Here is a 57101-nt window from a genome sequence, read left to right as displayed (position 1 = left end):
AGGGCGGAGCGCCGGCGCCAGCAGGAGGCGCGGTTGGTGGAACTGGGGCAGCTGGCGGCCACGGTGGCGCATGATCTGCGCAACCCGTTGAACATCATCGCCATGGCCGCGGCCGGCACCGCGCCCGACGTGCGGGCGGAGATCGCGGAGCAGTTGGGTCGTATGGAGATGCTGGTGCGCGACGTGCTGGATTATGCCGGTACGGCGCGGCCGGACCTACACGACATGCCGGTGGCCGATGCCGTGGATATGGCCCTGTCGGGGCTGCCGGGCCTGAAGGTGGAGCGGGAGATCGATCCGGCCCTGACCATCCGCGCCGATCCGCGCCGGCTGCGCCAGGCGCTGGTCAACCTGCTGGAAAATGCCGCCGCCCATGGCACGCGGCTGGCGGTGATCGCGGAGCGCGCGGCGGGAGCGGTGCGCATCATGGTCTGCGATGATGGGCCGGGCGTGCCGGCGGATATCAGCGACCGGCTGTTCCAGCCCTTCGTATCGCGCCGGCCGGGCGGAACGGGCTTGGGGCTGGCCATCGTCGCCCGCATCATGGAGGCCCATGGCGGATCGCCATCGCTGGTGACACGGCCGGGCTGGTCCACCTGCCTGTGCCTGACATTTCCCGATGGGACGGAGGACCGGACATGAGCCAGGCGCGCATCCTGCTGGTGGATGATGAACCGGCCTTCCAGCGCCTGGGGGCGGCCTGGCTGCGCGGCTTCGGGCATGAGGTGGCGGTGGCCGGTGACGGGGCGGCGGCCACCGCCGCGTTCCAAAAGCAGCCGGCCGATCTTGTCCTGCTGGACCTGTCCATGCCGCCGCACCATGACCCGGTGGCAGGGTTGGAACTGATCCCCCGCTTCGCGCCGGCACCGGTGGTGGTGATCACCGGCCATGCCGACCATGCGCTGGCGCTGCGGGCGGTTGAGCGTGGAGCCTGGGACTTCCTGGGCAAGCCGCTGGAACCCGACCTGCTGCGCGTCGTCGTGGAACGGGGGCTGGAGCGCGGGCGGCTGGTGGCGGAGCTACGCCGGCTGCGCGATGCGGCGGGCGGTGCCGATGATCTGGGCATCGTGGGTATCAGCGCCGCCCTGGCACGGCTGCGCGACCTGGTGCGCCGCATCGCGCCCACACAGGTGCCGGTGCTGGTGCTGGGGCCCAGCGGCACGGGCAAGGAACTGGTGGCCCGTGCCCTGCACCAGGGCGGGGGGCGCCGCGACCAGCCCTTCGTTCCCGTCCATTGCGGGGCCATCCCCGCCGAACTGCTGGAAAGCGAGCTGTTCGGCCACCTGAAAGGCAGCTTCACAGGTGCGCATGCCGACCGGCCGGGTCTGGTGGAAACCGCCCATCGCGGCACCCTGTTCCTGGACGAGGTGGGGGAGATGCCGGCACCGATGCAGGTGAAGCTGCTGCGTTTCCTGCAGGAAGGCACCTATCAGCCGGTGGGCGGGCGCGAGCCGCGCAAGGCCGATACCCGTGTCGTCGCCGCCACCCATCGCGACCTGGAGGCGATGGTGGCGGAGGGGCGGTTCCGTGAGGATCTTTATTACCGGCTGCGCGGCATGGTGCTGCGCACCCCGCCCCTGGCCGAACGGCCGGAGGATGTGCCGGTGCTGGCCACCCTGTTCCTGCGCCGCATGGCGGCAGCACCCGCCCGTTTCACGCCCGATGCGCTGGACTGGCTGGCGGGCCGGGAATGGCGCGGCAATGTGCGCGAATTGCGCGCCCTGGTGGAATGTGCCGCCGCCCTGGCCGGACCGGGGGATGGCGGTGAGCGGCTGCTGGATGCCGCCGATCTGGCGTTTGCGGCGGGGGAAGAGGCGGCAGTGCCCGCCGCCGAAGCCCCGCCCACCGGACGACGCACGCTGGAGCATGAGGTGGCGGCCCTGGAGCGCCGCCTGATCATCCAGGCGCTGGAGGAGACGGGCCATAACCACACCCATGCCGCCCGCCTGCTGGGCCTGTCGCGTGTGGGCTTGCTGAAGAAGCTGGACAGGATGGGGCTGCGATGACCACGGAGATGGACCCGGCCGTTCTGGACCGGCTGCTGCGCGGGCCGACCTGCCTGTTCGACGGGGTGTGCAATCTGTGCAACGGATCGGTGCGCTTCATCCTGGCGACGGAGGCGGATCAGGAAATCCTGTTCGCGGCCGTGCAGTCGGCGGCGGGGCAGGCTGTGCTGGCCGCCATCGGCATGCCGCACCTGACCAACAGCTTCGTCTATATCGAGGGTGGGGAGGCATCGTTGCGGTCGAAGGCGGCCTTCCGGCTGGCCCGGCGGCTGCGGGCCCCCTGGTCCTGGGCCAGGGTGTTCGGGCTGCTGCCCCTGGCGCTGACCGACTGGCTCTATGACCGGCTGGCCGATAACCGTTACCGCCTGTTCGGCAAGCGGGAACTCTGTCTGGTGCCGTCACCCGCACAGGCGAAGCGCTTCTTCGACTGAAGGGAGTGTCAGGCGAAGAACAGGTCGCTTCCCTGGAAAGAAGTCTGGAAGGTCACCCGGCGTGACAGGTAGGAATATTGCCCTTCGCCCGCGATGACGGCGTTGCGCAGCGCGTCCAGCGGGGTCGTGCCCCAGACGGTGACCGGCCGCATGAGGGGTTCGAAATGGACCATGCAGGACCAGCCCTTGGTGCCCTGCGCCACCAACCCGTCGATGCGGAACAGGGCCTGGATCTCCTTCGTCCCGTCGTGACAGGTGATGGGGATGGCGACGGAAACCTGCGGCGGCGACATTGCGGACGGACCCTTGGGGAAAGGTGGGGTTATGCACCCTAACAGGCCCGTCGCAGCCTGTCCCACCGCTTTCCCTGTTGCTTCCCGGCACCGGGCCGGGCACGATCCGGCCCGCGACGGTGCCCCGGCGGCCAAGGCCGGGGAGAATAGGGAATGCGGTTCAGGGCCTTACGGCCCGATGCCGCGGCTGCCCCCGCAACTGTAGGCGGTGATGCGCTTCACCCACCCATGCCACTGACCCCGCCAGGGTCGGGAAGGCCGGATAGGGCGCTTTGACCCGCGAGCCAGGAGACCTGCCGGCGCATGTGATGCAATCCAACCCGCCGGGGCGGCGGGCAGAGGAGATGTCCCATGTCGCGTACCCAACCGGCCGGCAAGGTGCCGGCCACCATCGTCACCGGCTTCCTGGGCGCCGGCAAGACCACGCTGATCCGCCATCTGCTGGAGAATGCCGATGGGCGCCGGCTGGCCCTGATCATCAATGAATTCGGCGATGTCGGTGTCGATGGCGCCGTCCTGCGCGGCTGCGGGATCGAAGCCTGTGCGGAGGATGACGTCATCGAACTGGCCAATGGCTGCCTGTGCTGCACCGTGGCCGATGATTTCGTGCCGGCGATCGAGAAGCTGCTGGCCCGGCCACTTCCGCCCGACCATATCATCATCGAAACCAGCGGGCTGGCCCTGCCCAAGCCGCTGGTCCAGGCCTTCAACTGGCCCGACGTGCGCACCCGCGTGACGGTGGATGGCGTCGTCGCCGTGGTGGATGCCGATGCCGTGGCGGCCGGCCGCTTCGCCCCCGATCCCGCCACCCTGGCGGCGCAGCGCGACGCCGCCGGCATCGTCGACCATGACACGCCGGTGATGGAGGTGTTTGAGGACCAGCTGCTGTGCGCCGACCTGATCGTGGTGTCGAAGACCGATCTGGTGGCCCCGGAAACCCTGCCGGCGATCGACGCCCTGGTCCGGGCCGAGGTACCGCGCAGCCGCATCCTGCACGCATCGGAAGGCCGCATCGATCCGCGCGTCCTGCTGGGTGTGGGTGCGGCGGCGGAGGATGATCTGGCCAACCGTCCCAGCCATCATGATGGCGAGGATGACCATGATCATGAGGATTTCACCAGCTTCACCGTCGATATCCCGGCTCAGCCCGACCCGGCGGCGCTGGCGGAAAAGCTGGCGGATGTCGCCGACCGTTTCGCCATCTTGCGCCTGAAGGGCTTTGTCGAGGTGCCGGGCAAGCCTATGCGCCTGCTGGTCCAGGGCGTGGGCGGCCGGGTGCAGGCCGGTTTCGACCGGCTGTGGCGTCCGGGGGAGGAGAAACGGTCGCGGCTGGTGGTGATCGCTGAACACGGTATCGACCAGGATGCGGTGACGCTGGCCCTGGCCGGCTGATCCCCCATGCATCTGCTGCCGACCCGAGAGGTCGATCTAGCGGCACCGCCGACGACCGAGGATCTGGAACAGAGCCCGGCCACGCTGGTGCTGCTGTCCTTTTCCAGCAGCGACCTGTCGGTGACGGCGGCGGCGTGGCGGCGGGAACGCCATCGCCTGCCCGACCTGCGGCTGGCCAACCTGTCGCGGCTGGGCCATCCGCTGTCGGTCGATCTCTATCTGGACAAGGTGGTGGCCGGGTCGAGGCTGGTCATCCTGCGGCTGAATGGCGGGGCGGGGTACTGGCGCTATGGGCTGGAACGGCTGACGGAGACCTGTCGCCACCATGGGGTGATGCTGGCGGCCCTGCCGGGGGAGGATGCGGCCGATGCCGCACTTGATGCAGCAGGCACCGTTCCGCTGCCGGTGGCGCGGCGGCTCTGGTCCTATTTCCAGGAGGGCGGCATCGACAATACCGCCCATATGCTGGCCTATGCCGCCAGCCTGACGGGGCATGGCGCGCAATGGCGGGAGCCGGCGCCGCTGCCCCGCTTCGGTCACTATACGGGCTGGTCGGGGGCGGTGGCGGCGGAGGCGCCGCCCGTGGCCCTGGTCTTCTACCGCTCCCACCTGCAGGCCGGCGATGTGGAGCCCGTGCATGCCATGGCCGATGCGCTGGCGGCGCGCGGGCTGGCGCCGCACCTGTTCCATGCCGCCAGCCTGAAGGATGTGGCGGCGGCACCCTGGCTGGCTGGGGAACTGGCGCGGTTGCGGCCCGCTGTCGTGCTGAATGCCACCGGCTTCTCCGCAATCGCGCCGGGGGCCGACATCTCGCCCCTGGATGCGGCCGATGCGCCGGTGCTGCAGATGGTTCTGTCCATCGGCACACAGGAAGCGTGGCGGGCGGGCACCGCCGGACTGGGGCCGGCCGATCTGGCGATGAATATCGTGCTGCCGGAGATGGATGGGCGTTGCCCCGGCCCGGCCGTGGCCTTCAAGGCGGAAGCTTTGTTCGATCCCGACCTGCAATATGCGCCGGTGGTCAGCCGGCCGCTGCCCGACCGGATCGACGCCCTGGCCGACCGGGTGGCGGCCTGGGCCCTGCTGGCCCGTACGCCCAAGGCCGAAAGGCGGCTGGCGCTGGTCCTGTCCAACTATCCGGGGCGGGGCGGCGTGGGCTATGCCGTGGGGCTGGACACGCCGGCCAGCGTTGGGGCGATCCTGACGGCGTTGGGCGCGGCGGGGTATGATGCGGCCCCGGCGCCGGACGGTATGATGGTGACGCTGGCCGGTCCGGCACCGGATTGGGCGGCGCTGTCGCTGGCGGATTATCGCCTGCTGGCCGGTGATGGGGTTCGCGGGCGTATCAATGGCACCTGGGGAACTGAGGAAAGTGACCCGCTATTCGCCGGGGACGGGTTCCGCTTCCCCGTTGTCCGCTGCGGCAAAGTGCTGGTGGCGGTGCAGCCATCGCGTGGGCATGGACTGCTTTCCAGCAGCCAGCATCACGATCCCGATACCCCGCCCAGCCATGGCTATCTGGCCTTCCATCTCTGGCTGCGCCAGCGCATCGCCATCCATGCCATGGTGCAGGTGGGGGCGCATGGCACGCTGGAATGGCTGCCGGGCAAGGCGGTGGCGCTGTCGGCGGATTGCTGGCCGGAATTGGCGCTGGGATCGGTGCCCTGCCTCTACCCGTTCGTGTTGAACAATCCGGGTGAGGGGGTGCAGGCTCGCCGCCGGCTGGGGGCCGTGCTGGTCGGGCACCTGCCGCCGCCGCCGATGCCGGCGGGGCTGCATGGCGATCTGGCCGCCCTGGAACAGGCGCTGGATGAGTTCGCGCAGGCGGCCAGCCTGGACCCGCGCCGCCTGCCGCCGCTGCGTGACCGTATCCTGGAACTGGCCTGGGGCACGGGCGTGGCGGCCGATCTGGGCTTCACGCCCGATGCCGATCCGGAATCCATGCTGACGCGGCTGGATGCGCATCTCTGCGATATCAAGGATATGCAGATCGGCGACGGGCTGCATGTCTTCGGCCGCCGGCAGGAGGCGAAGGGCGAGGCAAGGCTGCTGGCCGCCCTTGCCCGCTTCCCGCGCGGACGGGGGGAGGGGGCGGACGCCGCCCTGCCGCCGGCCCTGGCGCTGGATATGGACCTGACCGATGATGTCGGCGCCCTGATGTCGGCCCCGCCGGAGTCGTCATGGATACAAGGGATACCCATGGCGTTGGGCGCCTGGGTGGAGGGTGTGCCCCTGACCTGCGGCCGGGTGCGGGCGGGGCTGGAAAGGCTGGCGGCGGCGCTGCTGGACGGTACCGCCCGACCCGATCCCGGCTGGGACCGTGTGCCTTGCATCCTGGCCGGGCTGCATGACCGGATCGCACCACGCATCGCCGCCAGTGCCGATGCGGAGATGGCGGCGCTGCTGGCGGGGCTGGACGGGCGTTTCGTGCGGCCGGGTCCGGGCGGGTCGCCGTCACGCGGCCGGGCCGACACGTTGCCCAGCGGGCGCAACCTGTTTGCACTCGATCCGCGTGCCGTGCCCACGCCCACCGCCTGGGCCCTGGGCTGGAAGGCGGCGGATGGGGTGCTGACCCGGCATTTGCAGGACCAGGGCGATTGGCCCAAGCGGCTGGTGGTCGATTGCTGGGGCAGTCCGGCCCTGCGCACGGGTGGGGAGGATCTGGCCCTGGCCCTGGCGCTGCTGGGCGTGCGCCCCTGCTGGGAGGGGGCGTCGGGCCGGGTGACGGGGATGGAACTGCTGCCGGCCGGAGTGCTAGGCAGACCGCGGGTGGATGTCACCCTGCGCATCTCCGGCCTGTTCCGCGACATGTTTGCCCAGCAGCTGGCGCTGTTCGACCGCGCCGTGGCGGCCGTCGCTGCACTGGCGGAGGGGGAGGACATCAACCCGCTGGCCCTGCATGTGCGGCGGGAGGCGGGGGATCTGGTGGCAACGGGCCTGCCGGTGGATGTGGCCGAACGGCACGCGACGGCGCGTATCTTCGGTGCGGCGGCCGGTGCCTATGACGGGGCCGTGGGCGCGCTGATCGCCGATGGCGGCTGGCATGGACGGTCGGAACTGGGGGCCTCCTATCTGGATGGTTCCTGTCATGCCTATGGGCAAGGGCTGGACGGTGTACCACTGCCCCTGCAATGGCGCCGGCGGGTACAGGGCAGCGACGCCCTGGTGCATGCCCAGGACCATCACGACAATGATATCCTGAACAATGACGGCATGATCGCGTTCGAGGGCGGGTTCGCGGCGGCGGCGGAAAGTCTGGGAGCCGATCCGGCCATTTACCATCTTGATACTGCGGACTCCGAACGAACTACGGTGCGGACCCTGGTGGAGGAAGTGACGCGAACCCTGCGCGGCCGCGCCGCCAACCCGCGCTGGATCGCCGCCATGACGCGCCATGGCTATGCCGGAGCGGCGGAGATGGCGGTGGCCGTGGACAGCGCCTTCGCGCTCGCCGCCCTGGCCGGCGCCGTGCGGTCGCACCAGTTCGACCTGTTGTTCGATGCCTATGTGGCCGATGTCGCGGTGTCGGATTTCCTGCGAGCGGAGAACCCGGCGGCAGCCGGGCACATCGCAACCCGGCTGGAGGAAGCCATGCGCCGCGGCCTCTGGCATCCGCGCCGCAACAGCACACGCGCCGATCTGACCCGGTTGAAGGCCGGTTACGGTGACTGAAGCGGCGGCAGGCGGGCGATAAGGCCTTTTTTCAGGGCCGGCGGTCGCTCGCGCCAGGGCAGCAGCCCGTCCGTCGATACCGCCAGCAGGCGGGCGGCGGCCAGCAGGTCGGCGGGGCCGGTGACGGGATCGATTTCCCCGAACAGATATTGCCAGCGCCCGGCACATTGCAGCGCCACCGAGGGGCCGCGATTGCAATTGCCCAGGCAATCCACCACCTGCACCGCAACGTCACCGGGCTCCACCGCACACAGGCCCTGGGACAGCACCACACCCGGCCGCTGTTCGGGGGGCAGGTCGGGATTGCTTCCCCGGCAGGACCGGCAGACAGAAACGGTGGGGCGGGGGGCGTTCGGGTCGGTCATGGGCCGGCAATAGACCGGTGGCACTCCCGCTTGTCAACCATGCCGGGTCCGGTCCATAGTGCCGCCGCTTCCAACGGTTGCCGGTTTCAATACCGGCATGAAAAGGGAACGCGGGACGGGCCGGACCTCCACCAGCCTTGCGCCGCGGCTGCCCCCGCAACTGTGAGCGGCGAGCATCATGTCCATCATGCCACTGGCCCCTTCAAGGCCGGGAAGGCGGATCGGGTGCGCCATCAGCCGCAAGCCAGGAGACCTGCCGGTGGAACCATAGCCAAGACCGTCCTCGGAGGGAGGACGCAAAGGAGGAAGTATGTCGCTTCTGTTCCGCCGCGCCACGGCCTGCGGCGCCGCCTTGTCCAGTGTCGTCCTGGCTGCCAGCCCGGCCTTCGCCCATCACATGATGGATGGCGAAATGCCCGCCACCTTCACCCAGGGTCTGCTGTCCGGCCTGGGCCATCCGATCATCGGGCCGGACCATCTGGCCTTCATCCTGGCCGCCGGTCTGGCCGTGGCCGTTGCCCGGCTGCCCCTGATGCTGCCGGTGCTGTTCGTGGCCTTGTCCTGCCTGGGCGTGGGCGTGCATGTCGCAGGCATGAACCTGCCGGCGGCAGAGATCGTCGTGGGCCTGTCGGTGCTGGTGGCCGGCGGGGCGATCGCCAGCGGCCGGGCCCTGCCCGTGGCGGCCTGGGCCGTGCTGTTCGCGATTGCCGGCCTGTTCCATGGCTACGCTTACGGTGAGTCGATCTTCGGGGCGGAGACGACGCCGATCGTGGTCTACCTGCTGGGGCTGGCGGTGATCCAGTCGGTGATCGCGCTGGGTGCGGCGCTGCTGCTGCGTCACCGCGCTTGGATCGCCGGCAAGCTGCCGCGCCTGCTGGGCGGGGCGGTTGCCCTGGTCGGGCTGGCGGCGTTGGCCGGTCAGGTCTGAGCGGGCAAGTCTTCCGCGATGGCGACAAGCGCCTCGGCTTTCACCACCACGATATGCTGACGCGCGCCGGCGGTGACGCCGGCACTTTCCCAGGCGGACAGGATGCGGCTGACCGTGTGCAGGGTGGTGCCGGTCAGCTCCGCCAGATCCTGGCGGGTGAGGGGGAAGTCGATCTCCACCCCGACTTCCACCGCCCGCCCGGCCTGCCGCGCCAACCGCAGCAGCGTATAGGCGACGCGGCGTTCCACCCGCTGGGTGGATAATTGCCTGACGCGGGTGTGCATATCTTCCAGCCGGTTGCCCAGCATAGCCATGGTGTTCAGGGCGATGCGCGGGTGGGCCAGCATCAGTGCCTTCATGCTGTCCACCGACCAGACCAGTTCCACGCTGTCGGTGACGGCGATGGCGTCGCCGGGATATCCGGACAGGAACATGGCGAGCGTGCCATACATCTCCCCCGGCCCCACGAACTGCACCACCACCTGCTGCCCGTCGGGACCGGTCTGCTGGATCTTGATGCGCCCGTCGATCAGGGCGTGGCAGGTGGTGGCCACGTCGCCCTGCTTGAAGACGATGCTGCCCTTGGGCACCAGCCGCGCCTGGCCCTGCGCCATCACCGCGCCCAGGACCTGTTCATCCAGGCCCGCGAACATCTGCATGGCGCGCAGCAGGGAAGGATCGGGCTTGGGCTTTTCCATGGGGTCATCATACCGGCTTGCGGAAGCGGCCAGCATAGACGAAACGCCATGGGCTTTCACCCTGGCCGACCATCGGCGCGCGGCAGGACCAGGATCGGAGCATAGACCAGCAGGTAAAGCCCGAAAGCCGCCAGCCAGCAGGTGCCGGCGATGGCATGGGCCAGCATCGGGTCGGGCAGGACGGGTGCCGCCACCCGCACGCCCGCCGCCAGCGTCAGCAGCAGATAGGTCGCCACCGTGGGCCTTGCCGCCACGATATCGCGGCCGGTATGGCCCAGTGCCGCGCGCGACATCACGGCCAGGATCATGGTGGCGAAGGCGCCCGCCGTGATGGCATGCGTCCAGGCCTGCCCCAGCCCGATCCCCACCAGCAGCCAGGCCGCCTTTAGCAGCAGCCCCACCGGTATCCAGGCATAGGCCAGGTGCAGCACCCACAGGATCGGCTGGCCCAGGGTCTTCAGCCCATGCCAGCGCGACAGGCGCAGCCCATGGGCGATGGCGGCCACCAGGGCGGCGATGCCGGGCAGGATACCGTCAGGCTGCACCATGTCGGCCACGACCATCAGCACGATGCCGGCCAGCGCCGCCCTGTCGACCCAGCCGAAGGGGGCGATCTCCACGGGTCGTCCGATCCGGCGCAGGGCGCTGCTGGTGAAGGAGGGGACGATGCGGCCACCGATCAGCGACACCATCAGCAACACCATGCCGATGCCCAGCGCCTTGCCATGGGTCCAGGCCCCCGCCAGCAGGTTCAGCCGGTCCAGGTGGTAGAGCGCTCCGGCCACCGTCAGGAACCCCAGCAACAACACCAGCACATAATTGCGCTTCGTCCGCGCCTTGATGATCGACGGCAGGACCAGGGCGGCCAGGGAAGGGAAGAAGGCCAGATCGATGATCGCGGCCGGTACCGCCGGCAGCGGCGCCAGCGGGTTCAGCGCCAGCCGGCCGGCCAGCCACAGGCCGGCCAAGGCCATCAGCCGTCCGCCGGCAAAGCCGCGCTCCCCCGTCCAGTTCGGCACCGCCGTCAGCAGGAAGCCGGCGATGGCGGCCGCAGCGAAGCCGAACAGCATCTCATGCGCATGCCAGGCCACGGGATCGCCCAGCCCCTGTGGCCTGGCACCGGTGCGCAACACGATCAGCCACGAGGTGACGGCGGCCACGGCATGCAGCCCCGCCGCCAGGAAGAAGGGCCGGAACCCATAGGCGAAAAGCGCCAGCCGGGCGGGCGGTGGAGACGAGATATCTTCAAAACGGGCGGACATTCCGGGGCCTCGGGGGCTATAAGGACAAGCCCCATCCTAGGCCGGGACGCATCGATCGAATTTGCGCCAGCGCAAACAGAATCATGCGGGCGGGGAACGGTTGGGACCCGTCGGCATCATTTCTGTTGCCAAAAATTATCATACTAATCATACCCAGGTAACGATCTCAGATAATCAATTCGGGGGGAGATGATGTCGCGTTCCGCATACCTGTCCGGTCTGGCCCTGGCCGTCGGTTTCGCCACCGGAGCCTATGCTGCGCCGGAGCCCAAGGTGGAGCCGGTGCAGATCGATCCCTCCCGCCCCGATTGGGAGAACCCGGTGGTCAATGAACGCGGCCGCCTGCCGGCCAGCGCCACCATGTTCCCGTATGAGACGCGGGAAGCGGCATTGGCCGGCAACCGGGCGGCATCGGCGCGGCATCTGTCGCTGGACGGGCTGTGGAAGTTCAACTTCTCCCCCTCCGCCCTGGCGCTGCCCGCCGGGTTCGAGAAGCCGGATTACGACGTCTCCGCCTGGAAGGAGATCAAGGTGCCGGCCATGTGGCAGGCCGAAGGGTACGATCAGGCGCGTTTCAACAATGTGATCTATCCCCACCCGCCCAACCGGCCGCTGATCCCGCATGAGATGAACAGTGTCGGCTCCTACCGTCGCGATTTCGACCTGCCGGCAATCTGGGACAGGCAGGATGTCATCCTGCATATCGGTGCCGCCGGTGCCGCCTATTATGTCTGGGTCAACGGGCAGAAGGTGGGTTACGCAGAGGACAGCAAGCTTCCCAGCGAATTCGACGTCACCCGCTTCCTGAAGCCCGGTCGCAACATGGTGGCCATCCAGGTGTTCCGCTGGTCCGACGGTTCATACCTGGAGGATCAGGATTTCTGGCGGGTATCGGGGATCGAACGCTCCGTCCGGCTGGTTGCCGCACCCAAGACCCGTGTCCGCGACCTGTTCGTGCGCGCCGGCCTGGACAAGGATTATCGCGACGGCATCCTGTCCGTCGATGTCGCCATCACCCCGTCGCAGCAGACTTCCACGGCGCGCGTTACCCTGTTCGATGGCGGGCGGGAAGTGCTGGTCAAGCAGGTGAGGGTCGGGTCGGGCAAGGCGGAACGCACCGTCACCTTGAACGCGACCGTGCCGGGGGTGAAGTCCTGGACGGCGGAGACGCCCAACCTCTATACCGCCCTGGTCGAGTTGCTGGACGCGCAGGGCCGCGTGCTGCAGGCCACGCCGCAGCGTGTCGGCTTCCGCACCGTGGAAATCCGGGACGGTCAGGTGAAGGTGAATGGCAAGCCCATCACCATCCGCGGCGTGAACCGGCATGAACATGATCCGGAGACGTTCCACATCATCTCCGAAGAGAGCATGCGCCGCGACATCGAACTGATGAAGCAGAACAATTTCAACGCGGTGCGCACCTCGCACTATCCCAACGATCCGCGCTGGTACGAACTGGCCGATGAGTACGGCCTCTACGTCATGGGCGAGGCGAATATCGAGAGCCACGCCTATATGGATTATGCCAACAAGAACCCGGAATTGCGGGAGAAGCTGCAGATCGGTTTCGATCCCGCCTGGGATCAGGCCCATATCGACCGCGTGGTCAACATGGTGGAGCGGGACAAGAACCATCCCTCTATCATCTTCTGGTCGCTGGGCAACGAGGCGGGAATCGGTCCGGCGTTTGAGAAGGCCGCCGCCGCCGTGCGCAAGCGCGATCCGGGCCGCCTCGTCTCCTACCTGGGCTGGGGCACGCTGGATTGGGACCACCGGCCCAACACCTATGTCGATATCTATGCGCCCATGTATGACGATATCGAGAAGATGGTGGACTGGGCCACCGATCCGGCCCGCACCCAGCCGATGATCCAGTGCGAATATGCCCATATGCAGGGCAATTCTGGCGGCAATTTCAAGGATTACTGGGATGTGATCTATCGTTATCCGGAAAAGCTGCAGGGCGGCTTCATCTGGGATTGGGTGGACCAGTCCATGTATCGCTACACCAAGGATGGCAAGCGTTACTGGGGTGATGGCGGCGAATATGGCCCGAACCCCGGCGGCGATATCGAATTCGGTGACGGGCTGATCCAGCCCGACCGCACGCCCAACCCGCATCTGTATGAGGTGGCCAAGGTCCAGTCGCCCGTGCAGTTCGAAGGCTTCGATCCCGCCACCGGCCGCGTCACCGTGCTGAACCGCCACGATTTCCGCGACCTGTCGGGCTTCAGCCTGGATTGGGTGGTGGAGGTCGATGGTTCGCCGCTGGCCAAGGGGGAGGTGGAGACGCCTGCCATCCCCGCCCGTGGCCAGGGAGTGATCACCCTGCCGCTGCCCAAGGTGAAACCGGTGCCGGGGGTGGAATATCTGGTCACCATCCGGGTCCGCGCCCGCGAAGGGGCCATCCCCCTGGTACCGGCGGGCCATGTGGTCGGGTGGGACCAGTTCACGCTCGCCACCTCCCCGGCGGAGATTGCCGCGCGGTCGGGCAAGGTCGCACTGGAGCAGCGGGATGAGGAGGTGCGCCTGTCGGCCGCCGGGGCGGAACTGGTGATCGACAAGGCCACGGGCCTGGTGAAGCGCTATGGCAAGGATGGGCGCATATTGCTGACCGGCGGGTCGCCCAATTTCTTCCGGGCCGAAACCGACAATGACACGGCCACCGCCATCGTGGCGCAGCAGCGCGGCTGGAAGCGGATGACGGAAGCGCGCGATGTGCGCAATATTGCCGCCGGCAAGCAGGGTGATGGCGCCATGGTCCGCGTTGATCATGGGTTGGGGGCGGGTGCCGCGCGCTTTGCCACCACCTATGTCATGGAAGGTGACGGGTCGGTGCTGGTGACGGGTGAACTGACGCCGCTGAAGGATGACCTGCCGCCGCCGGTGCGCGTGGGCCTCTGGTACAATACCTCAGACAGTCTGAAGGATCTGCGCTGGTACGGGCGCGGGCCGCACGAAAGCTATGTCGACCGTAAGAGTTCCGCCGCCATCGGCCTGTGGCAGGGGGCGGTGGCCGACCAGAACCACGACTATATGCGGCCCCAGGATACGGGCAACAAGGTGGATGTGCGCTGGCTGGAACTGTCGGGTGGCGGGTCGGGCCTGCGCGTCACGGGCGACAAGCCCCTGATGATGAACGCGTTGGCCTTCCCCTATACCGACCTGTACCGCCGGCCCCCCGGCACCTGGAAATCCAGCGACATCGTCCCGCATGGTGACGGCACCTTGCTGGTCGATGCGGTGCAGTGGGGCGTGGGCGGGGATACGACCTGGAACCATGTCGGCCAGCCGCATTTCCAGTACCGCACGAAGCTGGAACCGACGCGCGTGTCCTTCCGCATCGAACCGTTTGTGAAGTGATCAGCCGGCCGCGCGCGTGGTGGCATAGCGGGCGACATGGTGGTCGACGGTGCCGAACTGGCCCTCGATCACCGTCGCGCGCTTGAAATAATGGCCCAGGCGCAACTCGTCGGTCATGCCCATGGCGCCGTGTAGCTGCACGGCATCCTGGCCGATCTGGCGGATGCTGTCGCCGATCACCGCCTTGGCGGCGGACACCGCCCGCGTGCGGGTAACCGGGTCGGCGCCCAGCCGCAGGGTGGCGAGGTAGGCGGCGGAGATCGACTGCTCCAGCGCCATGTACATGTCCACCATCCGGTGCTGAAGCACCTGGAAGCCGGCCAGCGGCTGCCCGAACTGCCGGCGCTGCTTGGTATAATCCACCGTGTCGGTCAGCATGCGGCGCATGATGCCCACCGCTTCTGCGCACAGGCCGGCGATGGCCGTGTCGTGGGCCAGTTCGACCAGGGGCAGGGCGTCCCCTTCGCTACCCAACAGGCTGTCGGCGGGCAAATCCAGATCGTGAAAGGTCAGGTCGGCGGCGGGGCGTTCATCGATCAGGCGATAATTGTGCCGTTCGATCCCGGGATGGTCGGTGGGTACGATGAACAGCGACAATCCGTGCCGGTCGCGGCGTTCGCCGCTGGTGCGGGCGGTGACCAGCAAATGGCTGGCATGGGGCGCACCCACCACGACATCCTTCGCCCCGTTCAGGCACCAGCCGTCGCCTTGGCGCTGCGCGCGCGTCGTCACATCATGGACGGCATGGCGCGATGTCTTCTCCCCGAAGGCGGGCACCGGCCGCACTTCCCCTGTCACGATTCCGGACAGCAGCCCATCCGCCGCCACGCCACCCGCCTGGGTCAGCAGTGAACCGCAGAGAATGACGCTTTCCAAATAGGGTTCGGTGACCAGCGCCTCTCCCGCTGGGACCTGGACAAGCCGGTGATCGCCGCCGTGAATGGCGTGGCGATGGGCGGTGGATTCGAGATCGCGCTGGCCTGCGACCTGATCATCGCGGCGGAGAATGCGACATTCGGTTTGCCGGAGCCCAAGGTGGGGCTGGCAGCCATTGCCGGCGGCCTGCTGCGCCTGCCGCGCCAGATCGGGCTGAAACAGGCCATGGGCATGATCCTGACCGGAAGACATGTGGGCGCTGCCGAGGGCGAACGGCTGGGCTTCGTGAACGAGGTGGTGCCGCAGGCCGAGCTGATGGCGGCCGCCCGGCGCTGGGCCGATGCCATCCTGCAGCTCAGCCCCATGTCCATCCGCGCCTCCAAGCAGGTGGCGATGCGCAGCCTGGATGAGGCGACGATGGTGGCGGCCTATGCCAACCAGCGCGACTATCCGGCCCTGCGTGCGCTGCTGAAATCCGACGATATCAAGGAGGGACCGCGCGCCTTCGCGGAAAAGCGTGCCCCCCGCTGGAAAGGGCGTTGAGATGATCAAGACCAGATTCACCGAACTGTTCGGGGTGGAACATCCCATCGCCCAGGGCGGCATGATGTGGATCGGCCGGGCGGAGCTGATCGCCGCCGTGGCCAATGCCGGGGCGCTGGGTTTCCTGACCGCCCTGACCCAGCCGACGCCGGAAGCGCTGTCGACGGAGATCGCGCGGGTACGCGACCTGACCGACAAGCCGTTCGGCATCGACCTGACCATCCTGCCCTCGATCAAGCCCCCACCCTATGCTGAATACCGTCAGGCCATCATCGAGGCCGGGGTGCGCATCGTGGAAACCGCAGGTTTTCAGCCGCAGGAGCATGTGGCGCATTTCAAGGCGCATGGCGTGAAGGTCATCCATAAATGTACCGCTGTCCGCCACGCCCTGTCGGCGGAACGGATGGAGGTGGACGCCATCTCCATCGACGGGTTTGAATGCGCCGGCCATCCCGGAGAGGATGACGTGCCCGGTCTGGTGCTGATCCCGGCGGCGGCGGACAAGGTGACGGTACCGATCCTGGCATCCGGCGGTTTCGGAGACGGGCGCGGGCTGGCGGCAGCGCTGGCGCTGGGGGCTGACGGCATCAATATGGGCACGCGTTTCTGCGCCACGGCCGAGGCACCGCTGCATGAGAATTTCAAGCAGGCGATGGTGGCCAATGACGAGCGGGCGACGGAACTGATCTTCCGTTCCTATCGCAATACCGCCCGCGTCGCCCGCAACGCCATCAGCCGGGAAGTGGTGCGGCTGGAACGTGACGGGGCGCCGTTCGAGGAAGTGGCGCATCTGGTCAAGGGGGCGCGCGGCCTGGACGGGCTGGTCAATGGCGATGTCGACCATGGCATCTGGACGGCCGGACAGGTGCAGGGCCTGATCCATGACATCCCCACCGTCAAGGAACTGGTGGACCGGATCGTCAAGGATACGGAAACTGTCATCAATCAACGGCTGGCGCGCATGCTGGGGGGACCGCGATGAACCTGGACTGGAGTGCGGATGAACTGGCCTTCCAGGCGGAGGTGCGGCAATTCCTGACCGAAAAGCTGCCCCCGGATGTGGCGCGGGCCGGCCGCCTGATGACCAGCGTCTATGCCGACCATGACAAGGGCATGGAATGGCAGCATATCCTGCATGAGAAGGGCTGGGCCGCCCCCGGCTGGCGCCCAGAGCATGGCGGCTGCGACTGGACCACGGCGCAGCATTATTTGTTCAGCCGGGAGCGGGTGGCGGCAGGCGCCCCGCCCTTGTCGCCCTGGGCATCCACATGGTGGCCCATGTCATCATGGAATTCGGCACGCCGGCGCAGAAGGACTTCTTCCTGCCGCGCATCCTGACGGGGGAGGTGTTCTTCTGCCAAGGCTATTCCGAACCGGGATCGGGCTCCGATCTGGCATCACTGCAGACCAGTGCCGTGGCCGATGGCGACGACTTCATCTGCAATGGGTCGAAGATCTGGATCACCCATGCCAATGATGCCAACTGGATATTCTGCCTGGTCCGCACGGCCAAGGAGGACCGGCCGCAGAAGGGCATCACCTTCCTGCTGATGCCGATGGACAGCCCCGGCATCAGTGTGCAGCCCATCATCATGACCTCGGGCGAGCATGTGCAGAACCAGGTGTTCTTCGACAATGTCCGGGTGCCGAAGGCCAATGCGCTGGGCCCTGTGGGCCAGGGCTGGAACGTCGCCAAATACCTGCTGGAATTCGAACGCGGCGGTCCCTATGCCCCCGCCATGCAGGTGATGGCCGACCAGATCGCCCGCAACGCCGCCCAGGTTCCGGGCGATGCCACCGACCGGCTGATCGACGATCCGCATTTCGCGCACAAGCTGGCGGCCCTGTGCATCCGCCTGGATGTGCTGGAAGTGCTGGAATTCCGCCTGCTGTCGGAAGCCGGCGAGGGCAGGAGCGTCGGGGCGCTGGCATCGATGCTGAAGGTGCTGGGCACGGAACTGAGCCAGAAGCTGACCCATCTGGCGCTGGAGGCGGCGGGCAGGCCGGGCATGGCCTATCAGCCGCACGCCACCGCACCGGGCGGCGCCATCCCCGGTTACACCCCGCCCGCCGACGGGCATGTGGCGGGGGAGGAATGGCAGGCGTTGGCCCCCCTGCGCTATCTAAACGACCGGGCCGGGTCCATCTATGCCGGGTCCAACGAGATCCAGCGCAACATCCTGACAAAGCACGTGCTGGGGTAGGGGGAAATACCAGTCTGTGATGTGTGGAATGCATCATAGACTGGTTGGCGCGTTGAGCGCCTGCGCGCCCATGCGCGTGCAAGCCAAGCCCACGGATGTGGGCGCCCGGCGCTTGAGGGCGACAAGCATTAACTTCCCAACGCATCGACAATCGCCTGACCGCATCCGCGCGTATCGGCGGGACCACCCAGATCGCGGGTGCGGTATTGCGGCTGGGCCAGCACATCCTCGATGGCCTTCAGCACCATGGCGGCCGCTTTCGTCTCCCCCAGATGGTCCAGCATCAGGGAGGCGGACCAGATCTGCCCCACGGGATTGGCGATCCACTTGCCGGCAATATCGGGGGCGGAGCCGTGCACAGGCTCGAACAGCGACGGGAAGCGCCGTTCGGGATTGATATTGGCGGCGGGCGCGATGCCGATCGTGCCGGTGCAGGCCGGCCCCAGGTCGGACAGGATATCGCCGAACAGGTTGGAGGCGACGACCACGTCGAACCAGTCCGGATGCTGCACGAAATGCGCGGTCAGGATGTCGATATGGTACTTGTCCCAGCGGATGCCGGGATAATGCTTGGCCATGGCCTCCACCCGCTCATCCCAATAGGGCATGGTGATGGAGATGCCGTTGGATTTGGTGGCCGAGGTCAGGTGCTTCTTCGGCCGCCGCTGCGCCAGATCGAAGGCGTATTTCAGGATACGGTCCACGCCCACCCGGGTCATCACCGTTTCCTGCACCACCACTTCGCGGTCTGAATCCGGGAAGATGCGGCCGCCGATGGAGGAATATTCACCTTCCGTATTCTCCCGCACCACATAGAAATCGATATCACCGGGTTGGCGGCCGGCCAGCGGGCTGGGCACGCCGGGCATCAGCTTCACCGGCCGCAAATTCACATACTGGTCGAATTCGCGGCGGAACTGGATCAGCGACCCCCAGAGGGAGACATGGTCGGGCACTGTTTCCGGCCAGCCGACGGCGCCGAAGAAGATGGCGTCATGGCCGCCGATCAGCTGTTTCCAGTTATCGGGCATCATCTTGCCATGCGTCAGGTAATAGTCGCAGCTGGCGAAATCGAAATGGTCGAATTCGAAGCCGATGCCGCATCTGGCGGCCACCGCCTCCAGCACGCGCAGGCCCTCGGGCACCACTTCCTTGCCGATGCCATCGCCGGGGATGACGGCGATGCGATGGGTATTGGGCTTGCTCATCGGGCTTCAGGCTCCTCTATCAGGATGGCGCGGAAATCATTGACGTTGGTCAAGGTGGGGCCGGTCACCAGCAGGTCGCCCGTGGCCTGGAAGAAGCCATAGGCATCGTTGGCGCGCAGACAGGCATCGGGCTTCAGCCGCCCGGCGCGGGCCATTGTGCCGGCATCGATGATGGCGCCGGCATTGTCCTGGGTCCCGTCGATGCCGTCGGTATCGGCGGCAAGGGCCGAAACGCCGGTCATGTCGCCCAGCCCGGCCAGCAGGCCCAGCAGGAATTCCCCGTTTCGTCCGCCACGCCCGTTGCCTCTGACGGTGACCGTGGTCTCCCCACCCGACAGCAGCACGCAAGGGCACTTGACCGGCTGGCCATGACCCCGGATCTGCCGGACGATGCCGGCATGGACCAGCCCCACCGTCCCCGCTTCCCCCTCGATGGCATTGCCCAGGATCAGCGGCGTACAGCCGGCCCTGGCCGCAACATCGGCTGCCGCTTCCAGCGCCATCTGTGCCGTCGCAACCATTGTGACGCGGCTGTTCGGAAGGTTGGTGGGCGGCGCGCATCCAGGCCCTTCCAGCCAGGATTGCACACCGGCCGGCACCTCCAGCCCGTATTTGGCGATGATCGCCAGCGCGTCCTGGGGCGTCGACCCATCCACCACCGTCGGGCCGGACGCGACGATGGCGGGATCGTCGCCCGGCACGTCGGAAATGATCAGGGTTTCCACCCGCGCCGGGCTTGCGGCGGCGGCCAGCCGTCCCCCCTTGATCAGCGACACATGCCGGCGCACGCGGTTCATCTCCGCGATGGTGGCGCCGGAGCGCAGCAGGGCACGGGCCAGGGCCTGTTCATCGGCCAGCGACACCCCGTCCGGCAGTGCCGGCAGCAGGGCCGACCCGCCACCGGAAATCAGGCAGAGCACAAGATCTTCCGCCGTCAGGCCGGATACCGTATCCAGGATGGCGCGTGCCGCCGCCACCCCCGCCTGGTCGGGCACGGGATGTGCCGCCTCCAGCACCCTGATCCGGCCGCAGGGCACGGCATGGCCATAGCGCGTGACGACAACGCCTTCGATGTCCCCTTGCCAGTGCCGTTCCACCGCCTGCGCCATGGATGCCGCCGCCTTGCCGGCACCGACGACAATGGTGCGGCCCTTCGGCGGGGCAGGCAGGTGGGGCGGGACACAGCGATGGGGCAAAGCGCTTCCCACCGCGGCATCGAACATGCCGCGCAGCAATTCTCTTTGATGCATGGAAACCTACTTCCCGCGCCCGTCGGCGACGATGCATTCGGCGGCGGGGTCACCCCCGTCCAGCACCGCCACCACCGACCGCGCCGCCACCATGTTGGTGCGGTCCAGCCCCTCGCGCGACGAGGCGGCGGAATGCGGTGTGGCGATGACATTGGGCAGCTCGATCAGCGCCTGGGTTACCGGCTTGAATGCCGCATCGGCCTCACTCAGATAGACATCCAGGCCGGCCCCGGCGATCACGCCCATCTGCAGTGCCTTCAACAGCGCCTCGTCATCGACCAGCCCGCCGCGCGCGGCATTGATCAGGAAGGCGGTGCGCTTCATCTTCACCAGCGCGTCCCAGCCGATGATGTGGCGTGTCTCCGACGTCAGCGGCGCATGCAGGCTGACATAATCGCTTTGCGCCAGCAGTTCGTCCAAGCCGACACGCCTGATGCCGGCCCCGTCCTCATAGGCCGCATCATGATGGCCGCCGCAGGTCAGGATTTCCGCCTCGAACCCGCTCAGCCGCCTGACCAGGCTTCGGCCGATGCGGCCCAGGCCGATGATGCCCACGGTTTTGCGGTAAAGATCGCTGCCCAGCAGGATCGACCAGTTGCCCCCGATCATCTGTTCCTGGGTCTGGCGGAACCGGTGGCCCACCGCCAGCATCAGGGCGATCGTATGGTCGGCTACCGATTCATGATTGCCGCCCACGGCGATGCACACCACCCGGCCCAGGTCACGCGCCGCATTCAGATCGACCCGGTCATAGCCCACGCCCCGGCGGGAGATCACCTTCAGATCGGGCAGGTCGGCCAGCAATTCCCGCGTCACCCTGGCATGGCCGACGATCCAGCCGGCCGCACCCTGCAACCGCTCCCGCAATTCCACATGGGTCAGGTTGCCATCGGCCTGACCGGGGGGAAGGTCGGCCTGCACCACCTCGCACCCCGCCGCTTCCAGATAATCGATGGTGGCCTGGTCGAAAAACCGCTGGGTGACGACGACGCGCCGGTTGCCTGATGCCATCTTCCGCTTCCCCCATCGAAGAACTGTTAAGTCTTAACTACCGGTCGCCACCGCCCACAGCCAATTCGGAGTTCGCATGAATCCATGCGTCCGATATAGTCGCGACCCGGTGTCGGCCTGGGTTATCGAGTACGCCATGGACAGTGACTGGCTTGTGGATTTCCTCGCCCTTGTCGATTGCGGCGGCTTCTCGCGCGCCGCCGAACAGCGGGCGGTCAGCCAGCCCAGCTTCAGCCGGCGTATAAGATCGCTGGAGGAATGGGTGGGCGCCACCTTGGTCGACCGCAGCACCCACACGATGCGCCTGACCCCCGCCGGCGAACGGTTCAAGGTGGTCGCGGAGGAAACGCTGCGCCGCCTGCATCTGGGCCGGGAGGAGGTGCGGGCGCTGTCCCGCGCGTCGGTGGAAACCCTGCGCTTCGCCGCCACCCATGTATTGTCGCTGACCTTCTTCCCGGCCTGGCTGGGCCGGCTGGAGGCGAATGCCCCCACCAATGCCACGGTGGAACTGACCGCCGACAATATGGTGGCGTGCGAGCGCATCATGGTGGAAGGCCGCGCGCAGTTCCTGCTGTGCCACCATCATGAGGCGGCGGCGACAAGGCTGGGGTCGGATTTCCGGTCGGTGCGGCTGGGGGCGGACATGCTGCTGCCGGTCATGTCGCCAAAGCTGGCGGAAACTGCCGATATCGCTAGCGCCCCGCATCTCTGCTTCACGGCGGAATCCGGCATGGGCCGCATCCTGGCCGCCGACCGGGTGGTGAAGGGGCTGGCCCCGCTGCCGCAGCCGGTCTTCACCTCCCACCTGGCCAGCGTCCTGACGGCGATGGCACGGGATGGCAGGGGCGTGGCCTGGACCGCGCTCAGCCTGGTGGCCGACGATCTTGCCGCCGGCACCCTGGTCCGCGCGGCGCCGCCGGAACAGGATGTGCCCATGGAAATCCGCCTCTGGCGTCCCAAGGCGCGGCAGGCACCGGTGGCCGAGGCGCTGTGGGCGCGGATCGTGAAGGCCGGATAATCCGCTATCTTTTCGCCGCCAGCGCCGCCACGACGGCCAGCAATTCGGCCTCCGTGAAGGGTTTGACCAGGCAGACCTTGTCCCTGTGTCGGGCGCGCAGGGCCTCGCGGCCATGGCCGGTGGTGAACAGGAAGGGGATGTGGCGGGCGGCCAGGGCGTCGGCGGCCGCGTCGCTGCGATCGCCGCGCAGATTGACATCCAGGATGGCCAGGTCGATGCCGCCTTCATCGGCCAGTGCCACGGCGGCTTCCACGCTGGCGGCGGGGCCCAGCACGTCGGCCCCCTGTTCCAGCAGCATCTCCTCCGTCACCATGGCCAGCAGCGGTTCATCCTCCACCAGCAGGACACGCAGGCCTTTCAGGATATTCGTCATCGCTCCGGCTGCTCCGTTCTCGGCGTCATCGACCTATGGTTCCGTGTAACCGCCGATCTGGATATCAATGGAACCGGCCTGCACGGGTTGCGGGAAATGGAACATGCCGCGCCGTACGGCGTGGGCGGCGACATAGTCCAGCGTGATCTGCTTGTCCGGGATATCGCGGGGGGCCAGCGTGGCATTCACCGTCACCCCGGTCGCCGCCTCGTCACCACGGTTGACGATGGCGACCGTCACCAGGGTGCCATTGTCCAACCGCTCGATCCGCTCGATGGCGACCGCCAGCTCCGCGGGGCCGTTCACGGCGAACAGCGCCTGGTAGCCCAGGAAGGCGACAAGGCACAGCACCGCCACGCCGGAAGCCAGCCCGAAGACCCATTCGATGACGGGCCTGTCATGATGTTGGACGGGTTCATCCATGCCACACCTCACAGGATCAGCCGGGCCGCCGCGGCACCGATGGCGGAGGGGAAACCCAGGACGACCATGGCCATGACCACGCCTTCCGAACCCATGCCGTCGGTGCGGCCGAAGACCCAGAGCAGGAAAAGGCTGATGGCGAGCGCGATAACATAGCCGGGCAGGGTGAAACGGACAAAGGCGCTCCAGCGTGGCTCGCCGGGCGCGATCTGCGATCCGCCGGCAAAACCCACAGCGAAGACGAAGCCATGCATCAGCACCAGCGACAGCGCCACCAGGGCCAGCGCATGCCATTCCGACATCTGATAGGAAATCAGCATCATCTCCTCCGTCGGGGCCAGGTTGAAACCCAGGAACAGCGCGCCGATCCCCATCAGGAACAGTTCACCGCCATAGGTCTCGTCGCGCTTGGCGATTTCCTGGTCGCCCTCGTCCCTGGCGGCGGCGAACTCGCTTTTCGCCAGCAGCGCGCCGATGGCGGCAGGCACCATCTGGACCAGGATCTTGCCGGCGGCCTCCTCCGGGGTTGTGTCGGCCTTGATGGTGGCGAACAGCACCAGCAGGGTGGCGCAGATGATGGCGGCCACGCCCAGGGCGATCAGGCTGTCGATGATGTCGTCGCTCAGGCAGGTCGTGCGCTCGAACCCGATATGGCGCGCCAGCAGCACAAGCACCGGCAGGATGGCGACGAACAGCAGCAGCAGCCGTGTCCTGTCCATGGCCAGGCCAAGCCACCACATCTCCATGGTCATCAGCATGGGCAGGGAGAAGACCAGGGCACCACCGGCCGCCCGGCCGAAATCGCGCATCGCCTGGCTGTTCGCATTGTTCGGATGCTTGTCGAAGCGGTTTGGCACGATGGCTGGTTCCCGGTTGCATCGCGTGAATTGGACATTCCCGGATGCAGAACGTCCGAACCACCCGTCCAGGTTCCCGGCAGCCTCGAATCCAACGGTCATAATTTATGACCGTTAGGCCGGCGACTGCCCGCCCGCCGCACGTGCGGCGTGAGCCAAGCCGCCGGATGGCGGCGCCCGGCGCCTGAGGGAACAAAAATACCGTATTACTGCACCGAGGCGCGGCGGTGCAGGGCGTCCTTGATGTCGATGATATTGTCGCCGCGCGCGTCCAGGGTACGGTGCTGGCGGTGGGCGCCGATGACCTTGCGGCGCCTTTCGATCATGGACAGCAGCTTGTCCGGCACCGGATGCCGATCGCGCCTGACCAGGGACTCCAGCAGGCGGCCGGTCGTGGTTTCCGGCGGGCTGGTGTCGGGCTGCTTGAAATGGCCGGCCGCATCGTGCACCGCATCGCCATCGCGCAGGGTCCAGAACAGGATGGCCTTGCCGCGCGGGTCCAGCATGACCGCCCGTTCCCGCCCGTTCAGCCGCAGCCGGGCGATGCCGACGGCGTCCGATGCCTTCATGGCCTCGCGGATGATGGCAAAGGCGTCCTCGCCATCATGATCGCCGGGAACCAGGAAATAGGGCGTGTCCAGCCAGATCCAGTCGATCAGGTCGCGCGGAGCGAACAGGTCGATATCGATGTCGCTGGCCTCTTCCGGCTCCCCATCCTTCAACCCGACATCATCGGCTGCACGCTGCGCATGGTCTTTCCCGTTCACGGCCACCAGGGCGACCGGACAATCGACCATCGACAGTTTCAGATATCCCTTCCAGAAATGGCATTCACCCATGTTCCCCCCCAATTGCCTTTTATTTGGTCCTGCCCCGACCGGTCACGACGGTACCCAACGGGTACGCAGTTCCGGCGGATCGGATCGACGCCTGGGGAAGGGGGGGTGCATGGCCGGGGTACTCCGTTGCGGCATTTTCCCCTTAAAATGCCGCTGCGCGGCCAATGTTCCGTCGGCCGGCACAAAAAGCGTTTCCGCTCTCAACCCTTGGCAAGTTCCAGCGCCACCTCGCCGACCAGCGACCGCAGCCAGCGATGGGCCGGGTCGTGGCGGTAGCGGACATGCCAGGCCATCTCCACCGGGAAGGTGCCCAGGTCGACGGGCGGCGGCACGACCTTCAGCCGCTGGTCGCGCGCCAGATGGCGGCAGATCAGGCGCGGCAGCGTCGTGCAGTAATCCGTCACCGCGATCAGTTCCGGGATGGCCAGGAAATGCGTGACGGAAACCGCCACCTCGCGATGCAGCGCCTGGCGTTCCAGCGCCTTGAACAGGCCATAGCGCAGCCGGCCCGGCGGCAGCATGTTCACATGCTTCATCCGCTCATATTGTTCACGCGTCAGCGTGTCGCCGACCTCCGGATGATCGGCCCGGACGACACAGGCCAAGCCGTCATCCATGATATGCTGCACGACCAGATTGTCGGGCGGATCGATGATGCGGCCCAGCACCATGGCCGTACCGCCGGAGATGACGCCGGTATCGGCCAGATCGGTACCGAACGGGGTCAGCCGCAGCTTGATGCCCGGCGCCCGTTCCCGCAATCGTGCCACGATCACCGGCATCAGCACGAATTCGACATAGGAATTGGGGGCGATGGTGAACAGCAGGTCGGCGCGTTCAGGTTCGAAATCCTGCTGGCCCAGGATGACATCATCGATGGTGGCCAGGGCCGCGGCGATCACGGGGGCCAGTTCCTGCGCCTTCTGCGTCGGCTGCATGCCATAGCGTTCACGGATGAACAGCGGGTCGCGCAGCATGGTACGCAGGCGGGTCAGCGCGTTGGACAGGGCTGGCTGCGTGATGCCCAGCCGTTCCGCCGCGCGGGTCACGTTGCGTTCCTCCATCAAGGCGATGAAGGTCGGCAGAAGGTTCAGGTCGTACCGCATGCACCCATGATTTCATGTGAATATCTGAAATCAAGGGAAATAAATCTGCGGAATATGTGGGGGCGTCAGCGCGGCGCGGGTCCGCTGGATTCCCCCACCACCAGCGTCAGGGGCTGGTGCAGTTCGCGTTCGACCGGCGGGTCCAGATCCTCGATCATGTTGATCAGCCAGGTGGTGGCCAGTTGCGCCATGTCGCCCAGCGGACGGTGCACCGTGGTCAGGGCCGGCGTCAGCATCTCCGCCAGGACACTGCCGTCGAAACCGACCACCGACAGGTCACGCGGCACGGTGATGCCGCGCGCGGCCGCGGCCTTCAGCACGCCGGCCGCCATCACGTCGTTGGCGGCGAAGATGGCGGTGGGGGCGGGGTCCATCGCCAGCAACCGATGGGCGGCGACGACGCCGGAATTGAAACCGTAATCGCCCTCTACCTCCCCCGTCAGCCCATGGCCGGCCTTCAGCAGGGCGGAAACGAAGCCGGACCGGCGTTCGCGCGCCGAATGGGCATTGGCGGGGCCGGAGACCAGGGCGATGCGCGTGTGGCCCAGATCGATCAGGTGGCGCGCCACCTCCGCCGCGGCCGAACGCTCATCGGGAACCAGGATGCCGGCGAAGCCCTTCAGCTTGGTGGGGGACAGGGCCATGGCTGGAACCTTGGCGGCGGACAGCGCCTCGGGCAATCCGGCCACCGTCGATACCGGCGACAGCACGACCAGCCCGTCGACCCGTGAGCGGCCCACGAAATCCAGCACATCGTGGATGGAGCTTTCATCGGCGGTGGGCGTGGGGTGGATGACGATCTCATACCCGCGGCGGGTGGCCTCGCGCACCATGCCCCGCTGCACACTGTCCAGCACCAGGGCGTTATGGTCGTTATGCACCATGCCGATCAGGAAGGACCGGCCGGTTGCCAGTCCCCGCGCCCGGGCACTGGGCCGGAAACCAAGCGCCTCGATCGCCGCCTCCACCCGTTCCTGGGTCAGGGCATTGACCTTGGTGGAACGGTTCAGGACCCGCGACACGGTGCGGATCGAAACACCTGCCCGTTCGGCAACATCGTTAATGGTTATATCCACAGTATTTTCTCAGTCCCGAAGACTTATATAACATTGCGAATACTGGCTACCCGAAGATGAGCAGACCGGTATTTGATAGGCCGATCCCGATGCCATGGCAAGCGGCCCGTGATCGCGCCGCTGCCATCTCCATAGCGGGTCTTCATGTATTTCCAGCGGAGTAATCGCCATTTCCCAATATATGGACGAACGCAAATCAGCGCAGCCCATATTGCAGGACATTGTCGCCTTATCCGTTATCGTTGTGTTGCCTGGCGTGCAGGGTGGATGCGTCCGGCCTGTGCATCTTGTGTTGCTGTGCGGTCAATAAAACATGAATCATGTGTGTATTTTGTGAATTCACAGCAGATTTCGGACATTTCCGCTATTTTGACGGATGTGGCATGATAATTGCCAAAACCTCCATCGGCAATCACGCCCACCATGGAGGTTCCCATGCGTATCGTCGGCCTTTCCGGCAGCCTGTCCCGCGCGTCGCGCACCACGTCGCTGGTAGAGGATATGGTGTGTCGTCTGGCGATACAGCTGGGACCGGCGCAGACGCGCCTGGTGGAGGTGGCGGCACTGGCCCCGGCGCTGGCCGGCACGCTGCACCCGCGCGACGCGCTGCCGGCCTTGTACAATGCCTTCGCGGCGTTGCGCACGGCCGACGTGCTGGTGGTGGGCACGCCGGTGCAGAAGGGTTCCTATACCGGGCTGCTGAAGCATTTCCTGGATCTGCTGGACCCCGATGATCTGGCCGGCAAGGTCGTGGTGCTGGCCGCCACGGGGGCGGCGGGGGACCAGTTGCCGGTCATCGACCATCAGCTGCGCCCGCTATTCAGCTATTTCGGCACCCATACCGTGCCGACCGGCCTGTTCGCCCGCGACGGCGATTTCCAGCTGGGCGGCGATGGCGGGTTCGAGCTGACGGCCGCCGGCCCGCGCGCCCAGGCCGACCGCATCGCCGAGGAGGTGGCCCGCCTGACCCGCGGCGCGCTCTCCGGCGCCGTGGCCGTGGCCTGAGGGCGGAGGGGATGATGGGTTCGATCCAACGCCGTCTGCTGCCTTTTGTCGTGCCGGGCCTGATCCTGGCCGCCTGGATCCAGGCCACACAGGGGGCCGACTTCGTCTCCCAGGTGCTGGTGCCGCCGCAGGCCGTCATCGACAGTTTCAACGAATTGCTGGCGACCGGAGAACTGGAACAGCATCTGCGCGCCAGCCTGGGCCGGCTGGCGATCGGCTTTTCCATCGGCGCCGGGCTGGGCGTGGGGTTCGGCATATTGCTGGCCCGGTCGGCCCTGGTTGCGGCCCTGACCGGGCCGCTGTTCCAGGCCGTGCGCCAAGTGCCCTCCATCGCGTTCCTGCCCATGCTGATCCTGCTGCTGGGCGTGGATGAGGGGTTCAAGCTGGCCATCGTCGCCAAAGCCACCTTCTTCCCCGTGGCACTGGCCACCCATGACGGGGTCAAGGGCATCGCCAAGGGCTGGCTGGAAGTGGCTGCCCTTTACCGGCTGTCACCCTGGAAGGTGCTGGTCGGCCTGATCCTGCCGGCCACGGTGCCGCCGGTGCTGACCGGTCTGCGCCTGGGCCTGATGCGGGCCTGGATCGTGCTGGTCGCGGCGGAGCTGATGGCGGCGGAAAACGGTATCGGCCAGATGATGGAGATGGGCCGCCAGATGTTCCGCATCGACACGGTGATGGTGGGCGTGGCCCTGACCGGTCTGATCGGTTTCGCCCTGGACCAGGGGTTCCGGCTGGCCGAACGCCGGCTTGTCCGCTGGAAAGCCGCGTAAGGGGAGGGAATATCCATGTCGCTGATCGCAGAATTCCCGCCCACCTTCGTGCATGCCGACCGGATCGACGATGACGGTCCGCCACCGGCCTGGCTGGTGGCCCTGGCCCGCCGGCTGCGCGGCCTGCTGTTGCCGGCCCTGCTGCTGGGCTTCTGGCAATGGGCGTCCGGCATCGATGCCAGCACCGCCTATGCCTTTGTGCCGCTGGATCAGGTGTGGACCCGGCTGCTGGAACTGCTGTCCACCGGGGAACTGGCCATCAATGCCGGGTCCAGCCTGGGCCGCGCTCTGACCGGGCTGGCCTTGGGCGGTCTGTCGGGCGTGGTGCTGGGCAGCCTGATGGCGGCGTTCCCGCTGGTGGAACGGCTGTTCGGGCCACTGTTGCAGGCATTCCGGCAGGTGCCGTTGCTGGGCTGGCTGCCGCTGGTCGGGCTATGGCTGGGCAGCGGGGAGGGGGCCAAGCAGCTGCTGGTGGCGGTGGCCGCCTTCCATCCGCTGCTGCTGAATTCCTATGAGGGCTTCGCCCAGGCGGAGAAGAAATATCTGGAAGTGGGGCGCGTGCTGGTGCTGAGCCGGTGGCGCGGTTTCCGCTTCATCCTGCTGCCATCCGCCCTGCCGTCGATCCTGACTGGCATCGGCCAGGCGCTGGCCTTCGCCTGGATTTCCACCATCGGGGTGGAGCTGCTGTTCGGCACGGGTGCCGGCCTGGGTTCCCTGATGCACACCGCGCAGATGGCGGGCGACATGGCCGTCGTCCTGCTGTCGGTCATCGCCATCGGCCTGATGGGCTATGGCCTGAACATGATCCTGTCGCTGGTCCGCGCGCGTCTGCTGCGCTGGCGCGTCACCGGCTGAAGAAGGAAGAACGATATGAATGCCATCATCGATCCCCGTACCCTGCGGGCCGAGGGTGATGCCCCGGCCGGCGGGCTGTCCATCCGGCATGTGGCAAAGGGTTTCGACATTGACGGGCGCCGCCTGTCGGTGCTGGACCATATCAACCTGACCATCGCACCGGGCCAGTTCGTGGCCATTGTCGGGGCCAGCGGCTGCGGTAAATCCACCCTGCTGCGCCTGATCGCCGGGCTGGAGCGCCAGGATACCGGCGAAATCCTGCTGGACGGCAAGCCTGTCGACGGTCCCGGCCTGGAACGTGGCCTGATCTTCCAGGATCACCGCCTGTTCCCCTGGCTGACGGTTGAACGCAACATCCTGCTGGCCCTGTCCAACGGCGACCTTTCCGATGCCGACAAGCGGGCAAGGGTTGCGGGGCTGCTGACCCTGGTGGGGCTGGACGGTTTCGACCAGGCCTTCCCGCACCAGCTGTCGGGCGGCATGGCCCAGCGTGCGGCCATCGCCCGCGCCCTGGCCACCAGCCCGCAGGTCCTGCTGCTGGATGAACCGCTGGGGGCGCTGGACGCGTTGACCCGCCTGCGTCTGCAATCGGAACTGCAACGCATCTGGCTGGCCCGGCGATCGACCATGGTCATGGTGACCCATGACGTGGACGAGGCGCTGTTCCTGGGCGACGTGATCGTCGTCATGCAGCCTGGCCGCATCGCCCGCATCCTGCATGTCCCGTCCCCGCATCCGCGTGACCGTGCCGAGGCGGGCCTGGCACCGCTGAAGGCCGAGATCCTGTCCCTGCTGCATGCCGGCTGAGCCGGCGTTTCAAGGAGACCCGACATCATGACCATCGCCGCACCGGCCAATATCGATACGCTGTGGTACACGCGCTGCTCCGTCCCCACGCCCTTCGGGCTGGCGGCACAATTCGCCTGGTTCGAACAGGAATTCGCACCCGACGGCATCATCGTCAAGGCGCTGCGGGAGAGTGCGGATCCCACCGAACAGGCCTCCCACTTCACCCATTCATTGCAGCATTCCTTCCGCCAGGGCGGGTCGGTGCCGCCGATCTGGGCGCGGGGCAAGGGGGTGAAGACCAAGGTGATCGGCATCACCTGGACCGATGAATATCAGGCGATCATCGCCCTGCCGCAATCGGGCATAAGGTCGGTGCGTGATCTGCGCGGCCGCCGCGTCGGTATCCCGCACCATGGCAATCTGGTCGACCATAACCGCATCTCCGCGCTCCGCGCCTTCACCGTGGCGCTGGAGACGGAGGGGCTGAAGCTTTCCGACATCGAACTGAAGGATCTGCCGGACGAGGCGGTACCGCTGGCCAATGATCCGCGTGCGCCCGACGCCACGGTCACCTTCGCCGGTCGCCGCCGCCGCCATTCCTACACCAACGAGGTCTATGCGCTGGTGCGGGGCGAGGTCGATGCCGTCTATGTCAAGGATGTGCGCGGGGCGGAGGTGACGCAGTTGCTGGGCGCCGGCATCATCCTCGACCTGGGCTTCCATCCCGATCCCTATATCCGCGTGTCCAACTGCACGCCCCGTCCCCTGACGGTGAATGCCGACACGATCGAGAACCATCCCGACATCGTCACCCGGTTCCTGCGCCAGGTGGTGAAGGCCGGCGAATGGGCGGCCCTGCATCCCGACGACACCACCGCCCTGGTGGCGCGGGAGACGGGCTGGTCCGAGCGCTGGCTGCGCCGCGCCTATGGGGAACAGCTGCACCGCTCCCTGTCCATCGAACTGTCCGACGACAGCATCAAGGGCCTGGGCGTGTTCAAGGATTACATCGCCTCCATCGGTGCGCTGGACCAGGATTTCGACATCCATGAATGGATCGATCCGCGCCCGCTGGCCGAGGTGCAGGCCCGTATCCGTACGGCGGCCTGATACCAACGGTCATAATTCATGACCGAAGGTAGGGCGGCGACTGCCGCCGCGCGGCACATGCCGCGTAGCCAAGTGCACGGATGTGGGCGCCGGCGATTGAGGGGCTGAAAGTATTGACCATCGGTCAATACTTTCAGCCGCCAGTATGAGGAGACCAGGACCATGATCGATCGTCGATTTCTGCTGAAGGCCGGGCTGGCCACGCTTGCGGCCCCCGCCATCATCGCCCGTGCCGAGACACCAAAGGCGATCCGCATCGCCGGCGGGGTGAATTTCGCGCAAGGGCAGCTGCAACTGACCGGCTATGCCGCCATCATCCAGCACCAGGGCTGGCTGGCGGCGGAGTTGGACAGGCGCGGTGTGAAGCTGGAACCGTTCGCCGTCTCGCACAAGGCGACAGGGCCGCAGATCAATGAGGGCTTCGCCAACGGCTCGCTCGAATTCGCCTCCTATGGCGACCTGCCGACCATCATCTGCAATGCCAATGGCGTGCAGACCCGGCTGCTGGTGCCCAATGGTATGGGCGGCAGCGGTGATACGTTCCTGGTGGTGCCCGCCGGTTCCACGGCCAAGGACGTGACGGACCTGAAGGGCAAGCGCATCGCCGTGCATCGCGGCCGGCCCTGGGAAATCCCCTTCTTCCGCCTGCTGGCGGCCAAGGGGTTGAGCCCGTCGGATTTCACCATCCTGAACATCGACCCGATGACCGGGGCCGCCGCGGTGTCGGCCGGCAAGGTCGACGGGCTGTTCACCATGACCGACGCCTATCTGCTGGAGGAGAAGGGCGTGGCCCGCATCCTCTGGTCCAGCAAGGGGCTGGCGCCGGAATGGAAGATGCGGACGGAGATGTTCGGGCGGAAGGATTTCGTTGAGACGCAGCCGGAACTGACCCAGCTGGTCACCACCGCCTATGTGAAGGCCGCGCACTGGGCATCCGACCCGGCCAACCGCGACATGTTCCTGGAATTCCAGGGCCGTACCGGCACCCCGCGCAGCGTTCTGGACCGTACCTATGACGAGCAGGGGACGCAATGGCGCCAGCGCTGGGCCCCGCTTTTCGCGCCGGACCTGGCGGAACGTTACCAGGAGACGGTGCAATACGCGCTGGACAACAAGCTGATCCGCCAGAAGATCGATGGCGGCAAGCTGCTGGCGCCATCCTTCACCGCCAAGGCACTGAAGGATCTGGGCCTTGAGGGCTATTGGCAGGCGGCGGCGTAGGTCACCGGTGAGACAAAGCCGCCCCCCTTGCCTGAAACACAAACCCCCGCCGGTTGCCCGGCGGGGGTCTGCTTGATCGTCGCCGATGGTCGGGCCCGTCACCGGGCCCTTCCGCATCAGACGCTGTAATACATCTTGTACTCGATCGGGTGCGGCGAGGTTTCGAACGCCAGCACTTCCTGCATCTTCAGCTCGATGAAGCTGTCGATCATGTCGTCCGTGAACACGTCGCCCTTCTTCAGGAAGTCGCGGTCAACCGACAGGCTTTCCAGGGCTTCGCGCAGCGAGCGGCAAACCGTCGGGATTTCCTTCAGTTCGTCGGGCGGCAGATCGTACAGGTTCTTGTCCATGGCATCGCCCGGATGGATCTTGTTCTGGATACCATCCAGACCGGCCATCAGCATGGCGGCGAACGCCAGGTACGGGTTCGCACCCGGATCGGGGAAGCGGACCTCGACGCGCTTGCCCTTCGGGCTCGACACGTGCGGGATACGGCAGGAAGCCGAACGGTTGCGGCTGGAATAGGCCAGCAGCACCGGTGCCTCATAGCCCGGGACCAGACGCTTGTAGCTGTTGGTCAGCGGGTTGGTGAAGGCGTTCAGCGCGCGGGCATGCTTGATGATGCCACCGATATAGAACAGGGCGGTTTCCGACAGGTCGGCATACAGGTTGCCGGCGAACAGCGGCTTGCCGTCCTTCCAGATCGACTGGTGGCAGTGCATCCCCGAGCCGTTGTCACCGAACACCGGCTTCGGCATGAAGGTCGCGCTCTTGCCGTACTGGTGGGCCACGTTGTGAACCACGTACTTGAACAGCTGCATGCCGTCGGCCATCTTGACCAGCGTGCCGAACTTGACGCCCAGCTCATGCTGCGAAGCGGCCACTTCGTGGTGGTGCTTCTCCACCTCGACGCCCATCTCGCCCAGCACGGTCAGCATCTCGGCGCGCAGGTCCTGGGCGCTGTCGATCGGGGCGACGGGGAAATAGCCGCCCTTGACGCCCGGACGGTGACCCAGATTGCCACCCTCGTAGGAACGGCCGGAATTGTACGGGCCTTCCTCACTGTCGAACTCGTAGGACACCTTGTTCATCGAGACTTCGAACTTGACGTCGTCGAACACGAAGAACTCGGCTTCCGGACCGAAATAGGCGGTGTCGCCGATACCGGCCGAGGCCATGTACTTTTCGGCGGCCTTGGCGATGGAGCGCGGGTCGCGGCTATAGGGCTGGCGGGTGGAGGGCTCCAGCACGTCGCACAGCACGGTCAGCAGCGGCTGGGCCGAGAACGGGTCCATGACGGCCGTGGACAGGTCCGGCAGCAGGGTCATGTCGGACTCGTTGATGGCCTTCCAACCGTCGATCGAGGAGCCATCGAACATCACGCCGTCGGTCAGAAGATCCTCATCGACCGTGGAGAGGTGCTGGGAAACGTGGTGAACCTTCCCCTTGATGTCGGTGAAGCGGAAATCGACATACTTGACGTCGTTTTCCTTGATCAGGTCGAAGAACTTGTCCAGTTCAGACATAGCCTCTGCTTCCGTGGTTTGAGGTTTGTCGCGGTAAAAACCGGTCCCGGGGTGAGGGGGACGCCGGTGCTGGCGTTACCCCATCCCTGGTCCCTTTGAAAGAAAATTCTGAACCCTGTCGTCGGGCGGCACCGGATGTTGCCGGAATGCCCGTGGAACGGTCAGATGGCGTCGGGACCACGCTCGCCGGTGCGGATGCGGATCACCTCCTCCACCGGGGTCACGAAGATCTTGCCGTCGCCGATGCGGCCGGTGTGGGCGGCCTGCTGGATGGCCTCGACGGCGCGCTCCACCAGGCTGTCATCCATGACGACCTCGATCTTCACCTTGGGCAGGAAGTCGACGACATACTCCGCCCCCCGGTAAAGTTCGGTATGCCCCTTCTGGCGGCCGAAGCCCTTGGCTTCGGTCACGGTGATGCCCTTGATCCCCACTTCGTGGAGGGCTTCCTTCACCTCGTCCAGCTTGAAGGGCTTGATGATGGCTTCAATCTTCTTCATCGCGTCCCGCAGCTCCACATTTCGGCGCCGGCCCGGCCGTTATGGGCCTGACCAGCGCGGCCTCCCTATAAGCATGCCCCATGCCAGTCGCACCGATCATGGGATCGCTGGCATTTGATCATGTTTTTTCCGGATAATGGTCAAAAAACAGGCAAATAGCCGTTCATATTTTGGGCGTCAGGCAAAAAAACTGCGCATTAACCATGCTAAGCGCCTCGATAGGGGCATTTGGCTGCTTCATAATATGGCGTGCACGAAACGGGTAGGTGGCCACGCATTTTTTCTGTATCGAATGCTTGACGCCAGGAAACGTCTGGGGCATACAGCGGCTCCCGGCGGCGGTGGTAGCTCAGTTGGTAGAGCTCTCGGTTGTGGTCCGAGTGGTCGCGGGTTCGAGTCCCGTCCATCGCCCCATTCTCCTCCTTTGTGGGGAGTGAAACAAGGTCGCCTTCGGGCGGCCTTTTTCGTTTCCGGCCCCCATGGTCCCTGGCGCACAATGCCTCCCGTGAAATCCCCTTGCGGATGAAGGGCATGGCTTTGGAAATCCTCACCGTCAGCCAGATGTACGAAGCCGACCGGGCCGCCATGGATACCGGCATCTCCGGCCCCGCCCTGATGGAACGCGCTGGCATGGCGGTCGCCCGCGAAGCCATCGCGCTCTGCGACGGGCGGCCGCAACCGACCGCCATCCTCTGCGGTCCCGGCAATAATGGTGGCGACGGATTCGTCGCCGCCAGGCATCTGGCCGCCGCCGGCTGGCCCGTGCGGCTGGGTCAGCTGGGGGATGCGACATCTTTGCAGGGGGATGCCGCCTGGGCGGCCGGCACCTGGAACGGCACGGTGGAATCGGCGACCCCCGCCTTGTTCCATGGCGCCTTCCTGATCATCGATGCCCTGTTCGGTGCCGGCCTGAACCGGCCGCTGGATGGTGTGGCATTGGAAATGGTGCGGGCCATGGGGCAAGGGCATGCCCGCGTCCTTGCCGTGGACGTACCCAGCGGCGTGTCGGGCGATGATGGCGCGCTATTGGGCACCGCCCCCATGGCCGATGTCACGGTCAGCTTCTTCCGGCCTAAACCCGCACATTATCTATATCCCGCCCGTGCCCATCGCGGCCGGCTGGTCATCGCCGATATCGGCATCCCTGAAAAGGTGTTGGGCCCCATCGCCCCGCCCCTCGCCGCCAACGGTCCCGCCCTCTGGCGCCACGTCTTCCCGCGCCCCCGGCCCACCGGCCATAAATATGGTCGCGGCCATGCGCTGATCCTGGGCGGGTCCGTCATGACCGGTGCCGCGCGGCTGGCGGCCCGTGCCGCCCTGCGCGCCGGTGCCGGTCTGGTGACCCTGGCCTGCGAGCCGTCGGCACAGCTTGTCTACAGCCTCTCCATGCCCAGCCTGATCGTGCAGCCGCTGGAGGGGCAGGGGGCCTTTGCCCGCTTGCTGTCCGACCCGCGCCGCAACGCCCTCCTGCTGGGCCCCGGCTCCGGCCCCGGTCCGCTGCTGCGCAACGCCACCCTGGCCGCCTTGGTGTCCGGTCGGTCCGGCGTGCTGGATGCCGACATCTTCAGTGAATTCGCCGGCGACCTGGCTTCATTGCGCCGGGCCGGGCTGGACGAGCGCTGGGTATTGACCCCGCATGGCGGCGAATTCGCCCGTCTGTTCGGCGATCTGCCGGGCTCGCGCCTGGAAAAGGCACGCCGTGCGGCCGCTGAGTCGGGTGCCATCATCCTGCTGAAAGGCCCGGATACGCTGATCGCCCATCCCGATGGCCGCATCCGCATCAACCATGACGCCCCGCCCGACCTGGCGACGGCCGGCAGCGGCGATGTGCTGGCCGGCCTGATCCTGGCCCTGCTGGCCCAGGGCATGGACGCTTTCGACGCTGCCAGTGCCGGGGCCTGGCTGCACGGTGCCGCCGGCCAATTCTGCGGCCGGGGCCTGATCGCCGACGATCTGCCCGAAGCGATACCTGCTGTTCTTCGTCAGTATGATTTATGAATTACAATGGGTTGTGATCATATCCTGATGTTGCTTGTGAATATCGGAGCCGCACATTCCGGTCCCCGGCCCGGCCATCGTTTCGTACCGGAAACCATTGGCATCGCCGATTCAAGCTTGGGTATCGTCAGAAAGATATCCTATAGAGGCCAAGATGTGCCGGCCGGGTTTCACTGATTTGCCTAAAATCCTCGATAATTGCTGGGAAGATAATCGCAATATTTCACTTCGCATCGTTGCGTAACGCGTTTGAATGCATTAACTTCTGCCTATTCAAGAGGCGGTACCACTTTTGGGAAACGGGCCATGCGATGTGCAAAGGCCCGGCATGAACCGAAATGGGGGGCGTTGAGATGAGCGTGTCGTTGTTCAAGCGTTCCAAACCGGTCGCCGAACCCGTACCCGGCGCCGTCTATCAGCGGACGATCTTCAACACGGTGGAGACGGCCCGCGTCCTGTGCATCACCCAGGACGGTTTTCCGCTTCCCCATGTGCGCTATCTGGCGCGCAACGATGTGGTGGACGGACCGGACCCGCATGGGCTGCGCCGTGACAAGGGGGCCGTACGCACCCTGTCGATCGACAGTTTCACGCGCCTGTTCGGCAATCCGTGCGCGGGCTGATCGTTTCACCTGATACGAATTTGCTGGTATAAGGCGGCGGGGCCTTCCGCTGCCGCCTTCTGTTATCGGCTTGGCAACGGTCGGCCCTTTTCCCTGGCCATCCGGAACGCCCATCATGCCCGACATCCGCCCCGTTCCCCCGCGCATCGCCATTGACGACCGCCGTCTGGCGCATCTGCGTGCCCTGGAACGCAAGGCATTGTGGCTCAGCAGCTGGATGATCCACAATGCCAACCATCTACGCCCCTCGCGCGACGGGCTGAAGGTTGGCGGGCACCAGGCGTCCAGCGCCTCCATGGTCAGCCTGATGACCGCCCTGTTCTTCGACGTGCTGCGCCCGCAGGACCGGGTGGCGGTAAAGCCGCATGCCAGCCCGGTCTTCCATGCCATCCAGTATCTGATGGGCCGCCAGACCCAGGCCAAGATGCAGGATTTCCGCGCCTTCGGCGGCGCCCAATCCTATCCCTCGCGCACCAAGGACACGTCCGATGTGGATTTCTCCACCGGTTCCGTGGGCCTGGGCGTGGCCGTCACCGCCTTCGCCAGCATGGTCCAGGATTATGTCCGCCTGAAAGGGCTCTCCGACCAGCCGGAAGGCCGCATGGTGGCCCTGGTTGGCGATGCCGAGATGGACGAGGGCAATGTGTTCGAGGCCATGCTGGAAGGCTGGAAGCACGACCTGCGCAATGCCTGGTGGATCATCGATTACAACCGCCAGAGCCTGGACAGCGTCGTCTCCGACAAGCTCTGGGAACCGATCACCGGCATGTTCCGCTCGCTCGACTGGAATGTGGTGATCATGAAATATGGCCGCCTGCTGGAGGCGGCATTTCTGCAACCCGGCGGCGATGCGCTGCGCCACTGGATCGACACCTGCCCGAACCAGCTCTATGCGGCACTCTGTTTCAAGGGCGGGGCGGCGTGGCGCGAGGCGCTGATCCGCGACCTGGGCACCACCGGCGGCATCAGGGCGCTGCTCGACACCCATGACGACGGCATGCTGGCCGGGCTGATGACCAATCTGGCCGGCCATTGCCTGCCCACCATCCTGGACACGTTCCACAACGCCGCCAACGGCCCCGACGCCGAACAACCGGCCTGTTTCGTGGCCTATACGGTGAAGGGCATGGGCCTGCCCTTCCAGGGGCACAAGGATAATCATTCCGGCCTGATGAATCTGGACCAGATGGCGGGCTTCAAGGCCCAGTGCGGCATCAAGGACGGACAGGAATGGGAACCGTTCGCCGGCCTGGACGTGGATGTCGATGACCTGAAGCGCTTCCTGGCCGAGGAGGTGCCGTTCACCCGGACGCCAACCCGCCGCCTGTCCGCCTCGACCGTACCGGTTCCGGAACGTCTGGACGTTGCGATCTCGGAACGGATGAGCACGCAGGAGGGATTCGGCAAGGTCCTGGCCGATCTGGCCAAGGGCGACACCGACCTGGCGGCGCGTATCGTCACCACCAGCCCCGATGTCACCGTCTCCACCAACCTGGGTGCCTGGGTCAACCGGCGCGGCCTGTTCGACCGCCATGAACGTCACGACATCTTCAAGGAACAGAAGGTAGTGTCCGCACAGCGCTGGCAGGGCGATCCGCAGGGCCAGCATATCGAACTGGGCATCGCCGAACATAATCTGTTCCTGATGCTGGCGGCCCTGGGCCTCAGTCATGACCTGTTCGGCGCCCGCCTGCTGCCTGTGGGCACGCTTTACGACCCGTTCGTCATGCGTGGCCTGGATGCGTTCAACTATGCGCTCTACCAGGATGCCCGCTTCATGCTGGTGGCCACGCCCAGCGGCGTGACCCTGGCACCCGAAGGCGGCGCGCATCAATCCATCGCCACGCCGCTGATCGGCATGGGCCTGCCCAAACTGTCCAGCTTCGAGCCGGCTTATGTGGACGAGTTGGCCGCCATCATGCGCTGGGGCTTCGACCATATGCAGAAGCCGGATGGCGGCAGCCTCTATCTGCGCCTTTCCACCCGCACCCTGGACCAGCCCGCCCGGCCGCTTGACCCAACGGCCGTCATCGATGGCGGCTACTGGCTGCGCAAACCCGCCCCCGACACCGACCTCGCCATCCTCTATATGGGGGCGCTGGCACCGGAGGCGCTGGCAGCGCATGGGCAGCTTTTGGAGGATGTGCCCGGCTGCGGCCTGCTGGCCATCACCTCCGCCGACCGGCTCTATCAGGGCTGGATGGCGGCGCGGCGTGCGCGTCAGGCGGGGCAGGGGGCCATGGCCCCGGTGGAACGGCTGCTGTCCGCCTTGCCGCCAACGGCGCGTCTGGTGACCCTGACCGACGGCCATCCGGCCGGCCTTTCCTGGCTGGGCGGGGTGCGTGGGCACAAGGTGGCGGCCATGGGTGTGGAGAGCTTCGGCCAGTCCGCCGACCTGCCCGATCTCTACCGCGCCCTGCACCTGGATGCCGACGCCATCATCGATGCCGCGGCACGGGTGCTGCTGGAGTAGCGTGCAAAGGCACCATCCCCCCAGATTCCGCGCTTGGCGAGCCCGTTTTCGCTTGCTATACGGGTCGCTCCCACGGGCGGACCCTAAGGTTTGCCCGGCGGGCGGGCGTGGCGGAATGGTAGACGCGCCGGATTTAGGTTCCGGTGTCGAAAGACGTGGGGGTTCAAGTCCCTTCGCCCGCACCAGTTTTGAGTGTTGAGTTTTAACCCGCAACCCACCGCGGCCGCCGGTTTCCGGCCCACCCGCGGGAGCTTCGGTACCCTGAATGGCAGACGGGACTGGGGCGAACAGACAGAAGACAGGCATTTCGTCCCATGCAGATCACCGAGACCAGCGCTGAAGGCCTTCGTCGCGACTTCAAGGTCACCATCACGGCCCAGGACATCGAATCGCGGGTGCAGACCCAGCTGATCGAAGTCGGCAAGACCCTGAAGATCCCGGGCTTCCGTCCCGGCAAGGTCCCGATGCCGATCCTGAAGCAGCGCTATGGCCAGTCGGTCATGGGCGAGGTTCTGGAAGCCGCCGTCAATGACGGCGCCCAGAAGGCCGTTGCCGACAACAACCTGCGCCCGGCGCTGCAGCCCAAGATCGAAGTGCTGAAGTTCGATCCGGGCCAGGACCTGGAATTCGCCGTGCAGGTCGAGCTGCTGCCGGAGATCGAGCCCGCTGACCTGTCTTCCGTCGAGATCGAGAAGCCGGTCGCCACCGTCGCCGACACCGAAGTGACCGAGAGCCTGGGCCGTCTGGCCAAGGGCCGTCGCACGACGGAGAAGGTCGAGGATGACCGCGCCGCTGCTCTGGGCGACATCCTGCTGATCGATTTCGACGGTTCCGTCGATGGTGAGAAGCGTCCCGGCATGAAGGGCGATGATTACGAGCTGGAGCTGGGCTCCGGTTCCTTCATCCCCGGCTTCGAGGAGCAGCTGGTCGGCGCCAAGGCCGGCAGCGACGTCACCGTCAACGTCACCTTCCCGGCCGAATACCACGCCGCCGAGCTGGCCGGTAAGGTGGCCGTGTTCGAGGTGAAGGTCAAAGAACTGCGCGTCGGCAAGGACGCGGAGCTGAATGACGATCTGGCCAAGAGCTTCGGCTTCGACGATCTGGAGGCCCTGAAGGCCGCCATCAAGGAGCGGACGGAGAGCGAGTACGGCAACACCTCCCGCCTGCGCGCCAAGCGCTCGCTGCTGGACAAGCTGGCGGAGCTGCACAGCTTCGAGGTTCCGGCCGGCATGGTCGAGATCGAGTTCGAGCAGATCTGGAAGCGTCTGCAGGAAGAGCTGGCCAAGGGCGGTGCGGACGCCGAGGACGAGGGCAAGAACGAGGAAGAGCTGAAGACCGAATACCGTGACATTGCTGTCCGGCGTGTTCGTCTTGGCTTGCTCCTTTCCGAAATCGGTCGCCGTAACAATATCACTGTGACGCGCGAGGAGCTGAATCAGGCCATGTTCGACGAGGTTCGTCGTTATCCGGGCCAGGAGCAGCAGGTTTTCGAGTTCTTCAAGAAGAACCCGCAGGCCGTTGAAAGCCTCCGTGCGCCGATTTACGAGGATAAGGTTGTCGACTTCATCCTCGGAACGGTTAAGGTGAACGAGGTCGCCGTGTCGGTCGAAGAGCTGATGCGCGATCCGGACGAGGACGAGGTCGCGGCCGCCTGAGGTCGTTGAAAGAGTAAGGCGGGGCCCAATCCAGGGTCCCGCTTCTGTCGCGTAGGAGCGAAGCAGGGATCATGATCGAACCGCAGATGAACGCGCTGGTTCCCATGGTGGTCGAACAGACCAATCGCGGCGAGCGGGCATACGACATCTACTCCCGCCTCCTGAAGGAACGGATCATCTTCCTGGTGGGTGGCGTGAACGACGCCGTGGCCAGCCTGGTCTGTGCCCAGCTTCTGTTCCTGGAAGCGGAGAATCCGACCAAGGAGATCTCCTTCTACATCAACTCGCCGGGCGGTTACGTGACGGCTGGGTTGGCGATCTATGACACGATGCAGTATGTCCGCTGCCCCGTGGCGACCATCTGCATGGGCCAGGCGTCCTCCATGGGCGCCCTGCTGCTGGCCGGCGGTGCCAAGGGCAAGCGCTTCTCGCTGCCCAACAGCCGAATCATGATCCACCAGCCCTCGGGCGGTGCGCAGGGTCAGGCGGCGGATATCGAGATCCAGGCCCAGGAAATCCTGCGCCTGCGCGAGAATCTCAACGAGATTTTCGTGAAGCACACGGGCCAGAGCCTGGATGTCATTGAAAAGGCTGTGGAACGCGACAAGTTCATGAGCCCGGATGAGGCCAAGGCCTTCGGGATCATCGACGAGGTGATCGCTGGCCGTCCGGGTGGTCTCACCCAGGTGGCGTAAAGCGGAAGCGGTGGCGAACAAGTATATATTGATCCCGCCGCTTTTCGTGTTGTTGAATAGGTGTAGAGAGGGCGTCCATTGTCAGCCCTGGGGTTCCACCCTCCGCCACCGCGGATGGCTTGAGCGAACCGGAGAAGGCAAGGGCGCCCCCTGAGGCAGGCATCCCCGAAGGGGATGTCGGGGCGTATCGGTCGGGGGCCAGCCGGGCCACCTTCCATGCGCCATCCGGTGATGTACGGAGCGCAAATGACCAAGTCGACCGGCGGCGACAGCAAGAATACCCTCTACTGCTCTTTCTGCGGGAAGAGTCAGCATGAGGTGCGCAAGCTCATTGCCGGCCCCACCGTGTTCATCTGCGATGAATGCGTCGAGCTGTGCATGGACATCATCCGCGAGGAAAACAAGACCACGCTGGTGAAGTCCCGCGACGGTGTGCCGTCCCCGCGCGATATCAGCACGGTGCTGGATGATTATGTGATCGGGCAGGAGCATGCCAAGCGCGTGCTGTCCGTGGCCGTCCATAACCATTACAAGCGCCTGGCCCACGGTGCGAAGCACAATGACGTGGAGCTTGCCAAATCCAACATCCTTCTGGTCGGGCCGACCGGTTCGGGCAAGACGCTGCTGGCCCAGACCCTGGCCCGCATCATCGACGTGCCCTTCACCATGGCCGACGCCACCACGCTGACCGAAGCCGGTTACGTGGGCGAGGATGTGGAAAACATCATCCTGAAGCTGCTGCAGGCCGCCGACTACAATGTCGAGCGGGCGCAGCGCGGCATCGTCTATATCGACGAGGTCGACAAGATCAGCCGCAAGTCCGACAACCCGTCCATCACCCGCGACGTGTCGGGTGAGGGCGTGCAGCAGGCCCTGCTGAAGATCATGGAAGGCACGGTCGCTTCCGTGCCGCCGCAGGGCGGGCGCAAGCATCCGCAGCAGGAATTCCTGCAGGTGGACACGACCAACATCCTGTTCATCTGCGGCGGCGCCTTCGCCGGCCTGGAAAAGATCATTGCCGCGCGCGGCAAGGGCACGTCCATCGGCTTCGGCGCCGATGTCCGCGGCCCGGACGAACGCCGCATGGGCGATGTGCTGCGCGAGGTGGAACCCGAGGATCTGCTGAAGTTCGGCCTGATCCCCGAGTTCGTGGGCCGTCTGCCCGTGCTGGCCACCCTGCACGACCTGGACGAGGCGGCGCTGATCGAGATTCTGTCCAAGCCCAAGAACGCCCTGGTCAAGCAGTATCAGCGCCTGTTCGAGATGGAGGACGTGAAGCTCACCGTGCATGAGGAGGCGCTGCGTTCCATCTCCAAGAAGGCGATCGAGCGCAAGACCGGTGCCCGCGGCCTGCGCTCCATCATGGAGACCATCCTGCTGGACCCGATGTACGACCTGCCCGGCCTGACCGGGGTGGAGGAGATCGTGGTCAACAAGGAAGTGGTGGAGGGCCGCGCCAAGCCGCTCTACATCTATTCCGACCGCGCCAACCAGGCGGCACCCGGCGCGTAAGCGTCGGTGCACCGGTTCCTTTGAAAAGGGCGGTTCCGCAGGGAACCGCCCTTTTTCTTCATTCGCCCCTTTCCGTCACCCCGGCGTGCGCCCATAGGCGCTAACTTAGGCAATTGAGCAGACCAATTCCGCTCTCACTACCGTCGCCCCGGCGGAGGCCGGGGCCCAAATCGTAGAGCGAAGCGCTTGTCACTTGGGCCCCGGCCTCCGCCGGGGTGACGGTAGAAAGGGCTTCTACCGCAGTGCAAATCCCTTAAGTTAGCGCCCATGGGCGTGCGCAGGGATGACGAGGTGACACCACCCCCTCACACCCCCGCCGGTGTAAGTGCGCGCATCACGGCCCAGGGTGTGGCCGCGCCCCGCCATTCGAATTGGGCGAGCAACTGGTGGATCTGGCCGCCACCGCGCAGCCAGTCCGGCATGAACGGCATGTGCCCACGCGGATGGATGATCTCCACCGCATGGCTGTCGGCGAAGCGGGCGGGGAGGATGTCCAGCGTATGGCCCTGCTCGATCGGGTGCAGTTCCACCACTATGTCCATGCCCACCAGCGCCGGCGACAGCGCCGGTTCCAGCAGCGTGGCCTCCGCCCCCTCGATATCGCACCAGACCAGCGTGCGGTGCCCCGCATGGGCCGCGAAGCCGTCCGGATCGAAAACCCCGCCGACCTGGATATCCACCTTGTTCAGCGCCGCCATCAGCCGGCATTTCTGCTGAAGGCCGGGGTCGATGTCATGGGCCCATACCGCCACTTCGGGCATCAGGCGCTTCAGCCCGACGGCATAATAGCCGTCGCCGCTGCCGATATTGATCACATGCCGATATCCTGCGGCGGGGAGGCCCCGCACGACATCATGCAGTTCCTCCTCGTAACACCCCAGCAGATGCGGCGCATACATGCCGTTGAATGGTTCGACCAGTTCCATGCCGGCGAACGGCCCGCCCAGCACACGGGTACCTTCCTTATGAACGATGGTGTTGCTGAGCTGCAGGCATCGGTAATGCAAAAGGAAGTCGAAGACCTTCTCAACCGACTTTTCCGTCGGACCGTCACTGGCCAGGATATCTTGGATATGGTCATGGATACGCTGATGTATCGACATCGGTTCGACTTCATGGTCGGTGGGGCACGGCGGCGATGCCCTTCACTATGCCTGAAGCTTCCATGCCCCGGTGTGGAAATCGGCGGTGGCAACGCTCCGCGCATCTGCGATTCGGGGCCTCCTGTCGGCATTTCGCCCATTGTTCCGGGCGCAACGCCTGTCAGGTCCATTTCATCCTTTGTACCGTGAATTTATTCTTCCGTAAGCGTGTGTCGCTGGCGATGAAGAAACGGCTATATCCGAAGGAATAGGTCATAGCGGATAGATCCACTTTGGCCCCAATCTTTGCTGAATTGTATCAAAGTGTGCCTATAAAGATAAATCGGTTAATATTTTATTTACAATCCTCATAATTGACAATGTTTCCATATTAACATTGGAAAATCCAAATGGAAATTGGCCAAATTCTTTGAATACACCAAACATGTCAAATTTCAATTATTTCAGATCTGTAAGCATCGTTGCAGAACAGTCACATAGTGGACTCAATTTACTTGTACGGATGAAGTGCCGTTGCGCTGTCGTGCCGCTGCGTCATGTTTCTCACTCCAATTGGACCTAGACCGATAGATATAGACGGCGGGTCTCAGCAATCCGGAGAGGGACTAAGATGAAGATGGTTCAGGGGCGTGCGTCGCGCCGTTTTCAAAGGGGGCTGCTGCTGGGTGCCGCCATCGGACTGGCGGCAACCGGCATGGCCGGCGCGCAGGATTTGCAGCTTGAAGAGATCGTGGTGACCGGTTCGCGCATCGCGCGTCCGGAACTGACCAGCTCCAGCCCGGTTACCGTCGTCGATGCCGCCGCCTTCCAGCAGGCTGGCGCGGCCACGGTCGACAGCGTGCTGAACGAGCTGCCGCAGATCATCCCGGCGCTGGGCGCCTTCTCCAACAATGGCGGTAACGGTTCGGCCACGGTCGATCTGCGTGGCATCGGCTCCCAGCGTACCCTGGTGCTGGTCAATGGCCGCCGCTACATCCCCACCAACGGCACCGGCACGGTCGATCTGAACAACGTCCCGGCCTCGCTGATCAAGCAGGTGCAGGTGCTGACCGGCGGTGCGTCGGCCGTGTACGGTTCCGACGCCATCGCCGGTGTCGTGAACTTCATCCTGCAGGATGATTTCCGCGGCGCCCAGGCCGGTGCCCGCTATGGCATCACCAAGGAAGGCGACGGCAAGGAGCGCAACGTCAACCTGACCATCGGCGCCGGTTCCGAGGATGGAAAGTCCAACCTGACCCTGTTCGCCGAATACAACAAGCGTGACGAGGTGATGGCCGGCGATCGCGATTATTCCAAGCAGGCGATCACCGAGGGCGTGGTCAATGGCGTGCCCACCATCCTGCACAGCGGTTCCTCCACCGCCCCCGGCGGCCGTCTGGCCCGCGGCACGACGGTGCTGACCTGGGATGCCAACGGCGTTCCCCGTAATTTCGACAGCACCCGCACCACCACCAGCGCCGGCGACCTCTATAACTTCTCGCCCGTGAACTATCTGCGCGTGCCGCAGGAGCGCCTGTCGCTGTTCGCGCTCGGCAATCACGAGTTCAACGAGCATTTCAAGGTCTACGAGGAAGCCAACTTCGTGACCAACCGCGTGCCGTTGCAGCTGGCCGAAACCCCGGCCGTGATCCCGCAGCCGCGTCCCGGTGTGCCGCCCATCCGCATCAACCTGACCAACCCGCTGCTGACCGCCCAGACCGTGGCGCAGCTGCGCGCCCTGTACCCGGCCTCGGCCGATCCGACGTTCGTGGCACCGGCCGGCTTCACCGCCAATGACTATGCCTCCATCACCACGGCCAATGCCCTGTCGCGCCGTATGACGGAACTGGGCCCGCGTGAGCAGGACAACAACCAGAACGCCTTCAACACCACCACCGGTGTGAAGGGCGATCTGGTCGGTGGCTTCAGCTACGACACCTACTTCACCTTCGGCCGCGTCACGCGCGACGTCATCGTCCGCAACGACGTGTCGTCCGCCCGTCTGCGCCAGGCCCTGAACGCCACCCGCGACGCCTCGGGCAAGGCCATCTGCGTTGACGCCACGGCCCGTGCCGCCGGCTGCGTGCCCATCGACATTTTCGGTCCGGGCCGCATCAGCAAGGAAGCCGCCGCCTATATCAAGACCGATACCAACCGCGTTCAGGAATTCGAACAGCAGGTCTGGAACGGCTCGATCAATGGCAGCCTGTTCGAACTGCCGGCCGGCGATGTCGGCGTGGCGTTCGGCGGTGAATGGCGCAAGAACAAGTATTTCGACCGCGTCGATGACAGCATCCGCACCGGCGACATCCTGGGCTTCAACCCGGCTTTGTCCTCGTCCGGTTCGTTCGACGTGTGGGAAGGTTTCGCCGAAACCTACATCCCGCTGGTCGCCGACCAGCCCTTCTTCGAGAACCTGTCGGCCGAAGCAGCCATCCGCTATTCCGACTATTCCTCGGTGGGCGCGGTGCAGACCTGGAAGGCCGGCCTGGAATGGTCGCCCATCAAGGATATCGGCTTCCGCGGCCAGTTCCAGTCGGCCATCCGTGCGCCGAACGTGCTGGAACTGTACCAGGGCGGTCAGGTCGGCTTCCCGACCCTGAACTCCACGGTCGATCCCTGCCTGCTGTCCACCGCCGCCGGCTATGACGCCGCCTTCTGCCGCAGCCAGGGTGTCCCGGCCGCGTCGGTCGGTACCGCCGCCTTCAACAATGCCCGCCCGACGCAGTTCCAGAGCCTGACCCAGGGTGCGTCGGTCGCCGGCTTCACCCTGACCGAGGAACAGTCCAAGACCTGGACCATCGGCGCCGTCCTGACCCCGTCCTTCCTGCCGGAACTGACGGCCACGGTCGACTGGTGGCAGATCAAGCTGGACGACCAGATCGGCGGCTTCGGCGGCGGTGCGGCCGGCGTGGTCCGCGACTGCTTCGTCAACAAGAACCTGCAGAGCGCCACCTGCCGCGCCATCGCCCGCACGGGTGACGGTTACCTGGCCGTGGTCCAGGTCCCGACCGTCAACAATGCCGGCCTGAAGACCTCGGGCGTCGATGTCGGCTTCACCTGGCGCCAGGACCTGCCGGAAAGCCTGACCATCGACGGCGACGGCCAGTTCCGCGTCAAGTCGGATGTGGCCTGGCGTGACAAGTTCGACGTGCAGCCGGCTGTGGGCGGCACCGTCTATCACTGCGCCGGCTATGGCGGTCAGAACATCTGCGGCGAGCCGATCCCGGAATGGAAGGCCACGACGACCTTCACCTACCAGAGCGGCCCGCTGACGGCCTCGTTCCAGTGGAACTATATCGGTTCCTGGAAGAACGATGCCATCCTGTTCGGTACGGCGGCCAACACGCTGGTCTATCCGAAGGTCGGTTCCTACAACCTGTTCGATCTGTCCGGTTCTTTCGAGGTTGTCGAGGGTGTCTCCGTGTCGGCCGGCGTCACCAACCTGTTCGACAAGCAGCCGCCGATGCTGCCCGACACGATGATCGGTTCCCAGCAGAACAGCTTCACCAACACGTATGACGCGTTGGGGCAGCGGTTCTTCATCTCGACGTCGGTCAAGTTCTGACCGGTTTCGTCATCTCTGCTTCATCACTTGGCGGCGGGCTCCCTGGGGCCCGCCGCTTTTTCTCTGTGGGGCAGGGGACGAAGCGTTACGCCACGATCCCCCGCAGGATCAGGTCCCGGTGCAGCACCGCCAGTTGCTGCGCCGATTTGCGCCCCGAGGGCTGGTACCAGTTGCAGATGCCGGTCAGCATGGACAGGATGGCGTAAGCCGCGATCGTCGGCTCATCCACCCGCAGGGTGCCATCCTCACGCCCCCGGCGCAGGATCTCGATCAGCACCCCCTCGTACCGCTTGCGCAGGGCCACGATCACGGTGTGATTACCCGCTTCCAGGCTGCGCAACTCCGAATTGGCAATGAACACCTGTTCGCGCCGGGTGATATGATAGCCGACATGGAAGGCAATGAAGCCTTCCAGCTGCGCCAGCGGCGGGGCCTCTGCCGGCACCGCCTGCTCCACCTCCGCCAGCAGGGTGGTCATATGGTCGTGAACCAGGTCGAACAATATGTCCTGCTTGTTGCGGACATGGTTGTAGAGCGATCCCGGCTGAATGCCGACCGCGTCGGCCAGCTGACGCAGGGTGATGGCCTCGTATCCCTTGCGATAGATCAGGGACAGGGCGGCCTTGCGGATCGCCTCCATGGTTTTCGGCCCATGGCTGCCGGCGGTACGGGCCATGTGAACGGCCTCTCTTTCTTGACGGGAATCACTGTTTGGCAAACTGCGGCGGGCAGGGGGCTGCCGTCAACTGGAATCCGCGTATGTATCATGCGGCGGGACCCGCAGGATTCCTTGTTGAAACGGCGAATAAAAAAACGTATGACCGTTTCTATAAAGACCCAACGGAGGAAGCTTCCATGCTGAGCAACAGCCTGCCCATGTTCGATTTCGGCCTTGGCGAGACGGCGGATGCGCTGCGCGACGCGGTCGCTTCCTTCTCCGCGGATGAGATCGCGCCGCGCGCGGCGGAGATCGACCGCACCGACCAGTTCCCCATGGATCTGTGGAAGAAGATGGGCGATCTGGGCGTGCTGGGCGTCACGGTGGGCGAGGAATATGGCGGCGCCGGCATGGGCTATGTCGAGCATATGGTGGCGATGGAGGAAATCTCCCGCGCCTCGGCCTCGGTCGGCCTCAGCTACGGCGCCCATTCCAACCTGTGCGTCAACCAGATCCGCCTGAACGGCAACGAGGACCAGAAGCACCGCTTCCTGCCCAAGCTGGTCAGCGGCGATTTCGTCGGCGCCCTGGCGATGAGCGAGCCCGGCGCCGGTTCCGACGTCGTCTCCATGCGTCTGCGCGCCGATAAAAAGGGCGACCGCTACGTCCTGAACGGCACCAAGATGTGGATCACCAACGGTCCGGATGCCGATGTGCTGGTGGTCTATGCCAAGACCGACCTGGAAGCCGGTCCGCGTGGCATCACCGCCTTCCTGGTGGAGAAGGGGTTCAAGGGCTTCTCCGTGGCGCAGAAGCTGGACAAGCTGGGCATGCGCGGCAGCCACACCGGCGAGTTGGTGTTCGAGGATTGCGAGATCCCGGAGGAGAATGTCCTGGGCCGCGTCAATGGCGGCGTCGGCGTACTGATGTCCGGCTTGGATTACGAGCGCGCGGTGCTGGCCGCCGGCCCCTTGGGCATCATGCAGGCGGCGATGGATGTGGTCGTCCCCTATATCCATGAGCGCAAGCAGTTCGGCCAGTCGATCGGCGAATTTCAGCTGATCCAGGGCAAGGTGGCGGACATGTATGTCGCGCTGAATTCCTGCCGTGCCTATGTGTATGCGGTCGGCCGGGCGGCGGACGCCAAGAAGATCACCCGCAAGGACGCGGCCGGCGCCATCCTGCTGGCGGCGGAAAAGGCCACGCAGCTGGCCTTGGACGCCATCCAGATCCTGGGCGGCAACGGCTATATCAACGAATACCCGACGGGCCGCCTGCTGCGCGACGCCAAGCTCTATGAGATCGGGGCGGGCACCAGCGAAATCCGCCGCATGCTGATCGGGCGCGAGCTGTTCAAGGAAACGGCGTGAGCGTCACCCGATTTCGTGTGAAGGCGCCGTAGCTCAGGTCGAGGGCGAAGCCCCGAGCCCTGACGGACGACGGTGCCTGTGAGGTGTCAGGGCTCGCCTGCAGCTCGACCTGACCTACGGTTACAAGACCCTATAGCGAGGCACCCATGCCCGTCCTTCCCACCAATATCGACCCCCGCAGCCCAGCCTTTGCCGAGAATGCGGCTTCCATGAAGGCCCAGGTCACCGACCTGCGCGCCACGGTCGGCCGCATCGCGCTGGGCGGTGGCGAGAAATCCATGGCCAAGCATCTGGCCCGTGGCAAGCTGGCGCCGCGTGACCGCGTCCGCACCCTGCTGGACCCCGGCACCCCCTTCCTGGAATTCAGCCAGCTGGCGGCGCATGAGGTTTATGGCGATGACGTCCCCGCCGCCGGCATCATCACCGGCATCGGCCGCGTGGCCGGACAGGAATGCGTCGTGGTGGCCAATGACGCGACCGTGAAGGGCGGCACCTATTATCCGCTGACGGTGAAGAAGCATCTGCGGGCCCAGGATATCGCGCGGGAGAACAACCTGCCCTGTGTCTATCTGGTGGATAGCGGCGGCGCCAACCTGCCCAACCAGGACGAGGTGTTCCCCGACCGCGACCATTTCGGCCGCATCTTCTATAATCAGGCGACGCTGTCGGCCAATGGCGTGCCGCAGATCGCCGTGGTCATGGGCTCCTGCACGGCCGGTGGCGCCTATGTGCCGGCCATGGCGGATGAGAGCATCATCGTCAAGAACCAGGGCACCATCTTCCTGGGCGGCCCGCCGCTGGTGAAGGCGGCCACCGGTGAAGTAGTGTCGGCCGAGGACCTGGGCGGTGGCGATGTCCATACCCGCATCTCCGGCGTGGCCGACCATCTGGCCGTCGATGATAGCCATGCATTGGGCATCGCCCGGCGCATCGTCGGCAACCTGAACCGGGTGAAAAGCCCGGAGGTGGATATCAAGCCGGTGCGCGAGCCGCTTTATTCCGCCGACGACATCTATGGGATCATCCCGACCGACACCCGTAAGCCGTATGACGTGCGCGAGATCATCGCCCGCATCGTCGACGGGTCGGAACTGGACGAGTTCAAGGCCAATTACGGCACCACCCTGGTCTGCGGCTTCGCCCGGCTGTGGGGCATGCCGGTGGGCATCATCGCCAATAACGGCATCCTGTTCAGCGAGAGTGCGGTCAAGGGCGCGCATTTCATCGAACTGTGTTGCCAGCGCAAGATCCCGCTGCTGTTCCTGCAGAACATCACCGGCTTCATGGTCGGCCGTAAATACGAGAATGCCGGCATCGCGAAGGATGGGGCCAAGCTGGTGACCGCCGTGGCCTGTGCGAACGTGCCCAAGATCACCCTGATCATCGGCGGCAGCTTCGGCGCCGGCAATTACGGCATGTGCGGCCGGGCCTATTCCCCCCGCTTTCTCTATATGTGGCCCAACGCCCGCATCTCGGTGATGGGCGGGGAACAGGCGGCCACCGTGCTGGCCACCATCCGGCGCGACGGGGTGGAAGCGGCCGGAAAGAGCTGGAGCGAGGAGGAGGAGGCCGCGTTCAAGGCCCCGATCCGCGAACAATATGAGAAGCAGGGCCACCCCTATTACGCGTCGGCCCGCCTGTGGGACGACGGCGTCATCGACCCGGCGGATACCCGCTCGGTCCTGGGCCTGTCCCTGTCGGCGGCGCTGAACGCGCCCATCGGGCCGGCGAAGTTCGGCGTGTTCCGGATGTGAGGGCGGAAATGAACGAGATACTGACCGGGATCGACGGGCGCGGCATCGCCACCGTCACCCTGAACCGCCCGGAAATCCACAATGCCTTCAATGATGAGGTCATTGCTGGGCTGACATCATTGTTCCGCGACCTGGGTGCCAACCCGGCGGTGCGGGTCGTGGTGCTGCGCGGGGCGGGCAAGAGCTTCTCCGCCGGCGGCGACCTGAACTGGATGCGGCGCATGGCTGGCTACAGCCGGGAGGAGAATTACGCCGACGCGGTGGGGCTGGCCACCATGCTGCGCACCCTGAACGAATTGCCGAAGCCGACCATCGCCGTCATCCATGGCCATTGCTTTGCCGGGGCCGTGGGGCTGGTGGCGGCTTGCGATATCGCAATCGCCGCCGATCCGGTGCAGTTCGCCCTGACCGAGGTGCGGCTGGGCCTGATCCCGGCGACCATCGGGCCGTATGTGGTGGCGGCCATGGGGGCCCGTGCCTGCCGGCGCTATTTCCTGACCGCCGAGCGGTTCGGGGTGGCCGAGGCGCACCGGCTGGGCCTGGTGCATGAGGTGGTCGGGCTTGACGGGCTGGACGATGCGGCCGAGCGGCATATCGAACAGTTGCTGCTGGGCGGGCCCCTGGCCCTGGCCGCGTCCAAGGACCTGATCCGCGCCGTGGACCGTCCGCTGGATGACGCCGTGATGGCCGATACCGCATCGCGCATCGCCGATGCCCGCTCGGGTGACGAGGGCCGCGAGGGTCTTTCCAGCTTTTTCGACAAGCGCAAGCCGGGATGGGTGAAATGAGCCGCATTACCTCCGTTCTCATCGCCAATCGCGGCGAGATCGCTGCCCGCGTCATGCGCACCGCCCGCCGCATGGGGCTGGGCACCGTCGCGGTTTATTCGGATGCCGACGCAAATGCCCTGCATGTGGCCAGCGCCGACCAGGCCGTGCATATCGGCCCGGCCCCGGCGCGCGAAAGCTATCTGATCGGGGCGAAGATCATCGAAGCCGCCAAGGCGACCGGCGCCAACGCTATCCATCCCGGCTATGGCTTCCTGTCGGAGAATGCGGGTTTCGCCGACGCCGTGGCCGCCGCCGGCCTGATCTTCATCGGCCCGCCGGCCAGTGCCATCCGCGCCATGGGCGGCAAGTCCGAAGCCAAGGCACTGATGGAAACGGCCGGCGTGCCGCTGGTGCCGGGTTACCATGGCGAGGACCAGGATGATGCGCTGCTGGCGGGCGAGGCGGCGCGCATCGGCTTCCCCGTCCTGATCAAGGCCTCGGCTGGCGGCGGCGGCAAGGGCATGAAGGTCGCCAATTCGGCGGACGAGTTCCCGGCCGCGCTGGCGTCCGCCAAGCGCGAGGCCAAGGCCAGCTTCGGCGACGATCGGGTGCTGATCGAGAAATACCTGGCCCGCCCGCGCCATGTGGAAATCCAGGTCTTCGCTGACAGCCATGGCAATTGCGTCTATCTGTTCGAGCGGGACTGTTCCATCCAGCGCCGCCACCAGAAGGTGGTGGAGGAGGCGCCGGCACCGGGCATGGACCCCGCTGTCCGCGCCCGCATGGGCCAAGCCGCCGTCGCGGCGGCCAAGGCCATCGGCTATGTCGGCGCCGGCACGGTGGAATTCCTGCTGGATACGGATGGCTCCTTCTATTTCATGGAGATGAACACCCGCCTGCAGGTGGAACATCCGGTGACGGAGAAGATCACCGGCCAGGACCTAGTGGAATGGCAGCTGCTTGTCGCGGCCGGGGGACCGCTGCCGCTGACCCAGGAACAGTTGACCATCAACGGTCACGCCATCGAGGTGCGGCTGTACGCGGAGGACCCGGCCAAGGGTTTCCTGCCGCAGACCGGCACCCTGGCGCATCTGCGCTTCCCCGAACAGGGGGACCATGTGCGCGTCGATACCGGCGTGCGCACCGGCGATGCCATTTCCATCTTCTATGACCCGATGATCGCCAAACTGATCGTCTGGGACAAGGACCGGCCCAGTGCCGTGCGCCGGCTGGAAAAGGCGCTGGCGGAGACCGAGGTGGCGGGGCTGAACGCCAATGTGCCCTTCCTGTCCGCCGTCGCATCCCATCCGGGCTTCCTTTCGGCCGATCTGGATACCCGCTTCATCGAGCGGTACGAGGCCGACCTGCTGCCGGCTTCGGTGGCGCCGTCGGCGGAGGTTCTGGCGCTGTTCAGCCTGGGCCTGACCCTGTCGCGCCGGTCGGGCGGCAACGACCCCTGGGACGCGGTGGGCGGCCTGCTGCTGAACCTGCCGGCCGTGGACAGCATCGAATGGCGGGAACCGGGGGAGGAGGGCGCCAGCCACAAGGTCGATGTCACCTGGGCCAGGGCCGGCTTCACCGTCACCGCCATCGGCCGCACCCTGCCGGTTTCCGGCCGGCTGGCCACCGACGGCACCCTGTCGGCCAGCCTGGATGGCAGGAAGGTCACGGCGCGCTGGGTGCGCTGGGGCGATCATGTCACCCTGTTCCATGCCGGCGGCACCCACAACCTGACCCTGGTGGACCCGCATGCCGGCGCCCATGCCGACCATGGCGGCCATGGAAGGCTGACGGCCCCCATGCCCGGCAAGGTCATCGCGCTGTTGGTGGAGGAGGGGGCCACCGTCACCAAGGGCCAGCCGGTGATCGTGCTGGAGGCAATGAAGATGGAACACACCCTGAAGGCCCCGTCCGACGGCACGGTCACCCATCTGCGCTTCCAGGTGGGTGAGCAGGTCAGCGAGGGTGTGGAACTGGTGGGATTCGAGGCGGGGTGAGGGGGACCTGAATTTACCCCCCTCCACCGTCATTCCCGCGTACGCGGGAATCCAGCGTGAGGCGCGGTCAGCGCCGATATGGCCATATCGCGGCAGAAGCCGCTCTTGCTGGATCCCCGCTTTCGCGGGGATGACGGCGTAAGGGTTGAAACGGGACCACCCGAATGACCAATAGGGAAGACATGCAGGATTGCATGAAAAATTCATCCGAGCCCCCGTTCAACTTCGTTTCCATGCCGGCAAAAGCGGGTTAAGCTCTATGTCCAAGACGGGAACGGTGAGGAACCGCCATGTTCTCTCGCAGGACTTTCCTGGGAGGACTGACCGCCGCAGCGATGCCACCCTTGTGGCGTTCAGCGGTTGCCCTTCCTGCAACCTTCCGCATGGTCTATTTCGGCGACTTCGCCCCCTTCTCCCAGGTCGATGCCGCGGGCAGGGTGCGGGGCATGTTCGTGGATGCCACGGACAATATCATGCGCGACAAGCTGGGCCAGCCGGTGGAGCATCAAGCCTTCCCCTGGGCCCGTGCCCAGGCCATGGTCAAGGGTGGGGAGGCGGACGGGTTCATGACCGTGCCGACGCCCGAACGCCTCACCTATGCGCTGGCCAGCGCCAAGCCGGTCTATTCCTTCCCCATGTGCATCATCGCCTCGCCGGACAATCCCAAGCTGGAGGCGCTGCGCCGCGTGCGCACGCTGGAGGATTTGCGGCCGTTCCGGGTGGGGCATTATATCGGGTCGGGCTGGGCCGATGTGAATTTGCGGCCGCTGGGCCTGGATATCCAGTGGGCGGCCGATCTGACCGGGGCCATGCGGCTGGTGGCCAATGGCCGCGTCGACGCGCTGGTCGACAATGCCGTGTCCATGCGCCTGCGCCTCACCGGCCCGGAATTCCACGGCAAGCTGGTGGAACTGCCCAACGCCCTGGCGCGCCAGCCCTATCATTTCTGCATCGGCCGGGAATCGCCCTTCGCCGATCTGATGCCGCAGGTGGACATGCTGCTGGCCAAGCGCCCGGCGGGTCCGGGCAATCCCTTGCCCTCGGCCAAGGCCTCCTGATTTTCTTCCTCCTTCCATCGGTTGAGTGATCATGCACGACATCCGCCTTGTCGAGGTGGGCCCGCGCGACGGGCTGCAGAATGAGAAGACCCTGGTGCCGCTGGCCACCAAGGTGGAACTGGTGAACCGCCTGTCGCGGACCGGTCTGGGCATCGTGGAGGCCGGCGCCTTCGTCAGCCCGAAATGGGTGCCGCAGATGGCCGACAGCGCCGAGGTGATGCGCACAATCACTCGCACGTCCGGCGTGACCTATCCCGTGCTGGTCCCCAACGAGAAGGGGCTGGAGGCGGCGCTGGAGGTCGGCGTGACCGAGGTCGCGGTGTTCGGCGCGGCCTCCGAAGCGTTCAGCCAGAAGAACATCAATTGCAGCGTCGCCGAAAGCCTGGAGCGGTTCCGCCCCGTGGTCGACCGGGCCCGGCTGGCCGGGGTGAAGGTGCGGGGATATGTCTCCTGCGTGCTGGGCTGTCCCTATGAGGGGGCGATCGATCCCGGCAAGGTGGCGGATGTCGCGGCCCGCCTGATGGCCATGGGCTGTTACGAGGTCAGTTTGGGCGACACGATCGGCGTCGGCAACCCGCGTGCCGCCCGCGCCATGCTGAAGCGCGTGGCGGAGGATGTGCCCATGGGCCGCATCGCCCTGCATTTCCACGACACCTATGGCCAGGCGGTGGCCAATATCCTGGCCTGTATCGATATGGGCGCGCGGATATTCGACGGCGCCGTGGCCGGCCTGGGCGGCTGCCCCTATGCCAGGGGCGCGTCGGGCAATGTCGCAACGGAGGATGTACTGTACATGCTGAACGGCATGGGCCTGTCCACGGGCGTGGACCTGGATGCGCTGGCCGCCATCGGGGAATGGATCAGCCGGGAACTGGGCCGGCCCAACGGCAGCAAGGTGGGCCGCGCCCTGGCGGCACG

At 65.9% G+C, this 57101-nt stretch carries 50 protein-coding genes, 2 tRNA genes and 2 riboswitches (1 of these 54 running past the window's edge); of the genes, 33 read left to right on the top strand and 19 right to left on the bottom strand.

Annotated features, from left to right (window positions below; genetic code table 11):
- The 3 genes in view from ACM9HJ_RS28455 to ACM9HJ_RS28445 are tightly spaced (each overlapping or abutting the next) and all read left to right on the top strand, a layout consistent with a single transcriptional unit that may run on beyond the window.
- Positions 1-642 carry the 3' portion of an ATP-binding protein gene (locus ACM9HJ_RS28455; RefSeq protein WP_416575180.1) on the top strand. 1203 nt of this gene lie to the left of the window's left edge, so the window shows 642 of its 1845 coding nt (coding positions 1204-1845); its start codon lies off the left edge, out of view; its stop codon occupies positions 640-642.
- Positions 639-2006, top strand: a complete 1368-nt coding sequence (locus ACM9HJ_RS28450; RefSeq protein ID WP_416575179.1) for a sigma-54-dependent transcriptional regulator — start codon at positions 639-641, stop codon at positions 2004-2006. The genes ACM9HJ_RS28455 and ACM9HJ_RS28450 overlap by 4 nt, the downstream gene beginning before the upstream one ends.
- Positions 2003-2437 (top strand): thiol-disulfide oxidoreductase DCC family protein, encoded by a 435-nt coding sequence (locus ACM9HJ_RS28445; RefSeq protein WP_416575178.1) that lies wholly within the window; start codon positions 2003-2005, stop codon positions 2435-2437. Before ACM9HJ_RS28450 ends, ACM9HJ_RS28445 begins: the two co-directional genes overlap by 4 nt.
- Positions 2438-2445: 8 nt before the next feature.
- Here the strand turns inward: ACM9HJ_RS28445 and ACM9HJ_RS28440 are convergent, their stop codons facing one another.
- Entirely contained in the window at positions 2446-2730 is a 285-nt protein-coding gene (locus ACM9HJ_RS28440; RefSeq protein ID WP_416575177.1) for a hypothetical protein, read from the bottom strand.
- Between the two features lie 100 nt (positions 2731-2830).
- Positions 2831-3046, top strand: a riboswitch (cobalamin riboswitch).
- A gap of 35 nt (positions 3047-3081) precedes the next feature.
- Between ACM9HJ_RS28440 and cobW the strand changes: the two genes are divergently transcribed.
- Both cobW and cobN read left to right on the top strand, forming a co-directional pair.
- Positions 3082-4122 carry a cobalamin biosynthesis protein CobW gene (gene cobW / locus ACM9HJ_RS28435; protein WP_416575176.1) on the top strand — a complete coding sequence of 347 codons (1041 nt, stop codon included), beginning with the start codon at positions 3082-3084 and terminating at the stop codon, positions 4120-4122.
- A 6-nt stretch (positions 4123-4128) separates the two neighbouring features.
- A complete protein-coding gene (cobN, locus tag ACM9HJ_RS28430) occupies positions 4129-7794 on the top strand; it encodes a cobaltochelatase subunit CobN (RefSeq protein ID WP_416575175.1) in 3666 nt (1221 codons plus the stop codon).
- Here the strand turns inward: cobN and ACM9HJ_RS28425 are convergent.
- A complete protein-coding gene (locus ACM9HJ_RS28425; RefSeq protein WP_416575174.1) occupies positions 7782-8159 on the bottom strand; it encodes a DUF1636 family protein in 378 nt (125 codons plus the stop codon). The genes cobN and ACM9HJ_RS28425 overlap by 13 nt on opposite strands.
- A gap of 57 nt (positions 8160-8216) precedes the next feature.
- Positions 8217-8435, top strand: a riboswitch (cobalamin riboswitch).
- Between the two features lie 34 nt (positions 8436-8469).
- Here ACM9HJ_RS28425 and ACM9HJ_RS28420 point away from each other — a divergent pair.
- Positions 8470-9087 (top strand): HupE/UreJ family protein, encoded by a 618-nt coding sequence (locus ACM9HJ_RS28420; RefSeq protein ID WP_416575173.1) that lies wholly within the window; start codon positions 8470-8472, stop codon positions 9085-9087.
- Here ACM9HJ_RS28420 and ACM9HJ_RS28415 read toward each other — a convergent pair.
- Both ACM9HJ_RS28415 and ACM9HJ_RS28410 read right to left on the bottom strand, forming a co-directional pair.
- A complete protein-coding gene (locus ACM9HJ_RS28415; protein WP_416575172.1) occupies positions 9078-9785 on the bottom strand; it encodes a Crp/Fnr family transcriptional regulator in 708 nt (235 codons plus the stop codon). The two genes, ACM9HJ_RS28420 and ACM9HJ_RS28415, sit on opposite strands and share 10 nt — an antisense overlap.
- A gap of 56 nt (positions 9786-9841) precedes the next feature.
- Positions 9842-11047, bottom strand: a complete 1206-nt coding sequence (locus tag ACM9HJ_RS28410) for an NnrS family protein (protein ID WP_416575171.1) — start codon at positions 11045-11047, stop codon at positions 9842-9844.
- A gap of 192 nt (positions 11048-11239) precedes the next feature.
- On the opposite strand from ACM9HJ_RS28410, the gene ACM9HJ_RS28405 reads away from it, so the two are divergent.
- Positions 11240-14410 (top strand): glycoside hydrolase family 2 TIM barrel-domain containing protein, encoded by a 3171-nt coding sequence (locus ACM9HJ_RS28405; protein ID WP_416575170.1) that lies wholly within the window; start codon positions 11240-11242, stop codon positions 14408-14410.
- Here the strand turns inward: ACM9HJ_RS28405 and ACM9HJ_RS28400 are convergent, their stop codons facing one another.
- The gene (locus ACM9HJ_RS28400; RefSeq protein ID WP_416575169.1) at positions 14411-15286 is read right to left on the bottom strand and encodes an acyl-CoA dehydrogenase; all 876 of its coding nucleotides are present in this window, start codon (positions 15284-15286) and stop codon (positions 14411-14413) included.
- On the opposite strand from ACM9HJ_RS28400, the gene ACM9HJ_RS28395 reads away from it, so the two are divergent.
- The 4 genes from ACM9HJ_RS28395 to ACM9HJ_RS28380 are packed head-to-tail and all read left to right on the top strand — an operon-like array spanning position 15287 to position 18033.
- A complete protein-coding gene (locus ACM9HJ_RS28395; protein WP_416575185.1) occupies positions 15287-15829 on the top strand; it encodes an enoyl-CoA hydratase-related protein in 543 nt (180 codons plus the stop codon).
- Position 15830: 1 nt separating this feature from the next.
- Positions 15831-16811: an NAD(P)H-dependent flavin oxidoreductase gene (locus ACM9HJ_RS28390; protein WP_416575168.1), complete on the top strand. Its 981-nt coding sequence runs from the start codon at positions 15831-15833 to the stop codon at positions 16809-16811.
- Positions 16808-17167: an acyl-CoA dehydrogenase family protein gene (locus tag ACM9HJ_RS28385; RefSeq protein ID WP_416575167.1), complete on the top strand. Its 360-nt coding sequence runs from the start codon at positions 16808-16810 to the stop codon at positions 17165-17167. The genes ACM9HJ_RS28390 and ACM9HJ_RS28385 overlap by 4 nt, the downstream gene beginning before the upstream one ends.
- Positions 17098-18033, top strand: a complete 936-nt coding sequence (locus ACM9HJ_RS28380; protein WP_416575166.1) for an acyl-CoA dehydrogenase family protein — start codon at positions 17098-17100, stop codon at positions 18031-18033. The genes ACM9HJ_RS28385 and ACM9HJ_RS28380 overlap by 70 nt, the downstream gene beginning before the upstream one ends.
- Before the next feature lie 128 nt (positions 18034-18161).
- Here ACM9HJ_RS28380 and ACM9HJ_RS28375 read toward each other — a convergent pair whose 3' ends face one another.
- Genes ACM9HJ_RS28375 through ACM9HJ_RS28365 form a run of 3 tightly spaced genes read right to left on the bottom strand, consistent with a single transcriptional unit; the run spans position 18162 to position 21502 of the window.
- Positions 18162-19241 (bottom strand): tartrate dehydrogenase, encoded by a 1080-nt coding sequence (locus ACM9HJ_RS28375; RefSeq protein WP_416575165.1) that lies wholly within the window; start codon positions 19239-19241, stop codon positions 18162-18164.
- Positions 19238-20491: a glycerate kinase type-2 family protein gene (locus ACM9HJ_RS28370; RefSeq protein ID WP_416575164.1), complete on the bottom strand. Its 1254-nt coding sequence runs from the start codon at positions 20489-20491 to the stop codon at positions 19238-19240. The genes ACM9HJ_RS28375 and ACM9HJ_RS28370 overlap by 4 nt, the downstream gene beginning before the upstream one ends.
- Before the next feature lie 6 nt (positions 20492-20497).
- A complete protein-coding gene (locus tag ACM9HJ_RS28365) occupies positions 20498-21502 on the bottom strand; it encodes a phosphoglycerate dehydrogenase (protein WP_416575163.1) in 1005 nt (334 codons plus the stop codon).
- A 76-nt stretch (positions 21503-21578) separates the two neighbouring features.
- Between ACM9HJ_RS28365 and ACM9HJ_RS28360 the strand changes: the two genes are divergently transcribed.
- Positions 21579-22520, top strand: a complete 942-nt coding sequence (locus ACM9HJ_RS28360) for a LysR family transcriptional regulator (RefSeq protein WP_416575162.1) — start codon at positions 21579-21581, stop codon at positions 22518-22520.
- A gap of 4 nt (positions 22521-22524) precedes the next feature.
- On the opposite strand, the gene ACM9HJ_RS28355 is transcribed toward ACM9HJ_RS28360, so the two are convergent.
- From ACM9HJ_RS28355 to ACM9HJ_RS28325, 7 genes are all read right to left on the bottom strand, one after another.
- A complete protein-coding gene (locus tag ACM9HJ_RS28355) occupies positions 22525-22893 on the bottom strand; it encodes a response regulator (RefSeq protein WP_416575161.1) in 369 nt (122 codons plus the stop codon).
- Between the two features lie 33 nt (positions 22894-22926).
- Positions 22927-23316 (bottom strand): hypothetical protein, encoded by a 390-nt coding sequence (locus ACM9HJ_RS28350; RefSeq protein ID WP_416575160.1) that lies wholly within the window; start codon positions 23314-23316, stop codon positions 22927-22929.
- Between the two features lie 8 nt (positions 23317-23324).
- On the bottom strand, positions 23325-24173 hold the full coding sequence (locus ACM9HJ_RS28345) for a TIGR02587 family membrane protein (protein WP_416575159.1): 849 nt from the start codon (positions 24171-24173) through the stop codon (positions 23325-23327).
- A gap of 206 nt (positions 24174-24379) precedes the next feature.
- A complete protein-coding gene (locus tag ACM9HJ_RS28340) occupies positions 24380-25012 on the bottom strand; it encodes a Ku protein (RefSeq protein ID WP_416575158.1) in 633 nt (210 codons plus the stop codon).
- Between the two features lie 200 nt (positions 25013-25212).
- Positions 25213-26118, bottom strand: coding sequence for a LysR substrate-binding domain-containing protein (locus tag ACM9HJ_RS28335; protein ID WP_416575157.1), 906 nt, complete (start codon positions 26116-26118; stop codon positions 25213-25215).
- A gap of 65 nt (positions 26119-26183) precedes the next feature.
- A complete protein-coding gene (locus tag ACM9HJ_RS28330; RefSeq protein WP_416575156.1) occupies positions 26184-27194 on the bottom strand; it encodes a LacI family DNA-binding transcriptional regulator in 1011 nt (336 codons plus the stop codon).
- Positions 27195-27430: 236 nt separating this feature from the next.
- The gene (locus ACM9HJ_RS28325; RefSeq protein ID WP_416575155.1) at positions 27431-27619 is read right to left on the bottom strand and encodes a hypothetical protein; all 189 of its coding nucleotides are present in this window, start codon (positions 27617-27619) and stop codon (positions 27431-27433) included.
- A gap of 10 nt (positions 27620-27629) precedes the next feature.
- Here ACM9HJ_RS28325 and ACM9HJ_RS28320 point away from each other — a divergent pair, with 10 nt between their 5' ends.
- From ACM9HJ_RS28320 to ACM9HJ_RS28295, 6 genes are all read left to right on the top strand, one after another.
- On the top strand, positions 27630-28199 hold the full coding sequence (locus tag ACM9HJ_RS28320) for an NAD(P)H-dependent oxidoreductase (RefSeq protein ID WP_416575154.1): 570 nt from the start codon (positions 27630-27632) through the stop codon (positions 28197-28199).
- A gap of 14 nt (positions 28200-28213) precedes the next feature.
- A complete protein-coding gene (locus tag ACM9HJ_RS28315; protein WP_416575153.1) occupies positions 28214-28969 on the top strand; it encodes an ABC transporter permease in 756 nt (251 codons plus the stop codon).
- 15 nt (positions 28970-28984) lie between these two features.
- Positions 28985-29824 carry an ABC transporter permease gene (locus tag ACM9HJ_RS28310; protein ID WP_416575152.1) on the top strand — a complete coding sequence of 280 codons (840 nt, stop codon included), beginning with the start codon at positions 28985-28987 and terminating at the stop codon, positions 29822-29824.
- A gap of 15 nt (positions 29825-29839) precedes the next feature.
- Positions 29840-30631 carry an ABC transporter ATP-binding protein gene (locus ACM9HJ_RS28305; protein WP_416575151.1) on the top strand — a complete coding sequence of 264 codons (792 nt, stop codon included), beginning with the start codon at positions 29840-29842 and terminating at the stop codon, positions 30629-30631.
- Positions 30632-30658: 27 nt separating this feature from the next.
- Positions 30659-31723: an ABC transporter substrate-binding protein gene (locus ACM9HJ_RS28300; protein WP_416575150.1), complete on the top strand. Its 1065-nt coding sequence runs from the start codon at positions 30659-30661 to the stop codon at positions 31721-31723.
- Between the two features lie 162 nt (positions 31724-31885).
- Positions 31886-32944 carry an ABC transporter substrate-binding protein gene (locus tag ACM9HJ_RS28295; RefSeq protein WP_416575149.1) on the top strand — a complete coding sequence of 353 codons (1059 nt, stop codon included), beginning with the start codon at positions 31886-31888 and terminating at the stop codon, positions 32942-32944.
- A 116-nt stretch (positions 32945-33060) separates the two neighbouring features.
- Here ACM9HJ_RS28295 and glnA read toward each other — a convergent pair whose 3' ends face one another.
- Entirely contained in the window at positions 33061-34470 is a 1410-nt protein-coding gene (gene glnA, locus ACM9HJ_RS28290; protein WP_416575148.1) for a type I glutamate--ammonia ligase, read from the bottom strand.
- A gap of 161 nt (positions 34471-34631) precedes the next feature.
- The gene (locus ACM9HJ_RS28285) at positions 34632-34970 is read right to left on the bottom strand and encodes a P-II family nitrogen regulator (protein ID WP_416575147.1); all 339 of its coding nucleotides are present in this window, start codon (positions 34968-34970) and stop codon (positions 34632-34634) included.
- 338 nt (positions 34971-35308) lie between these two features.
- Between ACM9HJ_RS28285 and ACM9HJ_RS28280 the strand changes: the two genes are divergently transcribed.
- The 8 genes from ACM9HJ_RS28280 to clpX all read left to right on the top strand — a co-directional run bounded on the left by ACM9HJ_RS28280 (position 35309) and on the right by clpX (position 43926).
- Positions 35309-35384, top strand: a tRNA-His gene (locus tag ACM9HJ_RS28280).
- 117 nt (positions 35385-35501) lie between these two features.
- The gene (locus tag ACM9HJ_RS28275; RefSeq protein WP_416575146.1) at positions 35502-36968 is read left to right on the top strand and encodes an NAD(P)H-hydrate dehydratase; all 1467 of its coding nucleotides are present in this window, start codon (positions 35502-35504) and stop codon (positions 36966-36968) included.
- 353 nt (positions 36969-37321) lie between these two features.
- Positions 37322-37591, top strand: a complete 270-nt coding sequence (locus ACM9HJ_RS28270) for a hypothetical protein (protein WP_416575145.1) — start codon at positions 37322-37324, stop codon at positions 37589-37591.
- A gap of 115 nt (positions 37592-37706) precedes the next feature.
- Positions 37707-40064 carry a 1-deoxy-D-xylulose-5-phosphate synthase N-terminal domain-containing protein gene (locus ACM9HJ_RS28265; RefSeq protein ID WP_416575144.1) on the top strand — a complete coding sequence of 786 codons (2358 nt, stop codon included), beginning with the start codon at positions 37707-37709 and terminating at the stop codon, positions 40062-40064.
- A gap of 101 nt (positions 40065-40165) precedes the next feature.
- Positions 40166-40249, top strand: a tRNA-Leu gene (locus ACM9HJ_RS28260).
- Between the two features lie 129 nt (positions 40250-40378).
- On the top strand, positions 40379-41719 hold the full coding sequence (tig, locus tag ACM9HJ_RS28255; protein WP_416575143.1) for a trigger factor: 1341 nt from the start codon (positions 40379-40381) through the stop codon (positions 41717-41719).
- 71 nt (positions 41720-41790) lie between these two features.
- Positions 41791-42414, top strand: coding sequence for an ATP-dependent Clp endopeptidase proteolytic subunit ClpP (gene clpP, locus ACM9HJ_RS28250; protein WP_416575142.1), 624 nt, complete (start codon positions 41791-41793; stop codon positions 42412-42414).
- A gap of 246 nt (positions 42415-42660) precedes the next feature.
- Entirely contained in the window at positions 42661-43926 is a 1266-nt protein-coding gene (clpX, locus tag ACM9HJ_RS28245) for an ATP-dependent Clp protease ATP-binding subunit ClpX (protein WP_416575141.1), read from the top strand.
- Positions 43927-44231: 305 nt separating this feature from the next.
- Here clpX and ACM9HJ_RS28240 read toward each other — a convergent pair whose 3' ends face one another.
- On the bottom strand, positions 44232-45029 hold the full coding sequence (locus ACM9HJ_RS28240; RefSeq protein WP_416575140.1) for a hypothetical protein: 798 nt from the start codon (positions 45027-45029) through the stop codon (positions 44232-44234).
- 610 nt (positions 45030-45639) lie between these two features.
- Here ACM9HJ_RS28240 and ACM9HJ_RS28235 point away from each other — a divergent pair.
- Positions 45640-48576 (top strand): TonB-dependent receptor domain-containing protein, encoded by a 2937-nt coding sequence (locus tag ACM9HJ_RS28235; RefSeq protein ID WP_416575139.1) that lies wholly within the window; start codon positions 45640-45642, stop codon positions 48574-48576.
- Between the two features lie 85 nt (positions 48577-48661).
- Here the strand turns inward: ACM9HJ_RS28235 and ACM9HJ_RS28230 are convergent, their stop codons facing one another.
- Positions 48662-49252 carry a TetR/AcrR family transcriptional regulator gene (locus tag ACM9HJ_RS28230; protein ID WP_416575138.1) on the bottom strand — a complete coding sequence of 197 codons (591 nt, stop codon included), beginning with the start codon at positions 49250-49252 and terminating at the stop codon, positions 48662-48664.
- Positions 49253-49431: 179 nt separating this feature from the next.
- Between ACM9HJ_RS28230 and ACM9HJ_RS28225 the strand changes: the two genes are divergently transcribed.
- The 6 genes from ACM9HJ_RS28225 to ACM9HJ_RS28200 form a co-directional block, all read left to right on the top strand.
- The gene (locus ACM9HJ_RS28225; protein WP_416575137.1) at positions 49432-50604 is read left to right on the top strand and encodes an isovaleryl-CoA dehydrogenase; all 1173 of its coding nucleotides are present in this window, start codon (positions 49432-49434) and stop codon (positions 50602-50604) included.
- A gap of 146 nt (positions 50605-50750) precedes the next feature.
- Complete coding sequence (locus tag ACM9HJ_RS28220) at positions 50751-52358, top strand: carboxyl transferase domain-containing protein (RefSeq protein WP_416575136.1); 1608 nt, start codon at positions 50751-50753, stop codon at positions 52356-52358.
- A gap of 8 nt (positions 52359-52366) precedes the next feature.
- Positions 52367-53146, top strand: a complete 780-nt coding sequence (locus ACM9HJ_RS28215; RefSeq protein ID WP_416575135.1) for an enoyl-CoA hydratase/isomerase family protein — start codon at positions 52367-52369, stop codon at positions 53144-53146.
- The gene (locus ACM9HJ_RS28210) at positions 53143-55125 is read left to right on the top strand and encodes an acetyl/propionyl/methylcrotonyl-CoA carboxylase subunit alpha (RefSeq protein WP_416575134.1); all 1983 of its coding nucleotides are present in this window, start codon (positions 53143-53145) and stop codon (positions 55123-55125) included. The genes ACM9HJ_RS28215 and ACM9HJ_RS28210 overlap by 4 nt, the downstream gene beginning before the upstream one ends.
- A 383-nt stretch (positions 55126-55508) precedes the next feature.
- Complete coding sequence (locus ACM9HJ_RS28205) at positions 55509-56183, top strand: substrate-binding periplasmic protein (RefSeq protein ID WP_416575133.1); 675 nt, start codon at positions 55509-55511, stop codon at positions 56181-56183.
- A gap of 31 nt (positions 56184-56214) precedes the next feature.
- On the top strand, positions 56215-57101 hold an 887-nt coding region (locus ACM9HJ_RS28200; protein WP_416575132.1), incomplete at its 3' end, for a hydroxymethylglutaryl-CoA lyase.

Source organism: Niveispirillum sp. KHB5.9, from assembly GCF_048066115.1.
Lineage (GTDB): Bacteria > Pseudomonadota > Alphaproteobacteria > Azospirillales > Azospirillaceae > Niveispirillum.
This window is presented reverse-complemented; position numbering and strand designations above follow the sequence as displayed.

Coding starts and splice junctions, on each gene's coding strand:
- ACM9HJ_RS28340 (WP_416575158.1), bottom strand. CDS start 25,012: ATGGGTGAATGCCATTTCTGGAAGGGATATCTGAAACTGTCGATGGTC.
- ACM9HJ_RS28275 (WP_416575146.1), top strand. CDS start 35,502: ATGGCTTTGGAAATCCTCACCGTCAGCCAGATGTACGAAGCCGACCGG.
- ACM9HJ_RS28380 (WP_416575166.1), top strand. CDS start 17,098: ATGGTGGCCCATGTCATCATGGAATTCGGCACGCCGGCGCAGAAGGAC.
- ACM9HJ_RS28225 (WP_416575137.1), top strand. CDS start 49,432: ATGCTGAGCAACAGCCTGCCCATGTTCGATTTCGGCCTTGGCGAGACG.
- ACM9HJ_RS28305 (WP_416575151.1), top strand. CDS start 29,840: ATGAATGCCATCATCGATCCCCGTACCCTGCGGGCCGAGGGTGATGCC.
- ACM9HJ_RS28205 (WP_416575133.1), top strand. CDS start 55,509: ATGGTCTATTTCGGCGACTTCGCCCCCTTCTCCCAGGTCGATGCCGCG.
- ACM9HJ_RS28270 (WP_416575145.1), top strand. CDS start 37,322: ATGAGCGTGTCGTTGTTCAAGCGTTCCAAACCGGTCGCCGAACCCGTA.
- tig (WP_416575143.1), top strand. CDS start 40,379: ATGCAGATCACCGAGACCAGCGCTGAAGGCCTTCGTCGCGACTTCAAG.
- ACM9HJ_RS28300 (WP_416575150.1), top strand. CDS start 30,659: ATGACCATCGCCGCACCGGCCAATATCGATACGCTGTGGTACACGCGC.
- ACM9HJ_RS28410 (WP_416575171.1), bottom strand. CDS start 11,047: ATGTCCGCCCGTTTTGAAGATATCTCGTCTCCACCGCCCGCCCGGCTG.
- ACM9HJ_RS28315 (WP_416575153.1), top strand. CDS start 28,214: ATGGGTTCGATCCAACGCCGTCTGCTGCCTTTTGTCGTGCCGGGCCTG.
- ACM9HJ_RS28450 (WP_416575179.1), top strand. CDS start 639: ATGAGCCAGGCGCGCATCCTGCTGGTGGATGATGAACCGGCCTTCCAG.
- ACM9HJ_RS28355 (WP_416575161.1), bottom strand. CDS start 22,893: ATGACGAATATCCTGAAAGGCCTGCGTGTCCTGCTGGTGGAGGATGAA.
- glnA (WP_416575148.1), bottom strand. CDS start 34,470: ATGTCTGAACTGGACAAGTTCTTCGACCTGATCAAGGAAAACGACGTC.
- ACM9HJ_RS28405 (WP_416575170.1), top strand. CDS start 11,240: ATGTCGCGTTCCGCATACCTGTCCGGTCTGGCCCTGGCCGTCGGTTTC.
- ACM9HJ_RS28360 (WP_416575162.1), top strand. CDS start 21,579: ATGAATCCATGCGTCCGATATAGTCGCGACCCGGTGTCGGCCTGGGTT.
- ACM9HJ_RS28230 (WP_416575138.1), bottom strand. CDS start 49,252: ATGGCCCGTACCGCCGGCAGCCATGGGCCGAAAACCATGGAGGCGATC.
- ACM9HJ_RS28370 (WP_416575164.1), bottom strand. CDS start 20,491: ATGCATCAAAGAGAATTGCTGCGCGGCATGTTCGATGCCGCGGTGGGA.
- ACM9HJ_RS28375 (WP_416575165.1), bottom strand. CDS start 19,241: ATGAGCAAGCCCAATACCCATCGCATCGCCGTCATCCCCGGCGATGGC.
- ACM9HJ_RS28235 (WP_416575139.1), top strand. CDS start 45,640: ATGAAGATGGTTCAGGGGCGTGCGTCGCGCCGTTTTCAAAGGGGGCTG.
- ACM9HJ_RS28310 (WP_416575152.1), top strand. CDS start 28,985: ATGTCGCTGATCGCAGAATTCCCGCCCACCTTCGTGCATGCCGACCGG.
- ACM9HJ_RS28425 (WP_416575174.1), bottom strand. CDS start 8,159: ATGACCGACCCGAACGCCCCCCGCCCCACCGTTTCTGTCTGCCGGTCC.
- ACM9HJ_RS28265 (WP_416575144.1), top strand. CDS start 37,707: ATGCCCGACATCCGCCCCGTTCCCCCGCGCATCGCCATTGACGACCGC.
- ACM9HJ_RS28365 (WP_416575163.1), bottom strand. CDS start 21,502: ATGGCATCAGGCAACCGGCGCGTCGTCGTCACCCAGCGGTTTTTCGAC.
- ACM9HJ_RS28215 (WP_416575135.1), top strand. CDS start 52,367: ATGAACGAGATACTGACCGGGATCGACGGGCGCGGCATCGCCACCGTC.
- ACM9HJ_RS28325 (WP_416575155.1), bottom strand. CDS start 27,619: ATGGTGGGCGTGATTGCCGATGGAGGTTTTGGCAATTATCATGCCACA.
- clpX (WP_416575141.1), top strand. CDS start 42,661: ATGACCAAGTCGACCGGCGGCGACAGCAAGAATACCCTCTACTGCTCT.
- ACM9HJ_RS28220 (WP_416575136.1), top strand. CDS start 50,751: ATGCCCGTCCTTCCCACCAATATCGACCCCCGCAGCCCAGCCTTTGCC.
- ACM9HJ_RS28295 (WP_416575149.1), top strand. CDS start 31,886: ATGATCGATCGTCGATTTCTGCTGAAGGCCGGGCTGGCCACGCTTGCG.
- ACM9HJ_RS28240 (WP_416575140.1), bottom strand. CDS start 45,029: ATGTCGATACATCAGCGTATCCATGACCATATCCAAGATATCCTGGCC.
- ACM9HJ_RS28415 (WP_416575172.1), bottom strand. CDS start 9,785: ATGGAAAAGCCCAAGCCCGATCCTTCCCTGCTGCGCGCCATGCAGATG.
- ACM9HJ_RS28440 (WP_416575177.1), bottom strand. CDS start 2,730: ATGTCGCCGCCGCAGGTTTCCGTCGCCATCCCCATCACCTGTCACGAC.
- ACM9HJ_RS28335 (WP_416575157.1), bottom strand. CDS start 26,118: ATGCGGTACGACCTGAACCTTCTGCCGACCTTCATCGCCTTGATGGAG.
- ACM9HJ_RS28210 (WP_416575134.1), top strand. CDS start 53,143: ATGAGCCGCATTACCTCCGTTCTCATCGCCAATCGCGGCGAGATCGCT.
- ACM9HJ_RS28350 (WP_416575160.1), bottom strand. CDS start 23,316: ATGGATGAACCCGTCCAACATCATGACAGGCCCGTCATCGAATGGGTC.
- ACM9HJ_RS28420 (WP_416575173.1), top strand. CDS start 8,470: ATGTCGCTTCTGTTCCGCCGCGCCACGGCCTGCGGCGCCGCCTTGTCC.
- cobN (WP_416575175.1), top strand. CDS start 4,129: ATGCATCTGCTGCCGACCCGAGAGGTCGATCTAGCGGCACCGCCGACG.
- ACM9HJ_RS28385 (WP_416575167.1), top strand. CDS start 16,808: ATGAACCTGGACTGGAGTGCGGATGAACTGGCCTTCCAGGCGGAGGTG.
- ACM9HJ_RS28445 (WP_416575178.1), top strand. CDS start 2,003: ATGACCACGGAGATGGACCCGGCCGTTCTGGACCGGCTGCTGCGCGGG.
- clpP (WP_416575142.1), top strand. CDS start 41,791: ATGATCGAACCGCAGATGAACGCGCTGGTTCCCATGGTGGTCGAACAG.
- ACM9HJ_RS28285 (WP_416575147.1), bottom strand. CDS start 34,970: ATGAAGAAGATTGAAGCCATCATCAAGCCCTTCAAGCTGGACGAGGTG.
- ACM9HJ_RS28320 (WP_416575154.1), top strand. CDS start 27,630: ATGCGTATCGTCGGCCTTTCCGGCAGCCTGTCCCGCGCGTCGCGCACC.
- cobW (WP_416575176.1), top strand. CDS start 3,082: ATGTCGCGTACCCAACCGGCCGGCAAGGTGCCGGCCACCATCGTCACC.
- ACM9HJ_RS28390 (WP_416575168.1), top strand. CDS start 15,831: ATGATCAAGACCAGATTCACCGAACTGTTCGGGGTGGAACATCCCATC.